Here is a 56967-nt window from a genome sequence, read left to right on the forward strand (position 1 = left end):
TTTCGGGTTTGTCCGAATTCAGGGTCTTGTAAGGGGTTTGCGTGCGGGCGTCTTCCATCGCCGAACCCGCGCAACCGGCCAGCAGGGTTGCCGCCAGCGCTACCATCAGCATTCGCATTGCATTCGCTCATTCGGAAAAAAGCGGACTGTATCACCGCAACGCCAAAAATCGTTCTGCTTTACTGCATTTAGAGCGCGACACATGCCGGCCGCTGCGGCACATTAACGGTCATCAGCCTTACAAGGAAAGCCCATGGCGCCTACTGACCAGCGACACGAACAGGCCCTGAAACTGTTTCTCGATGCGCGCCCGGAACTGCGCGAAGCCCTTGACCACCTCAACCCGCTGCTGGCCCAGGCCAAGGGCGAAACCCAGGCGCAGTACCGCGAAGAACGTCTGCACGAAGCCTTCGAAGCCGAGGCCGAAAGCCAGGGTTTGTTCGCCTGGGAACTGACGCTGCAACTCACCGCCGCGACGCCCGAGGAGTATCAGGCGCAACGCCTGGAAGTGCATCGCGAAGTGGCGGAAATGGCCGGCATGGACTGGCTGGAATATTGCGATCTGTATGGCATAGAACCGTAAACCCCGCTCAAGGACGCTGCCTCGATGCTGCCTTCCACCTCGACCCACCGCGCCAGCCCCGGACATCTTCATATACAGAAATGGCGCGGCCGTGTGGGGCTGGCGCTGGTTGCCAGCCTTTCGGTACTGGCCGGCATGACCGACGCCATAGGTTTCATGGCCAGCGGCGATTTCGTTTCCTTCATGAGCGGCAACACCACGCGGCTGGCGGTGGCGATCAGCGATGGCGACAGCGCACTGACGTTAAGGCTGATCCTGCTGGTCGCGACGTTCATTGTCGGCAATGCCCTCGGAGTCGTGGTCAGCCGGCTGGGTGGTCGGCGGGCGCTGCCGTTGCTGCTATCCATCGCCGCTCTGCTCTGTTTGGCAGCCTGGCCCTTTGACACGCAACTGCCGGCCCTGCTGGCGGCGATCATTGCGATGGGCATGCTCAACGCAGCGGTGGAAGAAGTGAACGGTCTGCCGGTCGGGCTGACGTACGTCACCGGCGCCCTGTCCCGATTCGGTCGAGGATTGGGCCGGTGGGTGCTCGGCGAACGGCGAAGTGGCTGGCGGGTGCAACTGGTGCCGTGGAGCGGGATGCTGGTCGGCGCCATTCTGGGGGCGGTGCTGGAACATCATCTGGGACTCAAGGCGATGTTGGTCAGCGGTCTGTTCGCCGCCGTACTGGGGCTGCTGACCCTGAAGATTCCGCGGCGCTGGCAACTGGGCTACATGCCACGCTGAAGGACACCTGCTCGCATCGAGACGGTCGCGGGAAACATCCACTTCGCCGCCCCGCCGAGAAAGCTTTATCATGGCCGCAGTTTTGCTGATCGAGTCCGTCATGAAGTTCGCCATTGCGCTGTTTTCCGCCGCCCATGCGCCCTCCTCGCGCCGCGCCCTGCTGTTCGCCCAGGCTGCGCTGGCCGGCGGGCATGAAATTGTCCGGCTGTTTTTCTATCAGGACGGGGTCCACAACGCGTCCGACGCCTTGGTCACGCCGCAGGACGAGCTGGACCTGCCCAAGCAGTGGCGAACCTTTATCACCGAACAAAACCTCGACGGCGTGGTGTGCATCGCCGCGGCCCTGCGCCGTGGCGTGTTGAATACGGAGGAAGCCGGGCGTTATCAGCGTGATGCCGTGGCCGTCAGCGCACCGTGGGAATTGTCCGGCCTCGGTCAGTTGCATGACGCGGTGCAGGATGCCGACCGCCTCATCTGTTTCGGAGGCGCATGACATGGCCAAGTCCCTTCTGATTATCAGCCGTCAATCGCCATGGTCCGGCCCCGGCGCCCGCGAAGCGCTGGACATCGTGCTGGCCGGCGGCGTCTTCGATCTGCCGATCGGTCTGCTGTTTCTCGACGACGGCGTGCTGCAACTGGCCGCCGGACAAAATGCCAAAGCCCTGCAACAGAAAGACCTGAGCGCCAACCTGCAAGCGTTGCCGATATTCGGCGTCGAAGAGCTGTTCTACTGCGCCGACAGCGCCAGTGTTCGCGGCCTCGGCGATCGTTCGCTGGACGAGGCGCAGCCCTTGGCCGCTGAGCAAATCACCGCCCTCATTGACCGTTACGACCAGGTGATCACCCTCTGATGTCGACTTTGCATGTGTTGTCCCATTCCCCGTTCGGCGACGAACGCCTGACCAGTTGCCTGCGCCTGCTGGGTGCCAGCGATGCGCTGTTGCTGTCGGGCGATGCCGCTTATGCGTTGCAACCCGGCACTGCGCCGCTCAATGCGCTGGAAACCCGCCGGGTGAAATTGTTCGTGCTGGCCGAAGACGCGCAAGCCCGTGCCGTGCAGGTTCCGGACTGGGCCGAAGCCGTCGATTACGCCGCCTTCGTCGAGTTGTCGATCCACCACGACAAGGTCAACTCCTGGCTATGAATGCGCTGACCGTCGGCACCCGCGCCATTGAACTGGACAAGGACGGCTTTCTGGTCGACCTCAACGACTGGTCGGCCGAAGTCGCCAGCGCCCTCGCTGCTGCCGAAGACATCGAACTGAGCCCGGACCACTGGGAAATCCTCGAACTGCTGCGCAGCTTCTATGCCGAATTCCAGTTGTCCCCGGCCACCCGGCCGCTGATCAAGTACACCGCGCTCAAGCTCGGCGCGGAGAAAGGTAACAGCCTGCACCTGAACCGACTGTTCAAAGGCACCCCTGCCAAACTCGCCGCGAAACTGGCGGGCCTGCCCAAACCGACGAATTGCCTATGACCGACTATCCAGCGCTGACCCTCGAAACGCCCGCCGAGCACCCGTTCGCCCAGTTCGTGCGCATCCTCGGCAAGGGCAAGCGCGGCGCCCGCGACCTGACCCGCGAGGAAGCCCGGCAAGCCATGGGCATGGTGCTCGACGAAGCGGTCGAAGAAACCCAGCTCGGCGCTTTCCTGATGCTGCTGCGGCACAAGGAAGAAAGCGCCGAGGAGATGGCCGGTTTCACCGAAGCCCTGCGCCAACGCTTACAGGCACCGGCACTGAACGTTGATCTGGACTGGCCGACCTATGCCGGCAAGAAGCGTCACCTGCCGTGGTATCTGCTGGCCGCCAAGTGCCTGGCGCAGAACGGCGTGCGTATTTTCATGCACGGCGGCGGCGCGCACACCGCCGGGCGCTTGTACTCCGAACAATTGCTCAATGAGCTGAACATTCCGCTGTGCCGCAACTGGCAACAGGTCGGCGCGGCGCTGGATAACGGTGGCCTGGCGTTCATGCCGCTGGTGGACTGGGCGCCGCAGCTGCAACGGATGATCGATCTGCGCAACACGCTCGGCCTGCGCTCGCCGATCCACTCGCTGGCGCGGATTCTCAATCCATTGGGCGCACGTTGCGGTTTGCAGAGTATTTTCCACCCCGGCTATCAAGCGGTGCACCGCGATGCCAGCGGTCTGCTCGGCGACACGGCGATCGTGATCAAGGGCGACGGCGGCGAAATCGAGATCAACCCGGATGCCGACAGCCATCTGTACGGCACCACTGGCGGCGAGAGCTGGGACGAGGAATGGCCGCAGTTGTCGGCGCAACGTCATGTCAAACCGGGTTCGCTGGATATCGAGCATTTGAAGGCCGTCTGGCGTGGCGATGTGGTCGACAGCTATCCGCAAATGGCGCTGATCTCGACCATGGCGTTGGCGCTGCGCGGCCTCGGCCAGAGCCGTGAACAGGCTTTCGAAACCGCCGAGCAATACTGGGCCGCGCGGGACAAATCGATTTAACCGATCATTAACGCCCGATCTTTGCGCTTTTTGTTCGAACTCATCGGAATAGACTCGGCTCCAACGATTATTGGTTTCTGGAGTCTTGATCATGGGTTTACTCGTCGACGGCCGCTGGCAGGACAAGTGGTACGAAAGCAGCAAGGACGGCGCGTTCCAGCGCGAACAGGCGCAGCGCCGCAACTGGGTCACTCGCAACGGCGAGCCGGGCCCGAGCGGTGAAGGCGGTTTTGCCGCCGAAGCCGGGCGTTACCACCTTTATGTCTCTCTCGCCTGTCCGTGGGCTCATCGCACGCTGATTCTGCGCAAGCTCAAGGGCCTGGAAAGCCTGATCGACGTTTCCGTCGTCAGCTGGCTGATGCTGGAAAACGGCTGGACCTTCGATCAGAACCTCGGTTCGACCGGCGACAAACTCGACCACTTCGACTTCATGCACCAGCGCTACACCGCCGACACCGCCGACTACACCGGCCGCGTCACCGTGCCGGTGCTGTGGGACAAGAAGCTCAAGCGCATCGTCAGCAACGAATCGGCGGAGATCATCCGCATGTTCAACAGTGCGTTCGATGACTTGACCGGCAACGATCTGGACTTCTACCCGGCACCGTTACGCAGCGAAATCGATGCGCTGAACGAGCGGATCTACCCTGCCGTGAACAACGGCGTGTATCGCGCCGGGTTCGCCACCTCGCAAAATGCCTATGAAGAAGCCTTCGATGACGTGTTTACCGAACTGGATCATCTGGAGCAAGTGCTGGACGCCAACCGTTATCTGACGGGCGAATACCTGACCGAGGCGGACGTGCGCTTGTTCACCACGCTGATTCGTTTCGACGCGGTGTATCACGGGCACTTCAAATGCAATCTGCGGCGGATCAGCGATTATCCGAATCTGTCGAACTGGCTGCGTGAGATGTACCAGTGGCCGGGCGTTGCCGAGACCGTGGATTTCCAGCACATCAAGAATCACTACTACGGCAGCCACAAGACCATCAACCCGACCGGGGTTGTACCGAAGGGGCCGGAGCAGGATTTCACTGTTGCCCATGACCGGGACCGGTTGGGCGGGAAAGGGGTTTGGCGCAGAGGTTGAAAGCAGGATCGTTCCCACCGCGTGGGAACGATCCCTTCAGAGTCGTCAGATTTGACCCTGAGCGCCCTCGAACCACGCCAGTTTCTCGCGCAGTTGCACCACTTCGCCGACGATCACCAGCGTCGGCGCATGCACTTCATGCTCCGCCACCAGACGCGGCAGGTCGGCCAGCGTGCCGGTAAAGACCCGCTGATTGACCGTGGTGCCCTGCTGGATCAGCGCGGCCGGCGTTTCAGCTGCGCGACCATGCTTGATCAACTGCTCGCAGATGATCGGCAACCCCACCAGGCCCATGTAGAACACCAGCGTCTGCGCCGGCGCGACAAGGTCGGCCCACGGCAGATCGGTGGAACCGTCCTTCAGGTGACCGGTAACGAAACGCACCGACTGCGCGTAATCGCGATGAGTCAGCGGAATCCCGGCATACGCCGCGCAACCGCTGGCCGCCGTGATGCCCGGCACCACCTGGAACGGGATGCCATGGGCCGCCAGTTCCTCGATCTCTTCGCCGCCACGGCCGAAGATGAACGGATCCCCGCCCTTCAACCGCACCACACGCTTGCCGGCCTTGGCCAGATCCACCAGTTGCTGGTTGATCTGATCCTGCGGCACGGCGTGATCGGCGCGACGTTTGCCGACGTAGACACGCTCGGCATCGCGGCGGCACAGCTCAAGAATCGCCGGAGCCACCAAGCGGTCGTACAGCACCACATCGGCTTGCTGCATCAGGCGCAAGGCGCGGAAGGTCAGCAGATCCGGATCACCCGGCCCTGCGCCCACCAGATACACCTCACCGGTCGTAACCATGGCTTCGCCGTCAATCTTGGCTTGCAGCAAACGTTCGGCTTCGGCGCCCTGTCCTGCCAGTTGCCGATCAGCAATCGGCCCCTGGAACACGTCCTCCCAAAAACCGCGACGTTGCTGCACATCGGGAAACAGGCCTTTGACCTGATCGCGAAACCGCGCGGCCAGACCGGCCAGATGGCCGTAGGTCGAGGGAATCCAGGTTTCGATCTTGGCGCGGATCAGCCGGGCCAGCACCGGCGCATCGCCGCCGCTGGAGACCGCGATGATCAGCGGTGAGCGATCGACGATTGCCGGGAAAATCACGCTGCACAGCGCCGGCGCATCGACCACATTGACCGGCACGCAACGCCGATGGGCATCGGCGGAAACTTGCGCGTTCAACGCTTCGTCGTCGGTGGCGGCAATGATCAGCCCGCAACCGTCCAGATCCGTTTCGGCGTAGCCACGCAGCAGGCATTCGCCACCGCTGGCGGCAACCAGTTCGCGCAGTTGCGCTTCGATTTCAGGTGCGACCACCCGCAGCAGCGCACCGGCATCGGCCAGCAGGCGGGACTTGCGCAAGGCAATCTCCCCCCCACCGACGACCAACACACGACTGCCGCGCAGGTTGTGAAACAGCGGCAGATATTTCATTTAGCCGATGACCTCAAGGCCACCCATGTACGGCTTCAGCACGTCCGGCACACGGATCGAACCGTCGGCCTGCTGGTAGTTTTCCAGCACGGCAACCAGGGTACGTCCGACCGCCAGACCGGAACCGTTCAAGGTGTGCACCAGCTCAGGCTTGCCGGTTTCCGGGTTGCGGAAACGCGCCTGCATGCGGCGGGCCTGGAAGTCGCCGCAGTTGGAGCACGACGAGATTTCACGGTACTTGTCCTGGCTCGGGATCCACACTTCCAGGTCGTACGTCTTGACCGCGCTGAAGCCCATGTCGCCGGTGCACAGCGCCAGGGTGCGGTAAGGCAGCTCCAGCAGTTGCAGAACTTTCTCGGCGTTGGCGGTCAGGCTTTCCAGCGCTTCCATCGACTTCGACGGCTCGACGATCTGGACCATTTCAACTTTGTCGAACTGGTGCTGACGGATCATGCCGCGAGTGTCACGACCCGACGCGCCGGCTTCGCTGCGGAAGCACGGAGTGTGGGCAACGAACTTGATCGGCAGCTGCTTCGAATCGACGATTTCACCGGCCACGATGTTGGTCAGCGACACTTCGGCGGTCGGGATCAGGTACAGATCGGCTTCACCTTCGCGAGCGATCTTGAACAGGTCTTCTTCGAACTTCGGCAGTTGACCGGTGCCTTGCAGCGCCGGGGCCTGAACCAGATAAGGCGTGTAGGCCTCTTCATAGCCGTGCTCGGTGACGTGCAGGTTGATCATGAACTGCGCCAGTGCGCGGTGCAGACGGGCAATCGGGCCACGCAGCAGGGCGAAACGTGCGCCGGACAGCTTGGCGGCAGTTTCGAAATCGAGCCAGCCGAACTTCTCGCCCAGGGCCACGTGGTCCTGAACCGGGAAGTCGAAAGCGGTCGGAGTGCCCCAGCGGCGTACTTCGACGTTGCCGTCTTCGTCTTCGCCGACCGGTACCGATTCGTGCGGCAGGTTCGGAATACCCAGCAGGATCGAATCCAGTTCGGTCTGGATCGCGTCCAGCTCGACTTTACCGGCACTCAGTTCGCCCGCCATGCGCTCGACGTCTGCCATCAGCGGCGCAATGTCTTCGCCGCGCTGCTTGGCCTGACCGATGGATTTGGAACGCGCGTTACGCTCAGCCTGCAGTGCTTCGGTGCGGGTCTGGACGGTCTTGCGCTGTTCTTCCAGCGCTTCGATGCGCGCGACATCCAGGGCAAAGCCACGGGAAGCCAGGCGGTCCGCTACGTCCTGGAGGTTGCTACGTAACAGTTTGGAATCGAGCATGTCGGTTTCTCGTTATCAAAGTTTGGTCAGGGACAGGCCGGCCCAGGTCGCGAGCAGCCCGCCGAATACGCTGATGGCCGCATAGCCCAGGGCCAGCGGCACTTGCCCGCTTTCCAGCAGGCGCACCGTATCCAGTGAAAAGGATGAAAAAGTCGTCAGCCCCCCGAGGAAGCCGACCATCAACCCGGCACGTACCTCGATCGGTACTTCCGGGCGTATCAAAAACAGGCCGTACAGCACGCCAATCAGCAGACAGCCCACGATATTAACGGCCAGCGTCGCGGTATAGAAGTGCCGCGGCCAATTGGCGTTGACCCAATTGCCGGTGGCGAAGCGCAACAAGGTGCCGGCAATCCCGCCAACGGAGACTGCAACGATCAATGGAACCACTATTTTCTCCGCTGCCGGGGGCTTAAACGATCAAGTTGGGCGAGGTGGTTGAGCTTTTCGCCGATCTTCAACTCCAGGCCGCGCGGCACCGGTTGGTAGAAGGGAATCGGGTCGAGTTCTTCCGGGAAATAGTCTTCGCCGGCTGCATAGGCGTCCGGTTCGTCGTGGGCGTAACGGTATTCGTCGCCATAACCCAATTGCTTCATCAATTTGGTCGGCGCATTGCGCAGGTGCAGCGGCACTTCCAGCGAGCCATGTTCGGCGGCGGCGCGCAGCGCGGTCTTGAAGCCCATGTACACCGCGTTGCTTTTCGGCGCGCAAGCCAGATAGGTGATGGCCTGAGCCACTGCCAACTCACCTTCCGGGCTGCCGAGACGTTCCTGCACTTCCCACGCGGCCAGGCACAGGCTCAGGGCTCGAGGATCGGCATTGCCGATGTCTTCGCTGGCCATGCGCACCACGCGCCGGGCCAGGTACAGCGGATCGCAGCCGCCGTCGATCATTCGCGCAAACCAGTACAGCGCGCCGTCCGGATTCGACCCACGAACCGATTTGTGCAACGCAGAAATCTGGTCGTAGAACGCTTCACCGCCCTTGTCGAAACGCCGGCGAGTGTCGCCGAGCAGGCTTTGCAGCAGCTCGGTGCCCATCTCGCTGTTGTCTTCGGCCAGGTCCGAGGCGTTTTCCAGCAGGTTCAGCAGGCGCCGGCCATCACCGTCGGCGGCGGACAGCAGCATCTGGAAGCCTTCATCGCTGAGGGTCAGATGTCGCTTGCCCAGACCACGCTCTTCGGTGAGCGCGCGGTGCACCAGTTTGCGCAACGCCGCTTCGTCGAGGCTCTTGAGTACGTAGACCCGCGCCCGCGACAGCAATGCGTTGTTCAGTTCGAAAGAAGGGTTTTCAGTGGTGGCGCCAATGAAGATCAGCGTGCCGTCCTCAACGTACGGTAGAAACGCATCCTGTTGAGACTTGTTGAAGCGGTGCACTTCATCGACAAACAGGATCGTGCGCTTGCCGTACTGGCCGGCCTGCTGCTTGGCGATTTCCACCGCCTGACGGATCTCCTTGACCCCGGCCAAGACGGCCGAGACCGTTTCGAAGTGCGCATCCGAGACTTCCGCCAGCAACCGCGCCAGGGTGGTTTTGCCCACGCCCGGCGGGCCCCAGAAGATCATCGAGTGCAGGGCACCCTGCTCCAGCGCTTCGCGCAAAGGCTTGCCGCGAGCGAGCACGTGTTCCTGACCGACGTACTCATCCAGATTGGTCGCCCGTAAACGGGCGGCCAGTGGCTGGGCAATCGGTGCACTGCGAAACAGATCCATCACGTACCGTTGAAACCTCTGTGTTTATTCCTGGATCACGTCGGCACCCTTCGGGATGTCGAACTTGAACTTCGATGCCGGGACCGCTTCGTTGGCCTTCACACCGGTAAACAGGATGTTGGTGCGCTGGCCGACGCTGTCGATCAGTTGCATGTCATTGACCAGACCGTTGCGGAACGACAAGCGCAGGCTGTCGAACAGGGTGTCCTTGGTTTTCGGCTTCAGGGTGAAGTCGATCACGCCACCCGCCTCTTTCGCGCTGATGTCGAAGCTCTGGCTGATCTTCGACACGTCGCCGGACAGTAACAGGGCCGGGGTCTGGGTCAGACGCTCATCGAGCTTCTTGATGGTGGCCTGTTCCAGATCCGGATCCCACAGGGTGACCTTCTTGCCGTCGGACACCATGGTCTGCTCGGCGGGCGCATTGGTGTGCCAGTAGAACAGGCCCGGACGCTGCAGGGTCATGTCGCCGGTGGTTTCCTGCAACTGGGTGCCGCTGCCGTCGAGGGTCAGCTGGGAGAAGTTGGCGGTCAGGGTCTTGGATGTTTCGAGCAATTGGGTCAGGCGAGCCACATCCTTGTCATCGGCGTGAGCCGTGAGGGTGGTCAGAGCCAGTACCGGCAGCAACATGCGGATAAGACGCATGGGAGTCCTCTTGAATACTCGTGGGAAAGTGGACGGCGCTTCATGCACCGTCCATTGCATTTGGATCAGGGTATCGAATCAGTCGCGTACCGGACCAGGGGCCAGTACTTCGCGGGAACCGTTGGTGTTCATCGACGTCACGACCCCGGCCATTTCCATGGCTTCGATCATGCGTGCGGCACGGTTGTAGCCGATCTTCAGCTTGCGCTGTACAGCGGAGATGGAGGCGCGACGGCTTTCCAGCACGAACTGCACGGCTTCGTCGTACAGCGCGTCAGCTTCCGGATCGTCGCCGTCACCGCCGCCGCTGCTGCCTTCGAAACCACTGCCCGCCTCTTCGACACCGTTGAGGATGTCGTCGTTGTATTCCGGCGCACCGCGCAGCTTCCAGGCTTCCACCACCCGGTGAACTTCATCGTCGGACACGAAGGCGCCGTGAACCCGGATCGGCAGGCTGGTGCCCGGCGGCATGTAAAGCATGTCACCGTGGCCGAGCAGTTGCTCGGCGCCGCCCTGGTCGATGATGGTCCGGGAGTCGATCTTGCTCGATACCTGGAACGCCATCCGCGTCGGGATGTTGGCCTTGATCAGACCGGTGATCACGTCTACCGATGGCCGCTGGGTCGCGAGGATCAGATGGATACCGGCCGCACGCGCCTTCTGGGCGATACGGGCGATCAGTTCTTCTACCTTCTTGCCGACGATCATCATCATGTCGGCGAATTCGTCCACGACCACGACGATGGTCGGCAGCTTCTGCAGCAGCGGCGCTTCATCGTGGATGCTTTCGCGTTTGTACAGCGGATCGCTCAGGGGCTCGCCGGCGTCCTGGGCTTCCTTGACCTTGGCGTTGAAGCCGGACAGGTTTCGCACGCCCATCTTCGCCATCAGCTTGTAGCGACGCTCCATCTCGGCCACGCTCCAGCGCAGGGCGTTGGCGGCGTCCTTCATGTCGGTCACGACCGGGCACAGCAGGTGCGGAATGCCTTCGTAGATCGACAGCTCGAGCATTTTCGGGTCGATCATGATCAGCTTGGCGTCGTCCGGGCCGGACTTGAACAGGATCGACAGGATCATCGCGTTCACGCCCACCGATTTACCGGAACCGGTGGTACCGGCCACCAGCAGGTGAGGCATCTTCGCCAGGTCAGTGATGACCGGCTTGCCGCCGATATCGTGGCCCAAGGCCAGGGTGACCGGCGATTTGAAGTTGTCGTACTCAGGCGTCGACAGCACTTCGGAGAAGCGCACGATCTGCCGGTCTTCGTTGGGAATCTCGATACCGACCGTAGTCTTGCCCGGAATCACTTCGACCACCCGTACGCTGGTCACGGCCAGCGAACGTGCAAGGTCTTTCGCCAGGTTGGCGATACGGCTGACCTTCACACCCGCAGCAGGCTGGATTTCGTAACGGGTAATGACCGGACCGGGATGGATCGAATCCACGGTGACTTCAACGCCGAATTCCTTGAGTTTGATCTCCAACAAGTGGCCGACCGCCGCCAGGGATTCGGGCGAATAATTGAGTTGTTTCTTTTCAGCCGGGTCGAGAATTGAGATCGGCGGCAAGGTGCCTTCTACGGCGCTGTCGACGAACAACGGCACCTGCTTCTCTTTCTGCACGCGCTTGCTTGGCTCCGGCGCCTTGACCGGAGCCGGGGCGATGACCGGCGGAACGTGTTTCTCGCGCTCGGACATGTGCTTGCTCAGAGCCTGTTCGCGCTCGATCAGACGCTCCTTGACCTTGGCCTGCTCGCGCTTGTCGGTGACTGTCGGTGCAACCACGTCGTGCACGCGATCGTCGACTTCACGCAGTTGCGCGACCAGTTGCTTGCGCTCGGTGCGCGCCGACCACCAGCGGTTGACCGCGCCCTGGAACAGTTCGAACAGGTCGAGGGTGATCTTGCCGGTGATGTCCATCACCTTGAACCACGACAGGTCAGTGAACACCGTCAGGCCGAACAGAAACAGTGCGATGAACAGCAACGTGCTGCCCTGAATGTTCAGGGCATTACGGGCCAGATCACCAAGGCTTTCGCCCAGCGCACCACCGGCACCAGCCGGCAGACCGGTGGCGGCATGGAAATGGATGTGCGCCAGCGCGGCGCCGGACAACACCAGAAACACCAGGCCGATCAGGCGCCAGGAGAACAGCCAGCCGCTCCACTGCCACGGTTCGTGACGCTGACGGAAGATCTGATACGCCTTGATCGCCAGCAGCAACGGGAAGATGTAGGCGAAATAACCCAGCACCATGAACAGGATGTCGGCGCTGTAGGAACCGGCCGGGCCGCCGAAGTTCTGCACGTCGTCGATCTTGCTGTTGTGGCTCCAGCCCGGATCATCCTTGCCGTAGGTCAGCAACGCCATCATCAGGAACAGGCACAAGGCACCGATGGCAATCAATGCACCTTCCTTGAGCCGGTAGTGCAACTGTTGACGCCAGAGCGGAACGACTGTTTTTGGTGCTTCCGTGGATTTCTTCAAAACGCTTCTTTTCCTGCGCCAGAGGCGCGTCCATCTATTGAATGACGATAAAAAACTGCCCAATCCAGGCAGGTAAAAAAATTGACGGGCGCAACGGAGACTACTTTTAACACTGCGCCCCGCCTTTTATAAACACGGCACGCGGCGAATATTCTGTAACAGCCCGGCATTGTACGGGTTTGCGCGTTCGATGCCATGCTTCCAGGCCCCAGGTTCAAGCATAGCCAAACGCACAACACCCGGCGTTCAATTTGAGCATGCATTACCTTTTGTGACAAAGGCTTATGAGGTGTATTTGATGAACGTAGCGAAGCATTCGCGCCTCATCTCCCCTGAGTGCAACACATTGGCATCGGCAACCTTGCCCGCACCGGTGCAACGCCCGATTACGACCGCATTCGGATGCTCAAGTTGCAGAGGTCAAAACACAGCACCTCAGTGGAGGACATTCGCGTCATTTCCCGGCACACTTTACCTCGGGCCCAGCGCCCACCGCCCTCCCCTTCTGCAAGCCTGGACGCCATGCTGACTTGGTTACAACGCAATTCACTGACTTTCCCGCCACTGGAAAAGGCCATGCGCGATCCCAACGGATTGCTGGCGGCCGGTGGCGACCTGTCCGCCGATCGCTTGATCCAGGCTTATCGTCACGGCTGCTTTCCATGGTTTTCCGAAGGTCAGCCGATTCTCTGGTGGTCGCCGGATCCGCGCACCGTGCTTTTTCCCGACGAACTGCACGTCTCGCGCAGCCTCGGCAAATTGATGCGCAAACAGCGTTATCAAGTGACCTTCGATCAGGATTTCGACGCCGTGATCCACGCCTGCGCCGCTCCCAGGGAACACGCCGACGGCACCTGGATCACCGAGGCGATGCAGGACGCCTATATCGAATTGCATCGGCGCGGTTTTGCTCACTCGGTGGAAGTCTGGGATGAGGGCGAACTGGTCGGCGGCCTGTACGGCCTGGCGATGGGGCAGCTGTTCTTCGGTGAGTCGATGTTCAGCCGCGCGGACAACGCGTCCAAGTACGGTTTTGCGACGCTGGTGCAACATCTGAAACAGGCGGGTTTCGTATTGATTGACTGCCAGATGCCTACCGATCATCTGCACAGCCTTGGCGCCCGGGCGATTTCCCGCTCTGCATTCGCTGAATATCTGGCCCGACACCTTGATCAACCCAATCACGCGACCTGGGTTTGCTGAGCGACTTTTGCGCGCGTGGCTTACACTTAATTCACCAGCTTACCCTTGAGGGTTGATCATGACCGAGTTGGCGCGGTTGAAGTTTTATGCCACTCAGCCTCACTCTTGCAGTTATCTGCCCGAGGAACAGGCGACGACCCTGTTTCTCGACCCGAGCCAGCCCATGGATGTGCATGTCTACGCAGACCTGTCAGAAATGGGCTTTCGTCGCAGCGGCGACCATCTGTACCGCCCGCATTGCCAGAACTGCAATGCCTGCGTGCCTGCGCGCATTCCTGTTGCTCAGTTCAACCCCAACCGTCAGCAGAAACGCATCTTCAAGCGCAACATCGATTTGCAGGTGCGCCCGGTCAAGCCGGCGTTCAGCGAAGAGTACTTCGACCTCTATCAGCGCTACATCGAACAGCGCCACGCGGATGGCGACATGTACCCGCCGAGCCGCGATCAATTCTCGACCTTTCTGGTACGCGACCTGCCCTTCTCACGCTTCTACGAGTTCCGACTCGACGGACGGTTGCTGGCAGTTGCCGTGACCGATCTGCTGCCCAACGGCCTGTCGGCGGTCTACACCTTTTACGAGCCGACGGAGGAACGCCGCAGCCTGGGCCGTTACGCAATCCTCTGGCAAATCGCCGAAGCCCAGCGGCTGGGGCTTGAGGCGGTGTACCTGGGTTACTGGATCAAAAACTGCAAAAAGATGAACTACAAGACCCAATATCGGCCTATCGAACTGCTGATCAATCAGCGCTGGGTCGTCCTGAACTAAACGCAAACCCTAAACCCCTTGGCGTAAACCCCATTTTTCGGGCACAATGCACGCCGCTTTTGCCTGGCGCAGTTGCACCGGGCCATTCATTGGATACCGAGGGCTTTACTGCATGTCGAAAGAAGACAGCTTCGAAATGGAAGGCACTGTCGTCGACACCCTGCCCAACACCATGTTTCGTGTGGAGTTGGAAAATGGGCACGTCGTAACCGCGCATATTTCCGGCAAGATGCGCAAGAACTACATTCGTATTCTTACCGGTGACAAAGTGCGCGTCGAGCTGACGCCCTATGACTTGAGCAAAGGGCGTATTACTTACCGCGCTCGCTAATCAAGTCAATACAAGACGCCCGGCTTAATGCCGGGCGTTTTTGTTTGTCTGGGTTTTGGGTTTGTGCTTGAGTTTTGAGTGTATATCCGTTGCTTCGGGAGCTGCCCCTGGCGGTTTCGCTCTTACAGCGAGTCACTTTTGACAAACGCCTCAAAAGTAACCAAAAAGTCTACGCCCCGGCGTACGGCACTTCGCTTAGGCTCAGTGTTCCCTCGCTACGGTGTCCATCAGGGGGCATCGCCTACGGTTTGCTTCGCTGCACCTCCTCTCGATGTATGCGGCTTCGCCGCACGGCGCTGCGCGCCTACCCCCTGATGGACACCTCCGCTCGGCCTGCCGAAGGGGCAAAAAATCAAAAGCCAGAGCCAGAGCGAAAGCCAGATCAAGAGCCCCTCACCCTAGCCCTCTCCCGGAGGGAGAGGGGACTGATCGAGTGATTTGGGAGAGGTTCGCCGACATGCGATACCGCGTTGAACTCAGGCTTTGAAAAGCACAAAAATCGGCTCCCTCTCCTCAGGGAGAGGGCTGGGGTGAGGGGTAAACCCACCACAAAACCAAAGCCAAACACGCCCCGCTCCTCTCCACTCAAAACGATGAGCGTTAGCTCGAGTACCGCTTTTGATCGCAGGGCCCGTCGGCAGGCTGAGTGGAGGGATTGATCCGGGGGTGGGAGCGCAGCGACCGTTTGGCGAAGCCAAACACATCGAGAGGAGGTGCAGCGAAGCAAACCGTAGGCGATGCCCCCGGATCAATACCGGAGCGAAGGAACCCGAGCCACAGCGAGGGCCGTACGTCAGGGTTGAAGCCTTTTGGGTTACCTTTTCGGCGTTTGGAAAAGGTGACTCGCCGTAAGGGCGAAACCGCCAGCGGCAGCTCCCGAAGCAACGGATATGCCCCCAAAATAAAAACCGCAGACAATAAAAAGGCGCCCGAAGGCGCCTTTTCACTTACCAGCCGTCAGGCCATTTCTGCAGTGGTCTCGAAGTCAAACGTCAACTCACCATCCTTGATGTCGATGTGAACCACACCACCATGCTCGGCCAGCTCGCCAAACAGAATCTCCTCCGCCAGCGGACGCTTGATCTTGTCCTGGATCAGACGCGCCATCGGACGAGCGCCCATGGCCGAATCGTAACCACCGGCCGCCAGCCAGCTGCGCGCCGCATCGGTAACTTCCAGAAGCACACGCTTGTCTTCCAGCTGCGCCTGAAGTTCGGTGAGGAACTTGTCCACCACGCTTTTGATGACCTCATGACTGAGGCGACCAAACTGAATGATGGTATCCAGACGGTTGCGGAATTCCGGCGTAAAGCTCTTCTTGATCACTTCCATCGCATCAGACGAGTGGTCCTGATGGGTGAAACCGATCGAAGCACGTGCCGCCGTCTCAGCACCGGCGTTGGTGGTCATGATCACGATCACATTGCGGAAATCCGCCTTGCGCCCGTTGTTGTCGGTCAGCGTACCGTGGTCCATCACCTGCAGCAGCAGGTTGAAGACTTCCGGATGCGCCTTCTCGATTTCATCGAGCAGCAATACGCAATGCGGCTGCTTGGTGATCGCTTCGGTCAACAGACCGCCCTGGTCGAAACCGACATACCCCGGAGGCGCACCGATCAGACGCGATACGGTGTGACGCTCCATGTACTCGGACATGTCGAAGCGCACCAGTTCGATCCCCAACGCCTTGGCCAATTGACGCGCGGCTTCGGTTTTACCAACACCGGTCGGTCCTGCGAACAGGAACGAACCGACAGGCTTGTCAGGCGACTTGAGCCCGGCACGGGACAGCTTGATCGCAGTCGACAGCGAATCGATCGCCGCGTCCTGACCGAACACCGTCAGCTTCAGGTCACGCTCGAGGTTACGCAGCAGTTCCTTGTCGGAGCTGGTGACGTGCTTCGGCGGAATCCGCGCGATTTTCGCAACGATGTCCTCGACCTCAGGCACTTCGATGCGTTTCACACGCTTCTCGACCGGTTGCAGACGCTGATAAGCGCCGGCCTCGTCGATCACATCGATGGCCTTGTCCGGCATGTGCCGGTCATTGATGTAGCGCGAAGCCAATTCCGCAGCGGCGCGCAGCGACTCATCGCTGTATTCGATGTTGTGGTGCTGTTCGAAACGCCCTTTCAGGCCGCGCAGGATACCGATGGTGTCTTCCACCGACGGCTCGACGACATCGACCTTCTGGAAGCGACGCGCCAGGGCACGGTCTTTTTCGAAGATGCCACGGAATTCCTGGAACGTGGTCGAGCCGATGCAGCGAATGTCGCCAGACGACAGCAGCGGTTTGAGCAGGTTCGAGGCATCCATGACGCCACCGGACGCAGCACCCGCACCGATGATGGTGTGGATTTCGTCGATGAACAGGATCGCCTGCGGACGTTTTTTCAGTTCGTTGAGCAGCGCCTTGAAGCGCTTCTCGAAGTCACCGCGATACTTGGTGCCCGCGAGCAGTGCGCCCAGATCGAGGGAATAAACGACGCTGTTGGCCAGCAGGTCCGGCACCTGGTTGTCGACAATACGTTTGGCCAGGCCTTCGGCAATCGCGGTTTTACCCACGCCAGCCTCGCCTACCAGCAGCGGATTGTTCTTGCGACGGCGCGCGAGAATCTGCGCGACACGCTCGACTTCCGTTTCACGCCCGACCAGCGGATCGATCCGGCCCTGGCGTGCGAGTTCGTTGAGGTTGCTGGCGTAAGCGTCCAGCGGATTGCCTGAAGAAGAAGACTCACCGCCCTCGTCGTCCTGCATATCTTGTTCACCTTCAGAGTGATCGCCATGCCCCGGCACTTTGGAAATGCCGTGGGCGATATAGTTGACGACATCAATGCGTGCAACGCTCTGCTGTTTCAGCAGGAACACCGCCTGACTCTCTTGCTCACTGAAGATTGCAACCAGCACGTTGGCGCCGGTCACTTCGCGTTTGCCCGAGCTCTGCACATGAAAGACAGCACGTTGCAGCACACGCTGGAAGCCCAGGGTTGGCTGGGTTTCGCGATCCTCGTCATGGACGGGGATCAGTGGCGTGGTGGAGTCGATGAACTCCTGCAGGTCGTGCTTGAGTTTGTCGAGGTTTGCGCCGCAGGCACGCAATACGGTGGCGGCAGCCTCATTGTCCAATAGGGCCAGCAGCAGGTGTTCGACGGTCATGAATTCATGACGTTTCGAACGTGCCTCCTTGAAGGCAAGATTGAGGGTGACTTCGAGCTCGCGGTTTAACATAGCTTCACCTCATACCCAAGTGGTCGGCGATTAACCGTCCTTCTCGATTTCACAGAGTAGCGGATGCTGGCTTTCCCTGGCGTACTGGTTGACCTGCATGGCCTTTGTCTCGGCGATGTCGCGGGTAAACACTCCACATACTGCCCGCCCTTCTGTGTGGACGGCCAGCATGACCTTGGTCGCCAGCTCGCGATTCAGGTTAAAAAACACCTCGAGCACTTCGACGACGAAATCCATCGGTGTGTAGTCATCATTAAACAAAACCACCTTGTACATCGGCGGCGCCTGTAACGCAGGCTTTGCTTCCTGAACAGCAACGCCTGCCGAATCGTCGTCGTGCTCCTGTGGAAGATCCTTTTGGAGAAGCGGGCGATCCTGATTGAATGTTAGTCGAATCTGGCTGATTGCATGCATGGAAAGAAAGGTTCGTCAGTTGTGCAAATACAGTGGTGGGGGCGGCTTGACACGTTTTCAACTCCGACTGCCCGGTCACCTTGACTATCGGGAAAACGGTGTTACAACCAATAGAACCCACAGTGGGGAAAAAAGATCCGCGGAGTCAATCTTTTTAACGGATTCGACTGCGGATGAATTGGATGATACTCCAGCGATGGAGACTGTTGCAGAGGGATTTGAGCATGGCTGTCGGCAAGGTGAAATGGTTCAACAATGCCAAGGGGTTCGGCTTCATCAATACCGAATCCCGCGAGGGGAAGGACGAGGACGGCAAGGATATCGATTTCTTTGCCCATTTTTCCGCCATCAAGATGGACGGGTACAAAACCCTCAAAGCCGGGCAAATCGTCGAATTCGTGATCGTCCAAGGCCCCAAAGGCCTTCACGCTACAGAAATCAAGAATGTCGAAGCCGCAAAAGATGCCGCCTCGGCAGCCGCTCATCACCAATCAGTGACCAGCTGAAGCAACCCGAACACCTGCCAGAAAACAAACCGCCCGGCTCGATCACTCGAGCCGGGCGGTTTCGTTGCAGCTGCCGTTCTTACATGTGCTTGATCAGCGCTTCACCGAAGCCCGAAGAAGACACCAGCGTGGCGCCTTCCATCAGACGTTCGAAGTCGTAGGTCACGGTCTTGGCCTTGATGGCGCCATTGGTGCCCTTGATGATCAGGTCGGCCGCCTCGGTCCAGCCAAGGTGGCGCAGCATCATCTCCGCCGACAGAATCACCGAACCCGGGTTGACCTGGTCCTTGCCGGCATATTTCGGCGCAGTACCGTGGGTCGCCTCGAACATGGCCACGGTGTCGGACAGGTTGGCGCCCGGCGCGATACCGATACCGCCCACTTCCGCTGCCAGGGCGTCGGACAGGTAGTCACCGTTGAGGTTGAGGGTGGCGATCACATCGTACTCGGCCGGACGCAGCAGGATCTGCTGAAGCATGGCGTCGGCGATGGCGTCCTTGACGACGACTTCACGACCGGTTTTCGGGTTCTTGAATTTCATCCATGGGCCGCCATCGAGCAGCTCGGCGCCGAATTCCTCCTTCGCCACCTCGTAACCCCAGTCCTTGAAGGCACCTTCGGTGAATTTCATGATGTTGCCCTTGTGCACGATGGTCAGCGACTTGCGGTCGTTGTCCACCACGTATTGCAGGGCCTTGCGCACCAGACGCTTGGTGCCTTCTTTGGAAACCGGCTTGATGCCGATGCCGCAATCCTGGTCGAAACGGATCTTGGTGACGCCCATTTCTTCTTTCAGGAATTTGATGACCTTGGTGGCTTCAGGGGAGCCGGCCTTCCATTCGATACCGGCATAAATGTCTTCGGAGTTCTCGCGGAAGATCACCATGTCGACGTCGCCAGGCTTTTTCACCGGGCTCGGCACACCTTCGAACCACACCACAGGGCGCAGGCAGACATAGAGATCAAGCTGTTGGCGCAGGGCGACGTTGAGGGAACGGATGCCGCCACCGACCGGAGTGGTCAGCGGGCCTTTGATGGAGACCACGTAATCCTTGACCGCGTCCAGGGTTTCCTGGGGCAGCCAGGTGTCCTGGTCATAAACCTGAGTTGCTTTTTCGCCAGCATAAACCTCCATCCAGGAAATCTTGCGCTTGCCCCCGTAGGCTTTTTCTACGGCAGCATCAACCACTTTGATCATCACAGGGCTGACGTCGACGCCAATGCCGTCACCTTCGATGAAGGGAATGATCGGGTTATCAGGGACATTGAGAGAATGGTCTGCGTTGACGGTGATTTTGTCGCCGACGGCTGGAACCTGAATCTTCTTGTAACCCATGCTGAACTCCATTGTTTGGATTGAACATCTGGCTTGGTTCGAGCGTAACCCAGTTAAATCAACACGCAAACCCTCTGTTCCGGGCGCGACCACATCTCGGTTCGTACAAGCCTGAAAGCAAAGGGAAAAGCGCCAATCTCAAGCATTCACGGCGACTCTACGCCCCACCCCGGCCTGCGACCTTTAGACCAATGGACGAGAATCGTTGCATATGAACCATCGGCAGATTGCCAGCTACCTATGTATAATGCCGCCCGCTGACCAAAGGGTCACGACGGCTGGCCTCTCTAGCACGAGACTTTCCGCCTGATTGGTCGGGTTGTTACCGCAGTCCGACTGCTTGACGCTCTACTGATGCACCCAACATCACCGCGAAGATTCTCGACATTCGGTTCATGGATGACTTTGAACGAACGCGCTTACCCGGCGCCCCTCGAGTTTCTGCGCACGCTTTAGCAAAGAAGAGAGAGTTAATCCGAATATGCCCACCCGCTCGAAGATCATCTATACCTTCACCGACGAAGCTCCAGCCCTCGCCACCTATTCCCTGCTGCCGATCATCGAGGCTTACACCGCCTCGGCCGATATCGCCGTGGAAACCCGCGATATCTCTCTTGCAGCACGTATTCTGGCCAGCTTCCCCGAGCAACTGGGCGACAAAGCCGTAGCCGACCACCTCGCCGAACTGGGCGACCTGGCCGTTACGCCTGAAGCCAACATCATCAAGCTGCCGAACATCAGCGCCTCGGTTCCGCAACTGCAAGCCGCGATCAAAGAACTGCAGGCCCAGGGCTACAACCTGCCGGACTACCCGGAAACCGTGACCAGCGACGCCGACAAAGACGCCAAGGCGCGCTACGACAAGGTCAAGGGGAGCGCCGTGAACCCGGTTCTGCGTGAAGGCAACTCCGACCGTCGCGCGCCGCTGTCGGTCAAGAACTACGCTCGCAAGCACCCGCACAAAATGGGCGCCTGGGCCAAGGACTCCAAGTCCCACGTCGCTCACATGAGCACCGGCGATTTCTACGGCAGCGAAAAAGCGGCCCTGATCGACGCCGCTGACACCGTGAAAATCGAGCTGGTCGCCCAAGACGGCACCACCACCGTCCTGAAAGAAAAAACCACCGTTCAGGCGGGCGAGATCCTCGACTGCTCCGTGATGAGCAAAAAGGCTCTGCGCGCGTTCATCGCCGCTGAAATCGACAGCGCCAAGCAACAAGGCGTGCTGCTGTCGGTTCACCTGAAAGCCACCATGATGAAGGTCTCCGACCCGATCATGTTCGGCCAGATCGTTGCCGAGTTCTACAAAGACGCCCTGACCAAGCACGCCGACGTGCTGGCCGAGATCGGCTTCAACCTGAACAACGGCATCGGCGACCTGTACGCCCGCATCAAATCCCTGCCGGCCGAACAACAAGCCCAGATCGAAGCCGACGTGCAGGCGGTCTACGCCGTTCGTCCTTCGCTGGCGATGGTCAACTCCGACAAAGGCATCACCAACCTGCACGTGCCGAGCGACGTTATCGTCGACGCCTCGATGCCGGCCATGATCCGTGACTCCGGCAAGATGTGGGGCACCGACGGCCAGCTGCACGACACCAAGGCTGTGATCCCGGATCGCTGCTACGCCACCATCTACCAGGCCGTGATCGAAGATTGCAAAGCCAATGGCGCTTTCGATCCGACCACCATGGGCAGCGTGCCAAACGTTGGCCTGATGGCTAAAAAGGCTGAAGAGTACGGTTCCCACGACAAGACCTTCCAGATCAAGGCCGACGGCGTGGTTCGCGTAACCGACAGCAAAGGCACCCTGCTGATGGAACAGGCTGTTGAAGCCGGCGACATCTTCCGCATGTGCCAGACCAAAGACGCGCCGATCCAGGACTGGGTCAAACTGGCCGTCAACCGTGCTCGTGCAAGCGCAACGCCAGCCATTTTCTGGCTGGACCCGATGCGCGCCCACGACGGCGTGGTGATCGAGAAGGTTCAGGCTTACCTGAAGGATCACGACACCGCCGGTCTGGACATCCAGATCATGGCGCCGGTCGATGCCATGAAATACACCCTGCAGCGCACCCGCGAAGGCAAGGACACCATTTCGGTGACCGGCAACGTACTGCGTGACTACCTGACCGACCTGTTCCCGATCATGGAACTGGGCACCAGCGCCAAGATGCTGTCGATCGTGCCGCTGATGAACGGCGGTGGCCTGTTCGAAACCGGCGCCGGCGGTTCGGCTCCGAAGCACGTGCAGCAACTGGTCGAAGAGAACTTCCTGCGCTGGGATTCGCTGGGTGAATTCCTGGCCCTGGCCGCGTCTCTCGAGCACCTGGGTGTGAACTACAACAACCCGAAAGCGCTGGTTCTGTCCAAGACCCTGGACCAGGCCACTGGCCAGTTCCTCGACAACAACAAGTCGCCATCGCGCAAAGTCGGCAACATCGACAACCGCGGCAGCCACTTCTACCTGGCAATGTACTGGGCACAAGCCCTGGCTGCCCAGACCGAAGACGCTGCACTGCAAGCGCAGTTCGCGACTCTGGCCAAGACCCTGACCGAGAACGAAGCGACCATCGTTGCCGAGCTCAATGCCGTTCAAGGCAAGCCAGTGGACATCGGCGGTTACTACCACGCCAATGCCGAGCTGATCAGCAAGGCCATGCGCCCAAGCGCAACCCTCAACGCGGCCATCGCTGCGCTGATATAAGGTTGTAAAGGGAACATCACAAACCCCGGCCTTGCGCCGGGGTTTGTGTTTCTGCCTATCGCTCAGGAGATTCAATCAATGCAATGGCAACCCCACATCACCGTCGCCACCATCGTCGAGGACAACGGTCGTTTTTTGATGGTCGAGGAACACAAGGCCGGGCGTAATGTGCTCAATCAGCCCGCTGGCCATCTGGATCCGGACGAAACCCTGATCGAAGCTGCCGTGCGCGAAACCCTCGAAGAAACCGGCTGGGACGTCGAACCCACCGCCGTGGTCGGCATTTATCTGTACACCGCCCCGAGCAACGGCGTGACTTACCAGCGCGTGTGCTTCAGCGCCAACGCCGTGAAACACCACCCAGATTATCAGCTGGACGACGGCATCGTCGGCGCCAAGTGGCTGACCCGCGACGAATTATTGGCCCAGCGAGACAACTGGCGCAGCGAGCTGATCATCCGTTGCATCGATGATTATCTGGCGGGCAATCGCTTCGGCCTCGAACTGATCCGCCCTTCCCTTTAGCCTTGAGGCCGTGAGCCTGATAGAATCGCGTCCTTTTTCAAGACACTCATTGAATCCCTATGCGTGATCCAGCCCCTTCTGACACATCCAAGAAGCGCGTCATTGTCGGCATGTCCGGCGGCGTGGACTCTTCCGTTTCCGCTCTCCTGCTGATCGAGCAGGGCTATGAAGTGGAAGGCCTGTTCATGAAGAACTGGGAAGAAGACGACGGAACGGAATACTGCACCGCCATGGACGACCTGGCGGATGCCCAGGCCGTGTGCGACAAGATCGGTATCAAGCTGCACACCGCCAACTTCGCCGCCGAGTACTGGGACAACGTGTTCGAGCACTTCCTGGCCGAATACAAGGCCGGCCGCACGCCGAACCCGGATATCCTGTGCAACCGCGAGATCAAGTTCAAGGCGTTCCTCGACTACGCCATGATGCTCGGCGCCGACCTGATTGCCACCGGTCACTACGTGCGCCGCCGCGACATCTATGGCCGCACCGAGCTGCTCAAAGGCCTGGATCCGAACAAGGATCAGAGCTACTTCCTGCACGCCGTCGGCGGCGAACAGATCGCCAAGACCCTGTTCCCGGTCGGCGAGCTGGAAAAACCGGAAGTCCGCGCGATTGCCGAGAAATACGAGCTGGCGACCGCCAAGAAGAAGGATTCCACCGGGATCTGCTTCATCGGCGAGCGTCGCTTCAGCGATTTCCTCAAGCAATACCTGCCGGCACAACCGGGCGAGATCAAGACCACCGAAGGCGAAGTCATCGGCCGTCACCACGGCTTGATGTACCACACCATCGGCCAGCGTCAGGGCCTGGGCATCGGCGGCCTGAAAGACGCCGGCGACGAGCCGTGGTACGTGCTGCGCAAGGATCTGGACACCAACGAGCTGATCGTCGGTCAGGGCAACAACCATCCGTGGCTGTTCTCCAGCGCCCTGCTCGCTTCGGAAATCTATTGGGTCAACCCGATCGATCTAAGCCAGCCGCTGCGCCTGACTGCCAAGGTTCGTTATCGCCAGAGCGATCAGGCCTGCACCCTTGAGAAAACCGAAACCGGCTATCGCGCCGTGTTCGACGAGCCGCAGCGCGCGGTCACGCCGGGCCAGTCGGTGGTGTTCTATGACGGTGAAGTCTGCCTCGGTGGCGGCGTGATCGAAGTCGCCGAGCCGTGGAGCGGCCAGGCATGAGCCCGACTCAGGAGCAATTGACCGCTCTGGGCGGCGTGTTTCTCGCCGCCGTGCTGGTCGACCGGATCGCCAAGACCGGCCAGACCAACGAGGCCGGCCTGAGCTGCATGCTCGGCAGCCTGCTGGTTCGCGACCCGAAAGATACCCTGGATGTTTACGGCGGCGACGATATCAACCTGCGCGAGGGTTACCGCGCGCTGATCGGCGCCCTCGAGCGCGACCCGAGCACCTTGCAGCGCGAGCCGCTGCGCTACGCCCTGTCGATGCTTGGCCTTGAGCGACAACTGGCCAAGCGCAACGACATGCTCGACGTGATCGGCAAGCGCTTGCCGCAGATCCAGTCGCAGGTCGAGCACTTCGGCCCGGCCCACGAAAACGTGATCGCAGCCTGCGGTGCGCTGTATCAGGACACCCTGAGCACGCTGCGCCAGCGCATTCAGGTGCATGGCGACATGCGCAATCTGCAGCAGCCGAGCAACGCCTCGAAGATTCGCGCTCTGCTGCTCGCCGGCATTCGTTCGGCACGCCTGTGGCGTCAGCTCGGCGGTCATCGCTGGCAGCTTGTCGTCAGCCGACGCAAATTGCTCAAAGAGCTGTATCCGTTGATGCGCAGCGAGTAAATCGCCGCGCAATAAAAGCTTTGTAGTCTGTAACGCGTAATACGCCGGTCAGTTGGCGACGGACCGGCGGATTTTTTCATGTATGATACGCGCCCCATTTCGTTGCCCGACTGTCCGAGAACACCCCATGCAGCTCTCTTCGCTCACTGCGGTTTCCCCTGTTGACGGCCGCTACGCCGGCAAAACCCAGGCCCTGCGCCCAATTTTCAGCGAGTACGGTCTGATCCGTGCCCGCGTTCTGGTTGAAGTGCGCTGGCTCCAGCGCCTGGCGGCTCACGCCGGCATCCCGGAAGTGCCAGCCTTCTCCGCCGAAGCCAACGCCGTTCTGAATGAACTGGCCGAAAACTTCTCGCTGGAGCACGCCGAGCGCGTGAAAGAGATCGAGCGCACCACCAACCACGACGTAAAAGCGATCGAATACCTGCTCAAAGAGCAAGCGGCCAAGCTGCCTGAGCTGGCCAAGGTCAGCGAATTCATCCACTTCGCCTGCACCAGCGAGGACATCAACAACCTGTCCCACGCCCTGATGCTGCGCGAAGGCCGTGACGACGTGATGCTGCCGCTGATGCGCCAGACTGCCAATGCCATCCGCGAACTGGCCATCCGCTTCGCCGACGTGCCGATGCTGTCGCGCACCCACGGCCAACCGGCTTCGCCGACCACTCTGGGTAAAGAGCTGGCGAACGTGGTTTACCGTTTGGAGCGCCAGATCGCTCAGGTCGCTGCCGTTCCGCTGCTGGGCAAGATCAACGGCGCTGTCGGCAACTACAACGCTCACCTGTCGGCCTACCCGCAGATCGACTGGGAAGCCAACGCCCGCGCCTTCATCGAAGACGAGCTGGGTCTGGGCTTCAACCCGTACACCACGCAGATCGAGCCGCACGACTACATCGCCGAGCTGTTCGACGCCATTGCGCGCTTCAACACCATCCTGATCGACTTCGACCGTGACATCTGGGGCTACATCTCCCTGGGCTACTTCAAGCAGCGCACCATCGCCGGCGAAATCGGTTCGTCGACCATGCCGCACAAGGTCAACCCGATCGACTTCGAAAACTCCGAAGGCAACCTGGGCATCGCCAACGCGCTGTTCCAGCACCTGGCGAGCAAACTGCCAATCTCCCGCTGGCAGCGCGACCTGACCGACTCCACCGTGCTGCGTAACCTCGGTGTCGGCTTCGCCCACAGCGTGATCGCGTACGAAGCGAGCCTCAAAGGCATCAGCAAGCTCGAGCTGAACGCTGACAAGATCGCTGCCGATCTGGACGCTTGCTGGGAAGTCCTGGCCGAGCCGATCCAGACCGTGATGCGCCGCTACAACATCGAAAATCCGTACGAGAAGCTGAAAGAACTGACGCGCGGCAAGGGCATCAGCCCTGAAGCGCTGCAGACTTTCATCGATGGCCTGGACATGCCGGCCGCTGCGAAAGCCGAGCTCAAGCAACTGACGCCGGCCAACTACATCGGAAACGCTGTAGCGCAAGCCAAACGCATCTGATCGACTGTTTGACCCGTTTGAGACGCCCGGCCGCGCCGGGCGTTTTTATTCCCGTCTGAAAAATGCTTTTTTTCAATAGGTTACATATGAATCCCGATATTCCTCTTCAACTTCTGGGTGGTCTTACGGCGCGCGAATTCATGCGCGACTACTGGCAGAAAAAACCACTGCTGATCCGTCAGGCGATTCCTGATTTCGAAAGCCCGATCGACGCCGACGAACTCGCCGGCCTGGCCCTGGAAGAAGAAGTCGAATCGCGCCTGGTGATCGAGCACGGCGAGCGCCCTTGGGAACTGCGTCGCGGCCCGTTCGCCGAAGACGAATTCAGCAAACTGCCGGAGCGCGAGTGGACCCTGCTGGTGCAGGCGGTCGATCAGTTCGTGCCGGAAGTCAGCGAGCTGCTGGAAAACTTCCGCTTCCTGCCGAGCTGGCGCGTCGACGACGTGATGATCAGCTTCGCCGCTCCGGGTGGCAGCGTCGGTCCGCACTTCGACAACTACGACGTGTTCCTGCTGCAAGGCCACGGCAAGCGCAACTGGAAAATCGGCCAGATGTGCGACTCCGAAAGCCCGCTGCTGCAACACGCGGATCTGCGCATCCTCGCCGAATTCCACGAGACCGAAGAGTGGGTCCTGGAGCCGGGCGACATGCTCTACCTGCCGCCGCGCCTGGCTCACTGCGGCGTTGCCGTCGATGACTGCATGACCTACTCGGTCGGCTTTCGCGCACCGAGCGCCGCTGAAGTGCTGACCCACTTCACCGACTTCCTCAGCCAGTTCCTGACTGACGAAGAGCGCTACACCGACGCCGACGCCAAGCCGGTCAGCGATGATCCACATCAGATCCAGCACGATGCACTCGGCCGCCTGAAAGCGCTGCTCGCCGAACACATGAGCGACGAACGCCTGCTGCTGACCTGGTTCGGCCAGTACATGACCGAGCCGCGTTATCCAGAGCTGGTGGTCGGCCCGGAAGAAGTCGAGGAAGAAGACCTCCTCGGCGCGCTCGAAGACGGTGCCATCCTGATCCGCAACCCGAGCGCGCGTCTGGCGTGGTCGGACGTCGATGACGATCTGCTGCTGTTCGCCAGCGGTCAGAGCCGTTACCTGCCGGGCAAGCTGCGCGAACTGCTGAAGCTGATCTGCTCCGCCGACGCCCTGCACACAGACAACCTCGGTGACTGGCTGAGCGACGAAGACGGTCGCGGCCTGCTGTGCGAACTGGTCAAACAGGGAAGCCTGGGGTTCGCCGACGATGAATAAGATTCGCGTACGTGTTGCAGACTGGCAAAAGGACAACGCCGAGATCCGCCGCATTCGCGAAACGGTGTTCATTGCCGAACAATCGGTTCCACCCGAGCTTGAGTGGGACGCTGATGACGCCACGGCGGTGCATTTCCTGGCTTTCGAAGGCGACTTTCCGATCGGCACCGCCCGCCTCTTGCCCGACGGGCATGTCGGCCGGGTTTCGGTGCTGAAAGACTGGCGCGGCCTGAAGGTCGGCGATGCGCTGATGCAAGCGGTGATTGCCGAAGCGGAAGCACGCGGCCTGAAGCAGCAGATGCTCAGCGCCCAGGTACAGGCCACGGCGTTCTATGAGCGCCTCGGTTTCAACCTGGTCAGCGAGGAATTCCTCGAAGCCGGGATTCCGCATGTCGATATGGTTCGTCACTCAGCTTAAGACCGAGGCGCCGATCGTTCCCACGCTCTGCGTGGGAATGCCTCTCGGGACGCTCCGCGTCCCTTGCGGCATGTGACGCAGAGCGTCACTGGCTGCATTCCCACGCGGAGCGTGGGAACGATCACGTAAAACGCCCCGCCATCCGACGATGCCGGGGCGTTTTGCTGTCTAGGATTCAACTTGCCCCACCCCGGGCCGACAAACTGGCAATATCAAGCCTTTCGAAAGCGGAGATAACGGACATGTCCCTACGCACCCTGCTCACCACCCTGCTGCTCGGCTGCAGTTTTTCGGTGATGGCAGCCACAGAAATCGTGCCCCTCAAATACCACACCAGCGCCGACATGCTGCCGGTGGCTCAAGACTTCATCGGCAAGGACGGCCAGGTCAGCGCCTATGGCAACCAACTGATCGTCAAGGCTGAACCCGGCAAGATCGAAGAACTCAAGGACCTGCTCTCGCAACTCGACACCGCGCCCAAGCGCCTGCTGATCACGGTCGACACCAACGAAAACAACGGTCGTGGCGATGAAGGCTATTCGGTCAATGGCGCGCAAACCCGCATCATCAGTCGCAGCACTGCCAGCCGTGACGGCGGCATTCAGCAGATCCAGGCCAGCGAAGGCGCACCGGCGCTGATCCAGGTTGGCCAAAGCGTGCCGATCACCAGCAGCCAGACCAACTCCTACGGCGATTACAGCAGCCAGACTCAATATCGCAACGTCACCCAGGGGTTTTATGTCACCGCAAGCGTCACCGGCGAAACCGTTCACCTGGCCATCAGTACCAACCGTGACCGCATGAGCCAGGAACGTCCCGATGTAGTGAACGTGCAAAGCACCGACACAACTGTCACCGGACGCCTGGGCGAGTGGATCACCCTCGCTGGCGTAAATCGCCAGACTCAGGCCGACAAACAGGGCCTGGCCCGCAGCTACTCGACTCAAGGCCGGGATGACATGACGTTGCGGGTGAAAGTCGACACGTTGGACTAAAGCACCGAAAACTGACTGATTAGTCGTATTAGACGAAAGATGTAGTGCTTGAAAAAAAGCACTACAAAACGTTTGACGAGCCAAAAAAGCGAAGGCATGATGGCCTCGCTCCCGCTAATCAGAGGCCCTGGCAAGGGCCTTCGAAGCGATGCTCGCAACCATCCCCGCGAGCCGTTTCGTGTCTGTACCGCCCACAAGGTGTGTTTGACGAGGTTGCCGACTGGAACGAAGTTGTCCCGAGGGACGGAAGCGTAATTAGGTAACCCGGCTTTACACTGTAGTTCGTATAAAGGCCCACGACGCCCGAATGCGCCCGCCAGTTCGCCTTTACCTGCTCACTTCCCCTCGAGCCCATCGTTCATCCCGTCGCCTGCCCCGCCGAACCCGACCTGACCACCTAAGCTTCTGGTCAGCGAGCGCAAGGAATTTTCCACCGCAGAACAACTTTTCATAAAGACGCGACGAGGTTTATCTCCATGGCACTGACACGCGAACAGCAAATTGCAGCCCTTGAAAAAGACTGGGCTGAAAACCCGCGCTGGAAAGGCGTGACTCGCAATTACTCCGCTGCTGACGTCGTCCGTCTGCGTGGCTCGGTTCAACCAGAGCACACCTTTGCAAAAATGGGCGCCGAAAAACTGTGGAACCTGGTCACCCAGGGTGCCAAGCCGTCCTTCCGCCCAGAGAAAGATTTCGTCAACTGCATGGGCGCCCTGACCGGCGGCCAGGCTGTGCAACAGGTCAAAGCCGGTATCCAGGCGATCTACCTGTCGGGCTGGCAAGTCGCTGCGGATAACAACTCCGCCGAATCGATGTACCCGGACCAGTCGCTGTACCCGGTGGACTCGGTGCCAACCGTGGTCAAGCGCATCAACAACTCGTTCCGTCGTGCCGACCAGATCCAGTGGAAAGCCGGCAAGAACCCGGGCGACGAAGGCTACATCGACTACTTCGCGCCAATCGTGGCTGACGCCGAAGCCGGCTTCGGCGGCGTACTGAACGCCTACGAGCTGATGAAGAGCATGATCGAAGCAGGCGCCGCCGGCGTTCACTTCGAAGACCAGCTGGCCTCCGTGAAGAAATGCGGCCACATGGGCGGCAAGGTTCTGGTTCCAACCCAGGAAGCCGTACAGAAGCTGACCGCTGCTCGTCTGGCTGCCGACGTTGCCGGTGTACCGACCATCATCCTGGCCCGTACCGACGCCAACGCTGCCGACCTGCTGACTTCCGACTGCGACCCGTACGACCAGCCGTTCGTGACTGGCACCCGTACTCAGGAAGGTTTCTACAAGGTTCGTGCAGGCCTGGACCAGGCAATCGCCCGCGGCCTGGCCTACGCGCCGTACGCCGACCTGATCTGGTGCGAAACCGCCAAGCCGGACCTGGACGAAGCCCGTCGTTTCGCTGAAGCGATCAAAAAGGAATATCCGGACCAGATCCTGTCGTACAACTGCTCGCCTTCCTTCAACTGGAAGAAAAACCTGGACGACGCGACCATCGCCAAGTTCCAGCGCGAACTGTCCGCCATGGGTTACAAGCACCAGTTCATCACCCTGGCCGGCATTCACAACATGTGGCACAGCATGTTCAACCTGGCGCACGACTACGCCCGCAACGACATGACTGCCTACGTGAAGCTGCAAGAGCAGGAATTCGCTGACGCCGCCAAGGGTTATACCTTCGTGGCTCACCAGCAGGAAGTGGGCACTGGCTACTTCGACGACATGACCACCGTGATCCAGGGCGGCACGTCCTCGGTGACCGCGCTGACCGGTTCGACCGAAGAAGAACAGTTCCACTGATCGACTTCGCCTGAGCGAACGGCCTTTGCGGACCGTATAGAAAGCTAACCGCATTGCCGAAAAACTGACGCCCCGACTGGTTCGGGGCGTTTTTTTTGCCTGCGGTTTTCCGAGCGCCTCAGGAATTGGCACAACCTGTCAGGCAAAACATTGATCCAGAGCGGTATCCGCATCGCAAAAATCGGCTAAAACGGGCGCCGCCGCTACTTGCAGTAACGCGCATATAAGACAACTTCCCAACTACTGACCCGTTAAACAGTTACCAAACCACTCCAAACGATATCAATTATCATTTAGCGACAACTATGTTCGTTACATTTCCTACAAAACATAATTCGTGAAATCCCGGCTAATGCCCGCAACGCATGGGCTGCGGGCCCTTCGAGGTGCGCTATGTCCTTATTCCAATAAATAATTTCGCTATAGGAATTTTACTTGCAGGGTGTTTAGCCATAAAATCAGCGCGATTGATTGCTGCGACATATCGTCACTGCCTTATTTCTTTATCAAGCTCAGAGACCTTTGCTCTCTGTTAAGGATTTCCAGCATGCCCGAAGCGACAGGACTCATGGCCCACAACTGGGGCTTTGCCATTTTCCTTCTGGGTGTAGTCGGCCTGTGTGCCTTCATGCTCGGCGTCTCCAGCCTCCTCGGGTCAAAAGCCTGGGGCCGCAGCAAAAACGAACCGTTCGAGTCCGGCATGCTACCTACCGGTGGCGCCCGCTTGCGGCTCTCAGCCAAATTCTATCTGGTCGCGATGCTGTTCGTGATCTTCGATATCGAAGCCCTCTTTCTCTTTGCATGGTCTGTGTCCGTCCGCGAAAGCGGCTGGACCGGATTCGTCGAAGCTCTCGTTTTCATAGCAATTCTGTTGGCAGGTCTTGTCTACCTGTTCCGAGTGGGCGCCCTTGACTGGGCTCCGGAAGCTCGTCGCAAGCGGCAGGCGAAGCTGAAACAATGAGGCTTTGGCAATGCAATACAATCTCACCAGAATCGACCCCGATGCTCCTAACGAGCAGTATCCGATCGGCCAGCGGGAAACCGTTTCCGATCCGTTAGAGGATCAAGTCCACAAAAACATTTTCATGGGCAAGCTGGAAGACGTGCTGAGTGGCGCGGTCAACTGGGGACGTAAGAACTCCCTGTGGCCGTACAACTTCGGTCTGTCGTGCTGCTACGTGGAAATGACCACCGCCTTCACGGCGCCCCACGACATCGCGCGCTTCGGCGCCGAAGTTATCCGGGCATCACCGCGTCAGGCCGACTTCATGGTTATCGCCGGGACCTGCTTCATCAAGATGGCGCCGATCATTCAGCGCCTGTACGAGCAGATGCTCGAGCCCAAGTGGGTGATCTCGATGGGTTCGTGCGCCAACTCCGGCGGCATGTACGACATCTACTCCGTGGTTCAGGGGGTGGACAAGTTCCTGCCCGTTGACGTCTACGTACCTGGCTGCCCGCCCCGTCCAGAAGCATTTCTGCAAGGCTTGATGCTGTTGCAGGAATCCATTGGCCAGGAGCGTCGCCCACTTTCCTGGGTCGTTGGCGATCAAGGCGTTTATCGCGCCGACATGCCTTCGCAGAAGGAACAGCGCCGCGAACAGCGAATCGCAGTCACCAACCTGCGCAGCCCTGACGAAGTCTGATCCAGTCTGTTTCAAAGAAACGAGAAGCTGGCTTCATTCTTTACGTTGACCGAAAGCGAAAAAATAACCATGACTACAGGCAGTGCTCTGTACATCCCGCCTTATAAGGCAGACGACCAGGATGTGGTCGTCGAACTGAACAACCGTTTTGGCGCCGAAGCGTTCACCGCTCAGCCGACCCGCACCGGCATGCCGGTGCTGTGGGTGGCTCGCGCCAGACTCGTCGAAGTCCTGACCTTCCTGCGCAACCTGCCCAAGCCGTACGTCATGCTCTATGACCTGCACGGCGTGGACGAGCGTCTGCGCACCAAGCGTCAAGGGCTGCCGAGCGGTGCCGATTTCACCGTGTTCTATCACCTCATGTCGCTGGAACGTAATAGTGACGTGATGATCAAGGTCGCCTTGTCCGAGAGCGACCTCAGCTTGCCGACCGTCACCAGCATCTGGCCGAACGCCAACTGGTACGAGCGTGAAGTCTGGGACATGTACGGCATCGACTTCAAAGGTCACCCGCACCTGTCGCGCATCATGATGCCGCCGACCTGGGAAGGTCACCCGCTGCGCAAGGACTTCCCGGCGCGCGCCACCGAATTCGATCCGTTCAGCCTGAACCTGGCCAAGCAACAGCTTGAGGAAGAAGCCGCGCGTTTCCGTCCTGAAGACTGGGGCATGAAGCGTTCCGGGGCGAACGAGGACTACATGTTCCTCAACCTGGGCCCGAACCATCCTTCGGCTCACGGTGCGTTCCGCATCATCCTGCAACTGGACGGTGAAGAGATCGTCGACTGCGTTCCGGACATCGGTTACCACCACCGTGGTGCCGAGAAGATGGCCGAGCGTCAGTCCTGGCACAGCTTCATTCCTTACACCGACCGTATCGACTACCTCGGCGGCGTGATGAACAACCTGCCGTACGTGCTCTCGGTCGAGAAGCTGGCCGGCATCAAGGTGCCAGAGAAGGTCGACGTCATCCGCATCATGATGGCCGAGTTCTTCCGGATCACCAGCCACCTGCTGTTCCTGGGTACCTACATCCAGGACGTCGGCGCCATGACTCCGGTGTTCTTCACCTTCACCGACCGCCAGAAGGCGTACACGGTGATCGAAGCCATCACCGGTTTCCGTCTGCACCCGGCCTGGTACCGCATCGGTGGCGTCGCCCACGACCTGCCGCGCGGCTGGGAAAAACTGGTGAAAGACTTCGTTGAATGGCTGCCAAAGCGCCTCGACGAATACACCAAGGCCGCCCTGCAGAACAGCATCCTCAAGGGTCGTACCATCGGCGTTGCCCAGTACAACACCAAAGAGGCCCTGGAATGGGGCGTCACCGGTGCCGGCCTGCGTTCCACGGGTTGCGATTTCGACCTGCGTAAAGCGCGTCCGTACTCCGGCTACGAGAACTTCGAGTTCGAAGTACCGCTGGCTGCCAACGGCGATGCCTACGACCGCTGCATGGTTCGCGTCGAAGAGATGCGCCAGAGCGTCAAGATCATCGACCAGTGCCTGCGCAACATGCCGGAAGGCCCGTACAAGGCGGATCACCCGCTGACCACGCCGCCGCCGAAAGAGCGCACGCTGCAGCACATCGAAACCCTGATCACGCACTTCCTGCAGGTTTCGTGGGGCCCGGTCATGCCGGCCAACGAATCCTTCCAGATGATCGAAGCGACCAAGGGCATCAACAGTTATTACCTGACGAGCGACGGCGGCACCATGAGCTACCGTACCCGGATCCGTACTCCGAGCTTCCCGCATCTGCAACAGATCCCTTCGGTGATCAAAGGCAGCATGGTCGCGGACCTGATTGCGTACCTGGGTAGTATCGATTTCGTTATGGCCGACGTGGACCGCTAAGCATGAACAGCACGCTTATCCAGACAGACCGTTTCACCTTGAGTGAAACCGAGCGCTCGGCCATCGAGCACGAGCTGCATCACTACGAAGATCCGCGCGCGGCGTCGATCGAAGCCCTGAAGATCGTTCAGAAGGAACGCGGCTGGGTGCCGGACGGCGCTCTGTACGCCATCGGCGAGATCCTCGGCATTCCGGCCAGCGACGTTGAAGGCGTGGCCACGTTCTACAGCCAGATCTTCCGTCAGCCGGTCGGCCGTCACATCATTCGCGTCTGCGACAGCATGGTCTGCTACATCGGCGGCCACGAGTCGGTGGTCAGCGAAATCCAGAACAACCTGGGTATCGGCCTGGGTCAGACCACCGCCGACGGTCGTTTCACCCTGCTGCCGGTCTGCTGCCTCGGCAACTGCGACAAGGCACCGGCGCTGATGATCGATGACGACACCTTTGGCGATGTCCAGCCTGCCGGCGTCGCCAAACTGCTCGAGGGCTACGTATGACCCTGACTTCTTTCGGCCCGGCCAACCGCATCCAGCGTTCGGCCGAGACTCACCCGCTGACCTGGCGCCTGCGTGACGACGGCGAAGCCGTGTGGCTCGACGAGTACCAGGCCAAGAACGGTTACGCCGCTGCGCGCAAGGCCTTCGCCGACATGGATCAGGACGCCATCGTCCAGACCGTGAAAGACGCCGGCCTCAAAGGTCGCGGCGGTGCAGGCTTCCCCACTGGCGTGAAGTGGGGCCTGATGCCAAAGGACGAATCCATCAACATCCGCTACCTGCTGTGCAACGCGGATGAAATGGAGCCGAACACCTGGAAAGACCGCATGCTGATGGAGCAACTGCCCCATCTGCTGATCGAAGGCATGCTGATCAGCGCCCGCGCGCTGAAAACCTACCGTGGCTACATCTTCCTGCGTGGCGAGTACACCACCGCTGCCAAGCACCTGAACCGTGCCGTGGAAGAAGCCAAGGCTGCCGGCCTGCTGGGCAAGAACATCCTGGGCAGCGGCTTCGATTTCGAGCTGTTCGTCCACACCGGCGCCGGGCGTTACATCTGTGGTGAAGAAACCGCACTGATCAACTCCCTCGAAGGTCGCCGCGCCAACCCGCGCTCCAAACCGCCCTTCCCTGCCGCCGTTGGCGTGTGGGGCAAGCCGACCTGCGTGAACAACGTTGAAACCCTGTGCAACGTGCCGGCGATCATCGCCGACGGCGTGGACTGGTACAAATCGTTGGCCCGCGACGGCAGCGAAGACATGGGCACCAAGCTCATGGGCTTCTCCGGCAAGGTCAAGAACCCTGGTCTGTGGGAACTGCCATTCGGCGTGACCGGTCGCGAGCTGTTCGAAGACTACGCCGGCGGCATGCGCGACGGCTTCAAGCTGAAAGCCTGGCAGCCAGGCGGCGCCGGTACCGGTTTCCTGTTGCCGGAACACCTCGACGCACAAATGTACGCCGGCGGCATCGCCAAAGTGGGCACCCGTATGGGTACCGGCCTGGCCATGGCGGTGGACGACAGCGTCAACATGGTGTCCCTGCTGCGCAACATGGAGCAGTTCTTCGCTCGCGAATCCTGCGGCTTCTGCACCCCGTGCCGTGATGGTTTGCCATGGAGCGTCAAGCTCTTGATGGCGATCGAACAAGGTCGCGGCCAGCCAGGCGACATCGAGACCCTGCTGGGTCTGGTCAACTTCCTCGGCCCGGGCAAGACCTTCTGTGCTCACGCACCGGGTGCCGTGGAGCCGTTGGGCAGTGCCATCAAATACTTCCGTCCAGAGTTCGAAGCCGGTATCGCGCCTGCAAGCGCCACCGTCCCGCCTCTGGCGAAGCCGATCGTAGTCGGCGCGTAAACGCTTAGAAAAGGCGAAGGGTCCGTGCCCTTCGCCTTTCGTCCGATGACGCCTTTCGGGGCTGACTGGATTCGGACGGATAACAAGATTCCATTAGCCACGCCCGCTGACACCGGGCCAACGAAGACCTTTGAACCATGGCCACTATCCACGTAGACGGCAAAGCGCTCGAAGTCGACGGGGCAGACAACCTGTTACAGGCATGTCTGTCGCTGGGCCTCGACATCCCTTATTTCTGCTGGCACCCCGCGCTTGGTAGCGTCGGGGCCTGCCGCCAGTGCGCGGTCAAGCAGTACACCGACGAGAACGACACCCGTGGTCGCATCGTCATGTCCTGCATGACCCCTGCCACCGACAACACTTGGATCTCCATCGACGATGAAGAATCCAAGGCGTTTCGCGCCAGTGTTGTTGAATGGCTGATGACCAACCACCCGCACGACTGCCCTGTGTGCGAGGAAGGCGGTCACTGCCACCTGCAAGACATGACCGTGATGACCGGCCACAACGAGCGCCGTTATCGCTTCACCAAACGTACCCACCAGAACCAGCAACTGGGCCCGTTCATTTCCCACGAAATGAACCGCTGCATCGCCTGCTACCGCTGCGTGCGTTTCTATAAGGATTACGCCGGCGGCACCGACCTCGGTGTATTTGGCGCCCACGACAACGTGTACTTCGGTCGCGTTGAAGACGGCACCCTCGAAAGCGAGTTCTCCGGCAACCTCACCGAGGTCTGCCCGACCGGTGTGTTCACCGACAAGACTCACTCCGAGCGCTACAACCGCAAGTGGGACATGCAGTTCTCGCCGAGCATCTGCCATGGCTGCTCGAGCGGTTGCAACATCTCCCCGGGCGAGCGTTACGGCGAACTGCGTCGCATCGAAAACCGTTACAACGGTTCGGTGAACCAGTACTTCCTGTGCGACCGTGGCCGTTTCGGTTATGGCTACGTCAACCGCACCGACCGTCCACGTCAGCCGCTGCTGGCCGACGGCACCAAGCTTGGCCTGGATGCTGCGCTGGACAAAGCCGCCGACCTGCTGCGCGGTCGCAACATCGTCGGTATCGGTTCGCCGCGTGCCAGCCTGGAAAGCAACTACGCGTTGCGTGAACTGGTAGGCGCCGAGCACTTCTACTCCGGTATCGAAGCCTCCGAGCTGGAACGCATCCGTCTGGTCCTGCAAGTGCTGAAAGACAGCCCGCTGCCAGTGCCGAACATGCGCGACATCGAAGACCACGACGCCGTGTTCGTCCTCGGTGAAGACCTGACCCAGACCGCTGCCCGCATGGCCCTGGCCCTGCGTCAGTCGGTAAAAGGCAAGGCCGAAGACATGGCCGAAGCCATGCGCGTCCAGCCTTGGCTCGACGCCGCCGTGAAGAACATCGGCCAGCACGAGCTGAACCCGCTGTTCATCGCCAGCCTGGCTGAAACCAAGCTCGACGATATCGCCGAAGAGTGTGTACACGCCGCTCCGGACGATCTGGCCCGCATCGGTTTCGCCGTGGCTCACGCCCTGGACGCCAGCGCCCCTGCCGTTGAAGGTCTGGATGCCGAAGCCCTGGAACTGGCCAAGCGCATCGCCGACGCACTGCTCGCGGCCAAGCGTCCACTGATCATCGCCGGTACTTCGCTGGGCTCCAAAGCCTTGATCGAAGCCGCTGCGAACATCGCCAAGGCCCTGAAGCTGCGCGAGAAGAACGGTTCGATCAGCCTGATCGTGCCGGAAGCCAACAGCCTCGGCCTGGCCATGCTCGGTGGCGAATCGGTTGATGCCGCCCTGCAAGCGGTCATCGACGGCAAGGCCGACGCCATCGTCGTGCTGGAAAACGATCTGTACACCCGTACCGCCAAGGCCAAGGTCGATACGGCACTGAACGCTGCGAAAGTGGTGATCGTTGCCGACCATCAGAAAACCGCCACCAGCGACCGTGCGCATCTGGTTCTGCCAGCCGCCAGCTTCGCTGAAGGCGACGGTACGCTGGTCAGCCAGGAAGGTCGCGCCCAGCGCTTCTTCCAGGTTTTCGACCCGCAATACATGGACGCGAGCATTCTGGTCCACGAAGGCTGGCGCTGGCTGCACGCCCTGCGCGCCACCCTGCTGAACCAGCCGATCGACTGGACGCAACTCGACCACGTGACCGCTGCCGTTGCTTCGAGCACCACGCAACTGGCCCGCATCGTCGACGCCGCGCCGTCCGCCTCGTTCCGCATCAAGGGTCTGAAACTGGCGCGTGAGCCGCTGCGTTACTCCGGTCGCACCGCGATGCGCGCCGACATCAGCGTTCACGAACCACGCACCCCGCAAGACAAGGACACCGCGTTCGCCTTCTCGATGGAAGGTTACTCGGGCTCCGCCGAACCGCGTCAGCAAGTGCCGTTCGCCTGGTCGCCGGGCTGGAACTCGCCGCAAGCCTGGAACAAGTTCCAGGACGAAGTCGGTGGTCACCTGCGCGCTGGCGATCCGGGCACCCGCCTGATCGAAAGCACTGGTGATTCGCTGAACTGGTTCGCCAGTGTTCCGCGCGCGTTCAACCCGGCCCAGGGCACCTGGCAAGCCGTGCCGTTCTACCACCTGTTCGGCAGCGACGAGAACTCGTCGAAAGCCGCTCCGGTCCAGGAACGCATCCCGGCCGCCTACGTTGCACTGGCCAAGTCCGAAGCGGACCGTCTGGGCGTCAACGACGGCGCATTGCTGAGCCTCAATGTTGCCGGCCAGACCCTGCGTCTGCCGCTGCGCATCAATGAAGAGCTGGGCGCTGGCCTGGTTGCACTGCCGGCCGGTCTGGCAGGCATTCCGCCGGCGATTTTCGGCCAAACCGTTGATGGTCTGCAGGAGGCAGCGCAATGACCTGGTTCACCCCTGAAGTGATCGATGTGATCCTGACGGTCATCAAGGCCATCGTGATCCTGCTGGCCGTGGTGGTCGCAGGCGCGTTGCTCAGCTTTGTCGAGCGTCGCCTGCTGGGCTGGTGGCAGGACCGTTACGGTCCGAACCGCGTGGGTCCGTTCGGCATGTTCCAGATCGCGGCCGACATGCTGAAGATGTTCTTCAAGGAAGACTGGACCCCGCCGTTTGCCGACAAGGTGATTTTCACCCTGGCACCGGTCGTGGCCATGTCCGCCCTGCTGATCGCTTTCGCGATCATCCCGATCACCCCGACCTGGGGCGTGGCGGATCTGAACATCGGCCTGCTGTTCTTCTTCGCCATGGCCGGTCTGTCGGTCTACGCGGTGCTGTTCGCCGGCTGGTCGAGTAACAACAAGTTCGCCCTTCTCGGCAGCTTGCGTGCCTCGGCGCAGACCGTGTCCTACGAAGTGTTCATGGGCCTGGCTCTGATGGGCATCGTGGTGCAGGTCGGCTCGTTCAACATGCGCGACATCGTCGAGTACCAGGCGCAGAACCTGTGGTTCATCATTCCGCAGTTCTTCGGCTTCTGTACCTTCTTCATCGCTGGCGTGGCCGTGACTCACCGTCACCCGTTCGACCAGCCGGAAGCGGAACAGGAACTGGCCGACGGTTACCACATTGAATACGCCGGTATGAAATGGGGCATGTTCTTCGTCGGTGAATACATCGGCATCATCCTGATCTCGGCGCTGCTGGTCACCCTGTTCTTCGGTGGCTGGCACGGTCCGTTCGGCATCCTGCCGCAACTGTCCTTCGTCTGGTTCGCACTGAAGACCGCGTTCTTCATCATGCTGTTCATCCTGCTGCGCGCTTCCATCCCGCGTCCGCGTTATGACCAGGTGATGGATTTCAGCTGGAAATTCTGCCTGCCACTGACCCTGATCAATTTGCTGGTGACCGCTGCAATCGTGTTGTGGAACACGCCTGCGGTTGCGGTTCAGTGAGGATTTGACCCATGTTCAAATATATTGGCGACATCGTTAAGGGTACCGGTACCCAGTTGCGCAGCCTGGTCATGGTCTTCGGCCATGGCTTTCGCAAGCGCGACACCCTGCAATACCCGGAAGAGCCGGTCTACCTGCCACCACGCTACCGTGGTCGCATCGTCCTGACCCGTGACCCCGATGGCGAAGAACGCTGCGTAGCCTGCAACCTGTGCGCCGTGGCTTGCCCGGTGGGTTGCATCTCGCTGCAGAAAGCTGAAACCGAAGACGGTCGCTGGTACCCGGACTTCTTCCGTATCAACTTCTCGCGCTGCATTTTCTGCGGTCTCTGCGAGGAAGCCTGCCCGACCACCGCGATCCAGCTGACCCCGGATTTCGAGATGGCCGAGTTCAAACGTCAGGACCTGGTGTACGAGAAAGAAGATCTGCTGATCTCCGGCCCCGGCAAAAACCCTGATTACAACTTCTATCGTGTTGCAGGTATGGCCGTTGCGGGCAAGCCGAAAGGCGCCGCACAAAACGAAGCCGAGCCGATCAACGTGAAGAGCTTGCTGCCTTAAGGAAGAACGATGGAATTCGCTTTCTATTTCGCATCGGGTATCGCTGTTGTGTCCACATTGCGTGTGGTCACCAACACCAATCCTGTGCACGCCCTGCTCTACCTGATCATTTCGTTGATCGCCGTGGCCATGACCTTCTTCGCACTCGGCGCTCCGTTCGCCGGCGTGCTGGAAGTGATCGCCTACGCTGGCGCCATCATGGTGCTGTTCGTGTTCGTGGTGATGATGCTGAACCTGGGCCCGGCCTCGGTTCAGCAGGAACGCACCTGGCTCAAGCCCGGGATCTGGGCGGGGCCGGTGATTCTCGCCGCCCTGCTGCTGGCCGAACTGCTGTATGTGCTGTTCGCTCACCAGAGCGGTCAGGCCATCGGCCACACCACCGTCGATGCAAAAGCCGTGGGCATCAGCCTGTTCGGTCCGTATCTGCTGGTGGTCGAACTCGCCTCGATGCTGCTGCTCGCTGCAGCCGTCACGGCGTTCCATTTGGGCCGTAACGAGGCGAAGGAGTAAGACATGCCTGCTATCCCTCTCGAACATGGATTGGCCGTCGCCGGCATCCTGTTCTGCCTTGGTCTGGTCGGCCTGATGGTCCGCCGCAACATTTTGTTCGTGTTGATGAGTCTGGAAGTGATGATGAACGCCTCTGCACTGGCCTTCATCGTTGCGGGCGCCCGCTGGGCGCAACCGGATGGACAGATCATGTTCATCCTGGTGATCAGCCTTGCAGCCGCCGAAGCCAGTATTGGCCTGGCGATCCTGCTGCAACTGTATCGCCGCTTCCACACGCTCGATATCGACGCTGCCAGTGAGATGCGCGGATGAACCTACTCTTTCTGACTTTCGTATTCCCTCTGATCGGGTTCCTGTTGCTGTCGTTCTCGCGCGGCCGCTTCTCGGAAAACCTGTCGGCGCTGATCGGTGTCGGCTCCATCGGCCTGTCTGCCATCGTCGCGGCCTACGTGATCTGGCAATTCAACGTCGCGCCACCGGAAGGTGGCGTCTACACCCAGGTGCTGTGGCGCTGGATGTCGGTGGAAGGTTTCCAGCCTGACTTCGCGCTGTACCTGGATGGTCTGTCCGTGACCATGCTCGGTGTGGTCGTTGGTGTCGGCTTCCTGATCCACCTGTTTGCATCGTGGTACATGCGTGGCGAAGACGGTTACTCGCGCTTCTTCTCGTACACCAACCTGTTTATCGCCAGCATGCTGTTCCTGATCCTGGGCGATAACCTGCTGTTCATCTACTTCGGTTGGGAAGGCGTGGGCCTGTGCTCGTACCTGTTGATCGGCTTCTACTACAGCAACCGCAACAACGGTAACGCCGCACTCAAAGCCTTCATCGTCACCCGTATCGGCGACGTGTTCATGGCGATCGGCCTGTTCATCCTGTTCCAGCAACTGGGCACGCTGAACGTCCAGGAACTGCTGGTGAAGGCGCCTGAGCACTTCAAGGTCGGCGATTTCTGGATCGTGCTGGCGACCCTGATGCTCCTGGGCGGTGCGGTCGGTAAATCGGCTCAACTGCCGCTGCAGACCTGGCTTGCGGACGCGATGGCCGGCCCTACCCCGGTTTCGGCACTGATCCACGCCGCAACCATGGTGACTGCCGGTGTCTACCTGATCGCCCGTACCCACGGTCTGTTCGCCTTGGCGCCGGACATCCTGCATCTCGTGGGAATCGTCGGTGGTGTGACCCTGGTTCTGGCCGGTTTTGCAGCACTGGTGCAAACCGACATCAAACGTATCCTCGCCTACTCGACCATGAGCCAGATCGGCTACATGTTCCTGGCGCTGGGCGTTGGCGCCTGGGAAGGCGCGATCTTCCACCTGATGACCCACGCCTTCTTCAAGGCTCTGCTGTTCCTTGCTTCCGGTGCGGTGATCGTTGCCTGCCACCACGAGCAGAACATCTTCAAGATGGGCGGCCTGTGGAAGAAACTGCCGCTGGCCTACGCCAGCTTCATCGTCGGTGGTGCCGCTCTGGCCGCCCTGCCACTGGTGACTGCAGGTTTCTACTCCAAGGACGAAATCCTCTGGGAAGCGTTCGCCAGCGGCAACCACGGTCTGCTTTACGCAGGTCTGGTCGGCGCATTCATGACGTCGCTGTACACCTTCCGCCTGATCTTCATCGCGTTCCATGGTGAAGCCAAGACCGAAGCCCACGCCGGTCACGGCATCGCTCACTGGCTGCCGCTGTCGGTGCTGATCGTGCTGTCGACCTTCGTCGGCGCCATGATCGTTCCACCGCTGCACGGCGTACTGCCCGAGAGCGTTGGCCATGCCGGTGGCGAAGCCAAGCACAGTCTGGAAATCGCTTCGGGCGCCATCGCCCTGGCCGGTATCCTGCTGGCGGCCCTGCTGTTCCTCGGCAAGCGTCGCTTCGTGACCGCGATTGCCAACAGCGGCATCGGCCGTCTCCTTTCGGCCTGGTGGTTCGCTGCCTGGGGCTTCGACTGGATCTACGACAAACTGTTCGTGAAGCCGTACCTTGCGATCAGCCACATGCTGCGCAAAGACCCGCTCGACCAGACCATCGGTCTGATCCCGCGCATGGCCAAGGGTGGTCACACCGCCCTGAGCCGTACCGAAACCGGTCAACTGCGTTGGTACGCTGCTTCGATGGCTGCTGGTGCCGTGTTGGTCATCGGCGCTGTCGTGCTGGTAGCGGTCTGATATGAACCTTGCGAATTTGCGAAAGGAAACGAGCCCGTCATGATTCTGCCTTGGCTAATCCTGATCCCCTTCATCGGCGGCCTGCTGTGCTGGCTGGGTGAGCGCTTCGGCGCCACCCTCCCCCGCTGGATTGCGCTGTTGACCATGACCCTGGAACTCGCCCTCGGCCTCTGGCTGTGGGCCCACGGTGACTATTCATTTGCTCCGGCGCCTGGCGCCGATCCGACCTGGGCGCTTGAGTTCAAGCACGTCTGGATCCAGCGCTTCGGCATCAACGTGCACCTGGCCCTCGACGGCCTGTCGCTGCTGATGATCCTGCTGACCGGTCTGCTGGGTATCCTGTCGGTACTCTGCTCGTGGAAAGAGATTCAACGTCACGTTGGCTTCTTCCACCTGAACCTGATGTGGATCCTGGGCGGCGTTGTCGGCGTGTTCCTGGCCCTCGACCTGTTCATGTTCTTCTTCTTCTGGGAAATGATGCTGGTGCCGATGTACTTCCTCATCGCGCTCTGGGGTCACAGTTCTTCGGACGGCAAGAAAACCCGTATCTACGCCGCGACCAAGTTCTTCATCTTCACTCAGGCTTCCGGCCTGATCATGCTGGTGGCGATCCTCGGTCTGGTCCTGGTCAACTACAACAGCACCGGCGTGATCACCTTCAACTACGCCGATCTGTTGAAGACCAAGATGTCGATGACCACCGAGTACATTCTGATGCTCGGCTTCTTCATCGCCTTCGCGGTCAAGCTGCCAGTGGTTCCGTTTCACTCCTGGCTGCCTGACGCTCACGCCCAGGCGCCGACTGCAGGTTCCGTCGACCTCGCCGGTATCTTGCTGAAAACCGCGGCCTACGGTCTGCTGCGTTTCGCCCTGCCGCTGTTCCCGAACGCCTCGGCCGAATTCGCGCCGATCGCCATGACCCTCGGTCTGATCGGGATCTTCTACGGTGCGTTCCTCGCTTTCGCGCAAACCGACATCAAGCGTCTGATCGCCTTCTCGTCCGTTTCCCACATGGGCTTCGTACTGATCGGCATCTACTCCGGCAGCCAACTGGCGCTGCAAGGTGCCGTGATCCAGATGCTGGCGCACGGTCTGTCGGCGGCGGCACTGTTTATCCTCAGCGGTCAGCTGTACGAGCGTCTGCATACTCGTGACATGCGTGAGATGGGCGGTCTGTGGTCGCGTATCGCTTACCTGCCGGCGATCAGCCTGTTCTTCGCAGCCGCCTCTCTGGGTCTGCCGGGTACCGGTAACTTCGTCGGCGAGTTCCTGATCCTGATCGGTACGTTCGCCAGTGCTCCATGGATCACCGCGATTGCCACCTCCGGTCTGGTGTTCGGTTCGGTCTACTCGCTGATCATGATCCACCGCGCTTACTTCGGTCCGTCCAAATCGGATTCGATCCTGCACGGCATGGACGGTCGCGAACTGATCATGGTGCTGGGCCTTGCGGTACTGCTGATTTACCTCGGCGTCTACCCGCAACCGTTCCTCGACACTTCTGCCGCCACGATGCATGGCGTGCAGCAGTGGCTCGGCACCGCCTTCACTCAACTCGCTTCGGCCCGGTAAGAGCGCTATGGAATTCACGATTCAACACTTTATTGCGCTTGCGCCACTGTTGATCACCAGCCTCACCATTATCGTGGTGATGCTGGCAATCGCCTGGCGCCGCAACCACTCGCAGACCTTCCTGATTTCGGTGGCAGGTCTGAACCTGGCCTTGCTGTCGATCCTGCCGGCCCTGAAAGTCGCGCCTCTGGCCGTGACCCCATTGCTGCAGATCGACACCTTTGCCTGCCTGTACATGGCGCTGATCCTGGTCGCCACCCTCGCTTGCGTCACCCTCGCCCACGCCTACCTCGGCGATGGCGGTTCGGGTTACCCGGGCAACCGTGAAGAACTGTACCTGCTGATCCTGATGGCCGCCGCCGGTGGCTTGGTTCTGGTCAGCGCGCAGCACCTGGCCGGCTTGTTCATCGGTCTGGAACTGCTGTCGGTGCCGGTCTACGGTCTGGTGGCCTACGCCTTCTTCAACAAGCGTTCGCTGGAAGCCGGCATCAAGTACATGGTGCTGTCGGCCGCCGGTTCCGCGTTCCTGCTGTTCGGTATGGCGCTGCTGTACGCAGACTCGGGTTCGCTGAGCTTCGTCGGTATCGGTCAGGCCCTGGCCGCGACCGGCTTGCCAAGCTCGCTGGCACAACTGGGCCTGGGCATGATGCTGATCGGTCTGGCGTTCAAGCTGTCGCTGGTACCGTTCCACTTGTGGACGCCGGACGTGTACGAAGGTGCTCCGGCACCGGTGGCCGCGTTCCTCGCCACCGCGTCGAAAGTGGCTGTGTTCGCGGTCATGGTTCGTCTGTTCCAAATCTCCCCTGCCGCAAGCAGTGGCGTACTGAGCAACGTGCTGACCATCATCGCCATCGCTTCGATCCTGTTCGGTAACCTGCTGGCCCTGACCCAGAGCAACCTCAAGCGTCTGCTCGGTTACTCCTCCATCGCGCACTTCGGCTACCTGCTGATCGCACTGGTGGCGAGCAAGGGTCTGGCGGTGGAAGCCATCGGCGTGTACCTGGTCACCTACGTGATCACCAGCCTCGGCGCCTTCGGCGTGATCACCCTGATGTCCTCGCCGTACAACGGCCGTGACGCAGACGCGCTGTACGAATACCGCGGCCTGTTCTGGCGCCGTCCGTACCTGACCGCCGTACTGACCGTGATGATGCTGTCCCTGGCCGGTATCCCGCTGACCGCTGGCTTCATCGGCAAGTTCTACATCATCGCTACCGGTGTCGAGTCGCACCAATGGTGGCTGGTAGGTTCCTTGGTACTGGGCAGCGCCATCGGCGTGTTCTACTACCTGCGCGTGATGGTCACCCTGTACCTGATCGAACCGAACCTGCGCCGCCACGACGCCCAACTGCACTGGGAACAGAAAGCAGGCGGCGTGATGCTGCTGGCGATCGCTGTGGTTGCGTTCTTCCTCGGCGTCTACCCACAACCGCTGCTGACCCTGGTTCAGCAATCGGGCCTGGCGGGCTGATCGCTCAGCGATAGTTGGCTAGAAACAGAAACGGCACCTTCGGGTGCCGTTTTTGTTTTTGTGGGATTTTGATTTTCAACGCCCTCCCCTTTTTAGGAATTTGCCTTCAAAACGATGAGCAACGGCTGACATCACGCAGTTGGCCTATGCCGTTAAATTCGAAAGTCACCCATCAAGTGGAGATCCAGAAACCATGAAGCGAGATATTTTTTCAGAGTTGATGGACGGCCTAAAGGCGTTAGCCGAAGAACGCAAAGACAAAGTCACCTTGAAAAAAACGCGCGCCCAACGGATCGGAACCATGAAGGGCCAACTCACACTTCCCAATGACATCGATACCTCTCTGCCAGAAGACGTGCTGGATAGCTTCGAACGGTAGAAACGAACATTTGCATACATGGAACGATCAGACCCACCCTGTGTGTGAGTTTCGCCCGCCTCACCTGACAAAATTGTAATTCCCCAATCACCTCCCCGTTATCTGCAGCCTGCAACGATGTCACCCGGCGACCATGCCGGCGGGCCCCTTGTCCGTCGAACAATAAAACCCACGCCGAAGCTCGTTCCCGTTCTGCCGAACCCAAGGAGTGATTGATGGTTAACAACACAAAAATATCGATGGCCGCTCTGGCAGTGGTCGTCGGCGCCGGGCCGTCCACGGTGTTTGCAGAAGAAAAACCCGAAGGGTTTATCGAAGGCAGCAGCCTGACGGTGCTCAACCGTAACCTTTACTTCAACCGTGATCACCGCAACGGTCAGTCCAGCCCTACCGGCAATGGATACTCCGAAGCCTGGGCCCACGGCATCATCGGCAAGTTCGAATCCGGTTTCACCCAGGGCACCGTCGGGGTCGGGGTGGATGCATTTGCGATGATCGGCCTGAAGCTCGACACCGGCGACGGCCGCAACGGTGGCCGCAGTTCGTTCGATGTGTTGCCGGTCAACAGCGACGGTGAAGCACGGGACGAATACACCAAGGTCGGCGGCGCCGCCAAAGTGCGGGCCTTCGATACGGTGGTGAAAGTCGGTGATGTGTTCCCGGCCAACCCGGTGGTCGCGGCAGGCGATTCACGATTGCTGCCGGAAAGCTTTCGCGGTGTGACGGCGACCAACACCAGCATCGAAGGTCTGTCGATCCAGGGCGGCTGGCTGCATGCGATGAGCCAACCGGTGTCCAGCGACCTGCGCGAAAACTTCGCGACCTTCTATGCCGGCCCGGTCAATTCGCCGTGGATCGCTTACGGCGGCGGCGATTATGCGCTGAACAAAAACCTGAGTTTCAGCCTTTACTCCAGCCGCCTCAAAGATGCCTGGAACCAGTACTACGCCGGCACCGCCTGGACATATCCGCTGTCGGATGACCTGTCGCTGTTCGGCGGCCTGAATTACTACAAGGCGGTCGACGAGGGCAAACAATTGCTCGGCGAGTTCGACAACAACATCTGGAGCGGCCGCGTCGGCGTGAAACTCGGCGCGCATTCCGTCGCCCTTTCCCACCAGCGCAACAACGGCAACGACGACTTCGACTACCTGCGCCAGTCCGACTCGATCTTCCTCGACAACTCGATCCAGTACAGCGACTTCAACTCGCCGAAAGAGCGTTCGTGGATGGTGCGCTACGACCTCGACATGACCCCCTACGGCGTGCCCGGCCTGTCGTTCATGACCCGTTATGCACGCGGCACCGACGCCGATTACTCCAACGCCAACGCCGTGTACATGCGCCGCGATGCCGACGGCAATCCACTGACCGACCAGAAGCGCTGGGAACGTGACATCGAAGTCAAATACGTGGTGCAGAGCGGTTCGATGAAAGACCTGTCGCTGCGCCTGCGCCAGGCCACGACCAGAGCCACGGCATTTGAGTCGGACCTGGATGAGGTACGGGTGATCGTCGAATACCCGCTGGCGATTCTCTGAGTTTCACGAGCAATGCCCATTCACCTTTAGAAGCTCCTTGCTCCTTTGGTAAGAGGTGAATCCTTTGGCGTCCTTCGGGGCGCTTTTTTTTGTTCCGCAAATAACAGATCGATTTCTTGACCGGACAAGCGGTCACCTGCCATCTTCGCCAGCGCTGAAAAACAAGAACAACGAGGGATCGATGAGCGCGCGTAAAAACCTGGAAATCGAATACTTGAGAGGCGCGGCCGTCGCCATGACCCTCTTGAGCCACGTCAACATGATGCTGCCGTTTCACGCCGATACGCTGCTGAGGATCTTTTCTGTCTTCATGCCCTGGACCGGGGTCGATCTGTTCTTCTGCATTTCCGGTTTCGTGGTGAGCAAGGCCTATCTGGACTATTTCGACAAACACCGCGCGCAAGGCCAGCCGGGGCTGGCCGCCGCTTGTTTCTGGCTACGGCGCGCCTACCGGCTGTTGCCCACTGCGTGGCTCTGGATTCTCCTCCCGCTGTTGTTTTCCATTGTGTTCAACCAGTCGAACGCCTTCGGCTCGTGGTACGACAATCTGCGCAGTTTCACTGCCGTAGCAACATTCACTGGCAACATCGCTCATTACCAATCACTGCTGGGTTCCAGCCCCCAATACTGGAGCCTGGCGCTGGAGGAGCAGTTCTACTTCGTCTTTCCGTTTTTTCTGCTGTTCATAACGTCGCCACGCTGGCGCGTCATCGTCCTGTTCGCGCTCATTGCCTTGCAGTTTGGTGTGGATCGAAATCCTTTCGGCCACCCCATGAGCATCCTCACGTACTTCCGCCTGGACGCAATGCTCTGGGGAATTCTCCTGTGCCTGTTTACCCGAACCCGCCTCTATCGGCAGATCGAACCGCGTGAGCTGGGGCAGAGTTCGACCAGATCCATGGTCTGCACGCTGTTTCTGCTCTACATGTTGGGTGCTGTCGCCATACAACTGATAGCCATGCCGATTGCCGTCGGCATGGTCGCGCTCGTCGCGGTGCTGATTGTCTGGCTGGCGAGTTACGAGAAGGGTTACATCTACTGCCCGGTCTTCATGCGCGGTTTCATGCAGTGGGCCGGCTCGCGATCCTATGGACTCTACGTGATTCACGTCTTCACCAATCACCTGAGTACAGAGATCTGGACCCGTGTGGCCGCCAGTCAGGGCGTGCCCCTGGACGGGCGCTTTACCCTTGAGCTGTTAGCGACGTCTCTGGTTCTGCTGGTAGTGCTGAGCGAGCTCAATTACCGCTTTATCGAAACGCCCCTGCGCCAGCGTGGAGCAGAGATTGCCCGCCGCAAACTGAGCCATGAAGCGCCTGCGGTAACTGCCGGCGCGACTGCTGAGCCATTGCCAGTCAAATAGCCCGCAAACGCAGAAGCGCGGCAGACGCCAGGGTCTTCCGCGCGTGACCACAATGGCCGGGTGCACACCGTGAAAGTGCGCAGCATCAACTGCCGCTGTTCCGGCAAGCACCCGCCACGCGGTACTTGAGCGTATTGAGCTGCCCGTTCGAATCCTCATAGGTCATCGCAGTGGGGACGACGGCGCAAGCGGGCTGGGGCTTCACAACGCTGACGATTTTCACCACATCAAGCTTCATTCCGTATTCGTAATCCTTCACCACGGGCGCCGCCTTGCCCCGTTCGGCCGCGTATTGCTCCATGGCCTTGGCGTTGGCGCTGAACGCTCGCTCGAAGGTTCGATCACCACCGCCTTCGGCCAGCACATTCACAGACATCGCCATGGCGCCGGCGAAGGTCATCCACTTGATCCACTTCATGTTCAATTCCTCCAAAAAAGCCCGGCATCGGAATTCGGACGACAGGCTTGTTCCAGCGCGGCGTTTTTAAAGGTCCTTGGTGGTGTCGTGTTTCTTCTCATTGACGACAACCGGGTCGCGGGCCTTTTCCCTGGCGACATACAACTCCATGGAGCGCTCGTTGGCGGTCATCATTCGGTCGAAGGTGCGATCCCCGCCACCTTCGGCCAACACCAGCGAAGACATCATCAGAGCCACGGCAAACGCGCCAATCTGTGCAAGTTTCATCATTGATTCCTCATTCAAGTCACTGACGGGATCAAGGTAACAATCCGAACCTTTCGTGACGGTGGCGCCGAAATTACATATCCGTCATGTAGAAAGGCCCGCAATGGCGGGCCTGTTGTTGAGGTAAAAAGTGACTAGGCAGCCGTAAGCGCTTCCTCGTCCCGACGATGCGCCAGCTGATACAGCGCTGGCAGGATCAGCAGCGTGAGAATGGTCGAGGACAGAATTCCGCCAATCACCACCGTCGCCAGCGGTCGCTGCACCTCGGCCCCGGTGCCGGTCGCAAGAGCCATCGGAATGAAGCCTAAAGACGCCACCAGCGCCGTCATCAACACCGGGCGCAATCGCGTCAGCGCGCCTTCATGGATCGCTTCGGACAACGACCGGCCTTCCTCCCGCAAGTTGCGAATGAACGCGATCATCACCAGCCCGTTGAGCACCGCCACACCGGACAGCGCGATAAACCCGACGCCCGCCGAGATCGACAGCGGAATGTCCCGAAGCCACAACGCCATGACCCCGCCGGTCAGCGCAAACGGAATCCCGGTGAACACCAGCAAGCCGTCCTTGAGGTTGTTGAACATCATGAACAGCAACCCGAACACCAGCAGCAACGCCACCGGCACCACGATCTGCAAGCGCTTGGCCGCCGATTGCAGTTGCTCGAACTGACCGCCCCAGGTGGTCCAGTAACCCGCCGGCACCTGCACGTCGCGCTCGATCACTTCGCCCGCCTCGGCGACGAAAGAACCGATGTCACGCCCACGCACGTTGGCGCTGACGATCACCAGGCGTTTGCCGTTCTCGCGGCTGACCTGATTCGGCCCCAGCACCAGATCGAGGCTGGCAACGTCCTTCAGCGCAATGAAACCGATCTGACTGGCCGCCTCACCGCCAGCCGCCGGCACCGGAATCAGCAGCGCCGACAACCCGTCGACGTCCTTGCGCATGGCGTCGGACAAGCGCACCACCATGTCGAACCGACGATCACCTTCATACATTGTCCCGGCCTTCTGCCCGCCGACGGCCACCGCAATGGTGTCCTGCACATCGCCGACGTTGAGCCCGTAACGCGCAGCCTTGTCGCGGTCGATGTTGATGGTCAGCACCGGCAGACCGGTGGTTTGCTCGACCTTGACCTCGGACGCACCGTCGACCTTCTGCATCGCGGCGGCAATCTTCGCCGCCGTGGCGTTGAGCACGTCCATGTCATCGCCGAACACCTTGACCGCCACGTCGCTGCGCACGCCGGAGATCAGTTCGTTAAAGCGCAACTGGATCGGCTGCGACAGTTCATAGTTGCTGCCCGGCAGCGTCGCCGCGGCCTGTTGCAGTTCGGCCATCAGGGTTTCGCGGGACTTGCCCGGGTCAGGCCATTGCTCTTTGGGCTTGAGCATCACGTAGCTGTCGGAGATGTTCGGCGGCATCGGGTCAGAGGCGATTTCCGCAGTACCGGTGCGGGCGAACACGCGCTCGACTTCCGGCACTTTATTGAGGATCAACGTTTCCAGCCGCTGCTGCATATCCACCGATTGCGTCAGGCTGGTGCCCGGCACGCGCAACGCCTGCAAGGCAAAATCGCCTTCGCTGAGACTCGGCACAAACTCGCTGCCCATGCGGCTGGTGACCACGCCACTGAGGACGATCACGCCCAGCGCCGCACCCACGGCAACAGCACGATGCGACATCACCCAGGCCAGCGCCGGTGCATACACGCGACGTGCACCACGCATCACCACGCCCTCTTCTTCCTTGACCTTGCCGGTCACGAACAACGCAATCGCCGCCGGCACAAAGGTCACGGACAAGAGCATGGCGCCGAGCAACGCGATGACCACGGTGAACGCCATCGGGTGGAACATTTTTCCCTCGACGCCGCTCAGAGCGAAGATCGGCAGATACACGACCATAATGATCAACTGGCCGAAAATCAGCGGTCGCCGCGCCTCTTTCGCTGCCGCAAACACTTCATGGAAACGCTCGGATCGCGTCAGCAGACGCCCGTGACGCTGCTGCGCATGGGCCAGTCGGCGCAGGGTGTTTTCAACGATTACCACCGCGCCGTCGACAATGATCCCGAAGTCCAGCGCGCCGAGGCTCATCAGGTTGGCGCTGACCTTGTTGCTGAACATGCCGGTGAAGGTGAACAGCATCGACAGCGGAATAACCATCGCCGTGATCAGCGCAGCGCGGATGTTGCCGAGAAACAGAAACAAAATCGCGATCACCAGAATCGCGCCTTCGACGAGGTTCTTCTTCACCGTGGCGATGGCCTTGTCGACCAGATGCGTGCGGTCGTACACCGGCACCGCGATCACGCCGGTGGGCAACGACTTGTTGATCTGTTCGAGCTTGGCGGCGACGGCCTGGGAGACGGTGCGACTGTTTTCACCGATCAACATGAACACCGTGCCGAGCACCACTTCACGGCCATTTTCCGTGGCGGCGCCGCTGCGCAGTTCGCGACCGATGTCCACGGTGGCGACGTTCTTGATCCGGATCGGCGTGCCGTCGACATTGGCCATGACGATGTTGGCGATGTCATCGGTGCTCGCCACCTGGCCCGGTGCGCGAATCAGCAATTGCTCGCCACTGCGCTCGATGTACCCGGCGCCGACGTTGGCGTTGTTGCGCTCCAGGGCCGTCACCAGATCGGTGAGGGTCAGTTTGTAGGCCGCGAGTTTTTTCGGATCGGGAGCAATCTGGTACTCCTTGGCAAAACCGCCGATGGTGTTGATCTCGGCCACACCGGGGACGTTGCGCAGTTGCGGCTTGATGATCCAGTCCTGAATCACCCGCAAGTCGGTCGGCGTGTAGGGCGTACCGTCGTCCTTCAGCGCGCCCTCCTTGGTCTCGACCGTCCATAAAAAGATCTCGCCGAGACCGGTGGAAATCGGCCCCATCACCGCTTCCACGCCTTCGGGCAACTGCTCCTTGGCCGACTGTAATCGTTCGTTGACCAATTGCCGGGCAAAGAACAGATCGGTGCCGTCCTTGAAGATCACCGTGACCTGGGACAACCCCGAACGCGACAGCGAGCGCGTCTGCTCCAGCGTCGGCAGGCCGGCCATCGCGGTTTCAATCGGAAAGGTGATGCGCTGCTCGGTTTCCAGCGGCGAGAACCCGGCCGCGCCGGTGTTGATCTGTACCTGGACGTTGGTGATGTCGGGCACGGCGTCGATCGGCAGTTTCTGATAACTGGCGATACCGAGGCCGGCCATGAGCAGAACGGCGAGCAACACGATGATGCGCTGCTCGATGGCAAACTGGATCAGGCGTTCGAACATGGGAGTCTTCCGCGATTAATGACTGTGCTCGGCCGAGGCTTTGCCCAGCTCCGATTTGAGGACGAAGCTGCCGGCGCTCGCGACTTGAACGCCCGGCTCCAGCCCGGCGGTGACTTCCACCTGACCCGCCGCGCGACTGCCCAGCTCCACCGCTTGGGCCTTGAAGCCGTCTTCTGTGCGCACGAAGACCGTGGGTTTGTCCTCGACGGTCTGGATTGCGGTTTCCGGTACGGCGACTTTGGCCTGGCGGCTGTCGGTGGCGACCAGCGCCGTGACAAACAGGCCCGGGCGCCATGAGCCTTGCGGGTTTTCCAAAGTGACGCGCACGGTCGCGGTACGGGTCTGTTCGCCGAGCAGGCTGCCGACGTAAGCCACGGTGCCGCTGACTTCGGCGTTCAACTCCGCCGCGCTGACGGTGACGGGTTTGCCCACTTGCACCTTGTTCAAATCCTTCGGTGACACGCCGAAGGTGACCCACACCCGCGACAAATCCGAGAGCGTGAACGCCGCCGTGGTTTCATCGACCACCTCGCCCGGCGTCAGGTGCTTTTCCACTACCACACCGTCGAACGGCGCCCGCAGTTCATAGCGATTGCCACCGGTGGCGACCACACTGCCACTGAGCACGCTGATCTTTTGCCGGGCATTGCTCACGGCAATTTCGGCTTCCTCCAGGGCCTGACGTGCCTGGAGGAAATCCTGTTCGGCGGAGATCTTGTCCTGCCACAGTTTCTTCTCGCGCTCGAACGTCGTGCGGGCCAGGGCCAAGCGGCGTTGCGCGGCTGCCTGCTCGCTGCGCTGATCGGAAATCTGCTGACTGGCGATCACCGCCAGCAACTGGCCCTTTTTCACCGACTGCCCGAGATTGACCGACACCGACTCGACCACGCCCGGCACGCGCGGCACCACATGCGCGGTGCGGTCTTCGTCAAAACGCACTTCACCGGGGAACGACAGGCCGAGGCTGAAGCTATGCGTCTGGGCGGCGGCCAGTTGAATCCCCGCCGCCGCGATCTGCTCGGCCGTCAATTCTATGTGCCCTTCTTCGGCATGCTCGCCGTCAGCAGCGGCGCCTTCTTCGGCGTGATCGGCGTGTTCCGCCGCTTCGTCGGCATGCGCATCGATGGACGCATTGCCGCTCCACATCGAGCCGATGCCAATGCCCAGCGCCAACGTCGCCGCAGCGACCACAATCAGTTTTTTATCCATGGAAACTCCTCTGCGCCAAACCATCGCGCAGTGATCAGAAAGTTGAAATTCAAGGGTTGGCGCTGAGGTCGCCGAAGATGCGTTCGATGCGGACCCGGGCGTCGGTCGCCTCGCTCACCGCCTGGATGTATTGGCTGCGAGCGGCGATCAATGTGCGCTGGGCGTCGAGCACGTCGAGGAAGCCGAACTTGCCCATTTCGAAACCGCGAGTGGCGCTGTCCACCGCACTTTGCGCGGCGGGCAGAATGGTCCGGTCGAATGCCTGGATTTCGCCGTTGGCGGTCTGCCATTGCGCCAGCGTGGTCTGGATTTCCGTGCGCAAACGCAGCTCGGTGGCGTTGCGCAGGTCCCGCGCCTGATCGGTACGCCGCGCCGCCGCCAGCACGTTGCCCTGATTGCGGTTGAACAGCGGAATCGGCATCGACAGCCCCACCACGTTGACCCGCTCGCGCTCGGCTTCGCTGTATTGGCTGCCGACGCTGACGGTGAGATCGGGAATCCGCTGGGACTTTTCCAGCCCCAGCGACGCCTCGCGCTGGTCGATCTGCAACCTGGCCAGGCGCAGCTCCGCCGTCTCATTCAAGCGTTCAAGCAAACGGGTGGGCAGCGGTGCGCTGGGCAGGCTTTGAGTCGCGGTCTGCACCGTAGTCGACGTCGGCAACGGTGCGCCCATGACCTGTGCCAACTGCTGGTACGCATTGGCCTGATCGCGCTCGGCGCGGCTCAATTCCAGGCGCACTTCCGAAAGCTGCACTTGCGCCCGCGTGCCTTCCACCGGCGACGACTTGCCCGCCTCGATCCGCCCCTGCGCCACACGCACACCGTGCTCGGCGAGCTGCAGCGACTGCCGGGCCAGTTGCAAACGTTGCTGCGCGGTTTGCGCACCGTTGAACGCTTGAAGCACGTCGGCGCGCAGTGCGTTGCGCTTGCGCTCCAGTTCAATGCCGGCGGCATCCTGCGCACGACTCGCCACATCAATCCGCGCGCCACGCTTGCCGCCCAGCTCGATCGGCTGGCTGAGCATCACCGTGGTGGTGCGCGATTCACGTCGGGTGTCTTCGGCCTCCCACGACACCTCGGGGTTGGGGATCAGCCCGGCCTGCTTGCGGTCGCCTTCGGCAATGCCGATTTCCCACTGCGCGGCGGCGAGATCCGGGTTGCCGGCGAAGGCGGTTTGCAGCGCCTGATCCAGCGTCAGGGTCGACGCGCTAGCAAGGCTGGTACAAGCCAGCAACAAGAGGCCGCTGGCGGTTTTTTTCAGGCGTGATCGCGCCGTCAGTTCAATTAAACCGGGCAATGGAAGGCTTCCTTCAATCAAGAATCATTGATGGCGCCACGGTAGGGTTTTGAACTTATCGACAAGGTGACGTGAACATTACAAATCCGTTATCCACGGTTTATCGAAGTTGTTTTGCTCTAGGATTCGAAGTTCGAATGGCTTTATTGCAATAGATAGAAACAAATGCACGTTAGTTATCTGCCGGACAGCACTTGCCGAAATGAAAGTCGTGAAAAATGCGCCATTCCACTGCGACAGGCTGTCGCGGACGGCCGATTTAAAGCGCTCAGGCGTTGACTCTGTAGCCACTACAGCCTTTACCGTGCCCGCCACTCAGTTTCAAAGTCCGTCAGGAAGCCCCTGCAAAAACTGCAACTTCCAGACTCACTTACTTAAATACCCATTCATTAAAAGTGGTGAAACATCATGCGAATCCTTGTCGTCGAGGACGAGCTTAAAGCTGCCGAATACTTGCATCAGGGCCTGACCGAAAGTGGTTATATCG

Annotated in this window: 53 protein-coding genes (2 of these 53 running past the window's edge); 38 read left to right on the forward strand and 15 right to left on the reverse strand. The window is 60.3% G+C overall.

Going from position 1 to position 56967, the window contains the following annotated elements; genetic code table 11:
- A protein-coding gene (locus L6D82_RS10935; protein WP_236189012.1) for a hypothetical protein crosses the window boundary here: on the reverse strand, positions 1-118 show its start. The gene continues 233 nt to the left of window position 1, outside the view; only the first 118 of its 351 coding nucleotides appear in the window; the start codon lies at positions 116-118; its stop codon lies beyond the left edge, outside the window.
- A 135-nt stretch (positions 119-253) separates the two neighbouring features.
- Between L6D82_RS10935 and L6D82_RS10940 the strand changes: the two genes are divergently transcribed.
- The 8 genes from L6D82_RS10940 (at position 254) to L6D82_RS10975 (ending at position 4876) form a co-directional block, all read left to right on the forward strand.
- Positions 254-583, forward strand: a complete 330-nt coding sequence (locus L6D82_RS10940; protein ID WP_007958215.1) for a DUF6388 family protein — start codon at positions 254-256, stop codon at positions 581-583.
- Positions 584-607: 24 nt separating this feature from the next.
- Entirely contained in the window at positions 608-1309 is a 702-nt protein-coding gene (locus L6D82_RS10945; RefSeq protein ID WP_007958213.1) for a YoaK family protein, read from the forward strand.
- 100 nt (positions 1310-1409) lie between these two features.
- Positions 1410-1802, forward strand: coding sequence for a sulfurtransferase complex subunit TusD (gene tusD / locus L6D82_RS10950; RefSeq protein ID WP_236189118.1), 393 nt, complete (start codon positions 1410-1412; stop codon positions 1800-1802).
- A gap of 1 nt (position 1803) precedes the next feature.
- The gene (gene tusC / locus L6D82_RS10955; protein ID WP_236189013.1) at positions 1804-2160 is read left to right on the forward strand and encodes a sulfurtransferase complex subunit TusC; all 357 of its coding nucleotides are present in this window, start codon (positions 1804-1806) and stop codon (positions 2158-2160) included.
- Complete coding sequence (tusB, locus tag L6D82_RS10960; protein ID WP_236189016.1) at positions 2160-2453, forward strand: sulfurtransferase complex subunit TusB; 294 nt, start codon at positions 2160-2162, stop codon at positions 2451-2453. The genes tusC and tusB overlap by 1 nt, the downstream gene beginning before the upstream one ends.
- The gene (locus L6D82_RS10965) at positions 2450-2785 is read left to right on the forward strand and encodes a TusE/DsrC/DsvC family sulfur relay protein (protein ID WP_236189017.1); all 336 of its coding nucleotides are present in this window, start codon (positions 2450-2452) and stop codon (positions 2783-2785) included. The genes tusB and L6D82_RS10965 overlap by 4 nt, the downstream gene beginning before the upstream one ends.
- Complete coding sequence (locus tag L6D82_RS10970) at positions 2782-3783, forward strand: glycosyl transferase family protein (RefSeq protein WP_236189020.1); 1002 nt, start codon at positions 2782-2784, stop codon at positions 3781-3783. The genes L6D82_RS10965 and L6D82_RS10970 overlap by 4 nt, the downstream gene beginning before the upstream one ends.
- Before the next feature lie 91 nt (positions 3784-3874).
- Positions 3875-4876, forward strand: coding sequence for a glutathione S-transferase family protein (locus L6D82_RS10975; RefSeq protein ID WP_236189022.1), 1002 nt, complete (start codon positions 3875-3877; stop codon positions 4874-4876).
- A 45-nt stretch (positions 4877-4921) separates the two neighbouring features.
- Here L6D82_RS10975 and cysG read toward each other — a convergent pair whose 3' ends face one another.
- The 6 genes from cysG to L6D82_RS11005 all read right to left on the reverse strand — a co-directional run bounded on the left by cysG (position 4922) and on the right by L6D82_RS11005 (position 12441).
- Positions 4922-6316, reverse strand: coding sequence for a siroheme synthase CysG (cysG, locus tag L6D82_RS10980; protein WP_236189024.1), 1395 nt, complete (start codon positions 6314-6316; stop codon positions 4922-4924).
- On the reverse strand, positions 6317-7597 hold the full coding sequence (gene serS / locus L6D82_RS10985) for a serine--tRNA ligase (RefSeq protein ID WP_074688938.1): 1281 nt from the start codon (positions 7595-7597) through the stop codon (positions 6317-6319).
- A gap of 15 nt (positions 7598-7612) precedes the next feature.
- Positions 7613-7987 carry a fluoride efflux transporter CrcB gene (gene crcB / locus L6D82_RS10990; protein ID WP_007958188.1) on the reverse strand — a complete coding sequence of 125 codons (375 nt, stop codon included), beginning with the start codon at positions 7985-7987 and terminating at the stop codon, positions 7613-7615.
- Entirely contained in the window at positions 7987-9309 is a 1323-nt protein-coding gene (locus tag L6D82_RS10995) for a replication-associated recombination protein A (protein ID WP_007958186.1), read from the reverse strand. Before L6D82_RS10995 ends, crcB begins: the two co-directional genes overlap by 1 nt.
- A gap of 24 nt (positions 9310-9333) precedes the next feature.
- Entirely contained in the window at positions 9334-9954 is a 621-nt protein-coding gene (lolA, locus tag L6D82_RS11000; protein ID WP_007958184.1) for an outer membrane lipoprotein periplasmic chaperone LolA, read from the reverse strand.
- Positions 9955-10032: 78 nt separating this feature from the next.
- Complete coding sequence (locus L6D82_RS11005; RefSeq protein ID WP_236189027.1) at positions 10033-12441, reverse strand: DNA translocase FtsK; 2409 nt, start codon at positions 12439-12441, stop codon at positions 10033-10035.
- 522 nt (positions 12442-12963) lie between these two features.
- Here L6D82_RS11005 and aat point away from each other — a divergent pair.
- From aat to infA, 3 genes are all read left to right on the forward strand, one after another.
- On the forward strand, positions 12964-13644 hold the full coding sequence (gene aat / locus L6D82_RS11010; protein ID WP_236189029.1) for a leucyl/phenylalanyl-tRNA--protein transferase: 681 nt from the start codon (positions 12964-12966) through the stop codon (positions 13642-13644).
- 58 nt (positions 13645-13702) lie between these two features.
- Positions 13703-14410 carry an arginyltransferase gene (locus tag L6D82_RS11015; protein WP_102718731.1) on the forward strand — a complete coding sequence of 236 codons (708 nt, stop codon included), beginning with the start codon at positions 13703-13705 and terminating at the stop codon, positions 14408-14410.
- Between the two features lie 112 nt (positions 14411-14522).
- Positions 14523-14741: a translation initiation factor IF-1 gene (gene infA / locus L6D82_RS11020; protein ID WP_002553999.1), complete on the forward strand. Its 219-nt coding sequence runs from the start codon at positions 14523-14525 to the stop codon at positions 14739-14741.
- 957 nt (positions 14742-15698) lie between these two features.
- Here infA and clpA read toward each other — a convergent pair.
- A complete protein-coding gene (gene clpA, locus L6D82_RS11025) occupies positions 15699-17969 on the reverse strand; it encodes an ATP-dependent Clp protease ATP-binding subunit ClpA (protein WP_007951436.1) in 2271 nt (756 codons plus the stop codon).
- A gap of 30 nt (positions 17970-17999) precedes the next feature.
- Positions 18000-18383, reverse strand: a complete 384-nt coding sequence (clpS, locus tag L6D82_RS11030) for an ATP-dependent Clp protease adapter ClpS (RefSeq protein WP_011334948.1) — start codon at positions 18381-18383, stop codon at positions 18000-18002.
- 224 nt (positions 18384-18607) lie between these two features.
- On the opposite strand from clpS, the gene L6D82_RS11035 reads away from it, so the two are divergent.
- On the forward strand, positions 18608-18889 hold the full coding sequence (locus L6D82_RS11035; protein WP_085745987.1) for a cold shock domain-containing protein: 282 nt from the start codon (positions 18608-18610) through the stop codon (positions 18887-18889).
- Positions 18890-18968: 79 nt separating this feature from the next.
- Here the strand turns inward: L6D82_RS11035 and icd are convergent, their stop codons facing one another.
- A complete protein-coding gene (gene icd / locus L6D82_RS11040; RefSeq protein WP_007951441.1) occupies positions 18969-20225 on the reverse strand; it encodes an NADP-dependent isocitrate dehydrogenase in 1257 nt (418 codons plus the stop codon).
- A gap of 481 nt (positions 20226-20706) precedes the next feature.
- Here icd and L6D82_RS11045 point away from each other — a divergent pair, with 481 nt between their 5' ends.
- The 25 genes from L6D82_RS11045 to L6D82_RS11165 all read left to right on the forward strand — a co-directional run bounded on the left by L6D82_RS11045 (position 20707) and on the right by L6D82_RS11165 (position 50002).
- Positions 20707-22932 carry an NADP-dependent isocitrate dehydrogenase gene (locus L6D82_RS11045; protein ID WP_236189031.1) on the forward strand — a complete coding sequence of 742 codons (2226 nt, stop codon included), beginning with the start codon at positions 20707-20709 and terminating at the stop codon, positions 22930-22932.
- Positions 22933-23010: 78 nt separating this feature from the next.
- A complete protein-coding gene (locus tag L6D82_RS11050; protein ID WP_102716998.1) occupies positions 23011-23457 on the forward strand; it encodes an NUDIX hydrolase in 447 nt (148 codons plus the stop codon).
- Between the two features lie 59 nt (positions 23458-23516).
- The gene (gene mnmA / locus L6D82_RS11055; RefSeq protein ID WP_102716999.1) at positions 23517-24641 is read left to right on the forward strand and encodes a tRNA 2-thiouridine(34) synthase MnmA; all 1125 of its coding nucleotides are present in this window, start codon (positions 23517-23519) and stop codon (positions 24639-24641) included.
- On the forward strand, positions 24638-25261 hold the full coding sequence (gene hflD / locus L6D82_RS11060) for a high frequency lysogenization protein HflD (RefSeq protein ID WP_039767411.1): 624 nt from the start codon (positions 24638-24640) through the stop codon (positions 25259-25261). Before mnmA ends, hflD begins: the two co-directional genes overlap by 4 nt.
- A gap of 127 nt (positions 25262-25388) precedes the next feature.
- Complete coding sequence (gene purB / locus L6D82_RS11065; protein ID WP_039767413.1) at positions 25389-26759, forward strand: adenylosuccinate lyase; 1371 nt, start codon at positions 25389-25391, stop codon at positions 26757-26759.
- Positions 26760-26845: 86 nt separating this feature from the next.
- Positions 26846-28021: a ribosomal protein uL16 3-hydroxylase gene (locus L6D82_RS11070; protein ID WP_007951451.1), complete on the forward strand. Its 1176-nt coding sequence runs from the start codon at positions 26846-26848 to the stop codon at positions 28019-28021.
- Entirely contained in the window at positions 28014-28439 is a 426-nt protein-coding gene (locus tag L6D82_RS11075) for a GNAT family N-acetyltransferase (RefSeq protein WP_007951452.1), read from the forward strand. Before L6D82_RS11070 ends, L6D82_RS11075 begins: the two co-directional genes overlap by 8 nt.
- 242 nt (positions 28440-28681) lie before the next feature.
- Positions 28682-29434, forward strand: a complete 753-nt coding sequence (locus L6D82_RS11080; protein ID WP_007951453.1) for a secretin N-terminal domain-containing protein — start codon at positions 28682-28684, stop codon at positions 29432-29434.
- A 476-nt stretch (positions 29435-29910) separates the two neighbouring features.
- On the forward strand, positions 29911-31236 hold the full coding sequence (gene aceA, locus L6D82_RS11085; RefSeq protein ID WP_011334956.1) for an isocitrate lyase: 1326 nt from the start codon (positions 29911-29913) through the stop codon (positions 31234-31236).
- Between the two features lie 547 nt (positions 31237-31783).
- Entirely contained in the window at positions 31784-32197 is a 414-nt protein-coding gene (locus L6D82_RS11090) for an NADH-quinone oxidoreductase subunit A (protein WP_003223812.1), read from the forward strand.
- 10 nt (positions 32198-32207) lie between these two features.
- Positions 32208-32882, forward strand: coding sequence for a NuoB/complex I 20 kDa subunit family protein (locus L6D82_RS11095; RefSeq protein ID WP_007951456.1), 675 nt, complete (start codon positions 32208-32210; stop codon positions 32880-32882).
- Positions 32883-32951: 69 nt separating this feature from the next.
- Positions 32952-34736, forward strand: a complete 1785-nt coding sequence (nuoC, locus tag L6D82_RS11100; protein ID WP_179694430.1) for an NADH-quinone oxidoreductase subunit C/D — start codon at positions 32952-32954, stop codon at positions 34734-34736.
- Between the two features lie 2 nt (positions 34737-34738).
- Positions 34739-35236, forward strand: a complete 498-nt coding sequence (nuoE, locus tag L6D82_RS11105; RefSeq protein WP_003223804.1) for an NADH-quinone oxidoreductase subunit NuoE — start codon at positions 34739-34741, stop codon at positions 35234-35236.
- The gene (nuoF, locus tag L6D82_RS11110) at positions 35233-36588 is read left to right on the forward strand and encodes an NADH-quinone oxidoreductase subunit NuoF (RefSeq protein WP_085745980.1); all 1356 of its coding nucleotides are present in this window, start codon (positions 35233-35235) and stop codon (positions 36586-36588) included. The genes nuoE and nuoF overlap by 4 nt, the downstream gene beginning before the upstream one ends.
- Positions 36589-36725: 137 nt before the next feature.
- The gene (gene nuoG, locus L6D82_RS11115; protein WP_102687966.1) at positions 36726-39440 is read left to right on the forward strand and encodes an NADH-quinone oxidoreductase subunit NuoG; all 2715 of its coding nucleotides are present in this window, start codon (positions 36726-36728) and stop codon (positions 39438-39440) included.
- Positions 39437-40444: an NADH-quinone oxidoreductase subunit NuoH gene (gene nuoH / locus L6D82_RS11120; protein ID WP_007951460.1), complete on the forward strand. Its 1008-nt coding sequence runs from the start codon at positions 39437-39439 to the stop codon at positions 40442-40444. The genes nuoG and nuoH overlap by 4 nt, the downstream gene beginning before the upstream one ends.
- A gap of 11 nt (positions 40445-40455) precedes the next feature.
- The gene (gene nuoI / locus L6D82_RS11125; protein ID WP_007951461.1) at positions 40456-41004 is read left to right on the forward strand and encodes an NADH-quinone oxidoreductase subunit NuoI; all 549 of its coding nucleotides are present in this window, start codon (positions 40456-40458) and stop codon (positions 41002-41004) included.
- A gap of 9 nt (positions 41005-41013) precedes the next feature.
- Positions 41014-41514 (forward strand): NADH-quinone oxidoreductase subunit J, encoded by a 501-nt coding sequence (gene nuoJ / locus L6D82_RS11130; RefSeq protein ID WP_007951462.1) that lies wholly within the window; start codon positions 41014-41016, stop codon positions 41512-41514.
- Positions 41515-41517: 3 nt separating this feature from the next.
- On the forward strand, positions 41518-41826 hold the full coding sequence (nuoK, locus tag L6D82_RS11135; RefSeq protein WP_003180046.1) for an NADH-quinone oxidoreductase subunit NuoK: 309 nt from the start codon (positions 41518-41520) through the stop codon (positions 41824-41826).
- Positions 41823-43676, forward strand: a complete 1854-nt coding sequence (gene nuoL, locus L6D82_RS11140; protein ID WP_085612666.1) for an NADH-quinone oxidoreductase subunit L — start codon at positions 41823-41825, stop codon at positions 43674-43676. Before nuoK ends, nuoL begins: the two co-directional genes overlap by 4 nt.
- A gap of 39 nt (positions 43677-43715) precedes the next feature.
- The gene (gene nuoM / locus L6D82_RS11145; protein WP_011334963.1) at positions 43716-45248 is read left to right on the forward strand and encodes an NADH-quinone oxidoreductase subunit M; all 1533 of its coding nucleotides are present in this window, start codon (positions 43716-43718) and stop codon (positions 45246-45248) included.
- 7 nt (positions 45249-45255) lie between these two features.
- Positions 45256-46719, forward strand: a complete 1464-nt coding sequence (gene nuoN, locus L6D82_RS11150) for an NADH-quinone oxidoreductase subunit NuoN (protein ID WP_011334964.1) — start codon at positions 45256-45258, stop codon at positions 46717-46719.
- A gap of 193 nt (positions 46720-46912) precedes the next feature.
- Positions 46913-47098, forward strand: a complete 186-nt coding sequence (locus L6D82_RS11155; RefSeq protein ID WP_102687963.1) for a hypothetical protein — start codon at positions 46913-46915, stop codon at positions 47096-47098.
- Between the two features lie 215 nt (positions 47099-47313).
- Entirely contained in the window at positions 47314-48639 is a 1326-nt protein-coding gene (locus L6D82_RS11160; RefSeq protein ID WP_236189032.1) for an OprD family porin, read from the forward strand.
- Positions 48640-48820: 181 nt separating this feature from the next.
- A complete protein-coding gene (locus tag L6D82_RS11165; RefSeq protein WP_236189038.1) occupies positions 48821-50002 on the forward strand; it encodes an acyltransferase family protein in 1182 nt (393 codons plus the stop codon).
- Between the two features lie 85 nt (positions 50003-50087).
- Here the strand turns inward: L6D82_RS11165 and L6D82_RS11170 are convergent, their stop codons facing one another.
- The 5 genes from L6D82_RS11170 to L6D82_RS11190 all read right to left on the reverse strand — a co-directional run bounded on the left by L6D82_RS11170 (position 50088) and on the right by L6D82_RS11190 (position 56480).
- The gene (locus L6D82_RS11170; protein ID WP_085745975.1) at positions 50088-50420 is read right to left on the reverse strand and encodes a DUF2790 domain-containing protein; all 333 of its coding nucleotides are present in this window, start codon (positions 50418-50420) and stop codon (positions 50088-50090) included.
- A gap of 66 nt (positions 50421-50486) precedes the next feature.
- Entirely contained in the window at positions 50487-50687 is a 201-nt protein-coding gene (locus L6D82_RS11175; RefSeq protein ID WP_236189039.1) for a co-regulatory protein PtrA N-terminal domain-containing protein, read from the reverse strand.
- Positions 50688-50821: 134 nt separating this feature from the next.
- The gene (locus L6D82_RS11180) at positions 50822-53974 is read right to left on the reverse strand and encodes a CusA/CzcA family heavy metal efflux RND transporter (protein WP_236189043.1); all 3153 of its coding nucleotides are present in this window, start codon (positions 53972-53974) and stop codon (positions 50822-50824) included.
- Between the two features lie 15 nt (positions 53975-53989).
- Complete coding sequence (locus L6D82_RS11185; RefSeq protein ID WP_236189044.1) at positions 53990-55183, reverse strand: efflux RND transporter periplasmic adaptor subunit; 1194 nt, start codon at positions 55181-55183, stop codon at positions 53990-53992.
- Between the two features lie 49 nt (positions 55184-55232).
- Positions 55233-56480 (reverse strand): TolC family protein, encoded by a 1248-nt coding sequence (locus L6D82_RS11190; protein WP_236189045.1) that lies wholly within the window; start codon positions 56478-56480, stop codon positions 55233-55235.
- Between the two features lie 408 nt (positions 56481-56888).
- Here L6D82_RS11190 and L6D82_RS11195 point away from each other — a divergent pair, with 408 nt between their 5' ends.
- Positions 56889-56967: the beginning of a heavy metal response regulator transcription factor gene (locus tag L6D82_RS11195; protein WP_007951475.1), read on the forward strand. The gene runs 596 nt beyond the window's last position; only the first 79 of its 675 coding nucleotides appear in the window; its start codon is at positions 56889-56891; its stop codon lies off the right edge, out of view.

The sequence above is a fragment of the Pseudomonas paraglycinae genome, assembly GCF_021601625.1.
Classification (GTDB): domain Bacteria; phylum Pseudomonadota; class Gammaproteobacteria; order Pseudomonadales; family Pseudomonadaceae; genus Aquipseudomonas; species Aquipseudomonas paraglycinae.

What these genes read in the sequence shown, in the direction of transcription:
- L6D82_RS10940 (WP_007958215.1), top strand. Translation starts at nt 254, where the DNA reads ATGGCGCCTACTGACCAGCGACACGAACAGGCCCTGAAACTGTTTCTC.
- L6D82_RS10945 (WP_007958213.1), top strand. Translation starts at nt 608, where the DNA reads ATGCTGCCTTCCACCTCGACCCACCGCGCCAGCCCCGGACATCTTCAT.
- tusD (WP_236189118.1), top strand. Translation starts at nt 1,410, where the DNA reads ATGAAGTTCGCCATTGCGCTGTTTTCCGCCGCCCATGCGCCCTCCTCG.
- tusC (WP_236189013.1), top strand. Translation starts at nt 1,804, where the DNA reads ATGGCCAAGTCCCTTCTGATTATCAGCCGTCAATCGCCATGGTCCGGC.
- tusB (WP_236189016.1), top strand. Translation starts at nt 2,160, where the DNA reads ATGTCGACTTTGCATGTGTTGTCCCATTCCCCGTTCGGCGACGAACGC.
- L6D82_RS10965 (WP_236189017.1), top strand. Translation starts at nt 2,450, where the DNA reads ATGAATGCGCTGACCGTCGGCACCCGCGCCATTGAACTGGACAAGGAC.
- L6D82_RS10970 (WP_236189020.1), top strand. Translation starts at nt 2,782, where the DNA reads ATGACCGACTATCCAGCGCTGACCCTCGAAACGCCCGCCGAGCACCCG.
- L6D82_RS10975 (WP_236189022.1), top strand. Translation starts at nt 3,875, where the DNA reads ATGGGTTTACTCGTCGACGGCCGCTGGCAGGACAAGTGGTACGAAAGC.
- cysG (WP_236189024.1), bottom strand. Translation starts at nt 6,316, where the DNA reads ATGAAATATCTGCCGCTGTTTCACAACCTGCGCGGCAGTCGTGTGTTG.
- serS (WP_074688938.1), bottom strand. Translation starts at nt 7,597, where the DNA reads ATGCTCGATTCCAAACTGTTACGTAGCAACCTCCAGGACGTAGCGGAC.
- L6D82_RS10995 (WP_007958186.1), bottom strand. Translation starts at nt 9,309, where the DNA reads ATGGATCTGTTTCGCAGTGCACCGATTGCCCAGCCACTGGCCGCCCGT.
- lolA (WP_007958184.1), bottom strand. Translation starts at nt 9,954, where the DNA reads ATGCGTCTTATCCGCATGTTGCTGCCGGTACTGGCTCTGACCACCCTC.
- aat (WP_236189029.1), top strand. Translation starts at nt 12,964, where the DNA reads ATGCTGACTTGGTTACAACGCAATTCACTGACTTTCCCGCCACTGGAA.
- L6D82_RS11015 (WP_102718731.1), top strand. Translation starts at nt 13,703, where the DNA reads ATGACCGAGTTGGCGCGGTTGAAGTTTTATGCCACTCAGCCTCACTCT.
- infA (WP_002553999.1), top strand. Translation starts at nt 14,523, where the DNA reads ATGTCGAAAGAAGACAGCTTCGAAATGGAAGGCACTGTCGTCGACACC.
- clpA (WP_007951436.1), bottom strand. Translation starts at nt 17,969, where the DNA reads ATGTTAAACCGCGAGCTCGAAGTCACCCTCAATCTTGCCTTCAAGGAG.
- clpS (WP_011334948.1), bottom strand. Translation starts at nt 18,383, where the DNA reads ATGCATGCAATCAGCCAGATTCGACTAACATTCAATCAGGATCGCCCG.
- L6D82_RS11035 (WP_085745987.1), top strand. Translation starts at nt 18,608, where the DNA reads ATGGCTGTCGGCAAGGTGAAATGGTTCAACAATGCCAAGGGGTTCGGC.
- icd (WP_007951441.1), bottom strand. Translation starts at nt 20,225, where the DNA reads ATGGGTTACAAGAAGATTCAGGTTCCAGCCGTCGGCGACAAAATCACC.
- L6D82_RS11045 (WP_236189031.1), top strand. Translation starts at nt 20,707, where the DNA reads ATGCCCACCCGCTCGAAGATCATCTATACCTTCACCGACGAAGCTCCA.
- L6D82_RS11050 (WP_102716998.1), top strand. Translation starts at nt 23,011, where the DNA reads ATGCAATGGCAACCCCACATCACCGTCGCCACCATCGTCGAGGACAAC.
- mnmA (WP_102716999.1), top strand. Translation starts at nt 23,517, where the DNA reads ATGCGTGATCCAGCCCCTTCTGACACATCCAAGAAGCGCGTCATTGTC.
- hflD (WP_039767411.1), top strand. Translation starts at nt 24,638, where the DNA reads ATGAGCCCGACTCAGGAGCAATTGACCGCTCTGGGCGGCGTGTTTCTC.
- purB (WP_039767413.1), top strand. Translation starts at nt 25,389, where the DNA reads ATGCAGCTCTCTTCGCTCACTGCGGTTTCCCCTGTTGACGGCCGCTAC.
- L6D82_RS11070 (WP_007951451.1), top strand. Translation starts at nt 26,846, where the DNA reads ATGAATCCCGATATTCCTCTTCAACTTCTGGGTGGTCTTACGGCGCGC.
- L6D82_RS11075 (WP_007951452.1), top strand. Translation starts at nt 28,014, where the DNA reads ATGAATAAGATTCGCGTACGTGTTGCAGACTGGCAAAAGGACAACGCC.
- L6D82_RS11080 (WP_007951453.1), top strand. Translation starts at nt 28,682, where the DNA reads ATGTCCCTACGCACCCTGCTCACCACCCTGCTGCTCGGCTGCAGTTTT.
- aceA (WP_011334956.1), top strand. Translation starts at nt 29,911, where the DNA reads ATGGCACTGACACGCGAACAGCAAATTGCAGCCCTTGAAAAAGACTGG.
- L6D82_RS11090 (WP_003223812.1), top strand. Translation starts at nt 31,784, where the DNA reads ATGCCCGAAGCGACAGGACTCATGGCCCACAACTGGGGCTTTGCCATT.
- L6D82_RS11095 (WP_007951456.1), top strand. Translation starts at nt 32,208, where the DNA reads ATGCAATACAATCTCACCAGAATCGACCCCGATGCTCCTAACGAGCAG.
- nuoC (WP_179694430.1), top strand. Translation starts at nt 32,952, where the DNA reads ATGACTACAGGCAGTGCTCTGTACATCCCGCCTTATAAGGCAGACGAC.
- nuoE (WP_003223804.1), top strand. Translation starts at nt 34,739, where the DNA reads ATGAACAGCACGCTTATCCAGACAGACCGTTTCACCTTGAGTGAAACC.
- nuoF (WP_085745980.1), top strand. Translation starts at nt 35,233, where the DNA reads ATGACCCTGACTTCTTTCGGCCCGGCCAACCGCATCCAGCGTTCGGCC.
- nuoG (WP_102687966.1), top strand. Translation starts at nt 36,726, where the DNA reads ATGGCCACTATCCACGTAGACGGCAAAGCGCTCGAAGTCGACGGGGCA.
- nuoH (WP_007951460.1), top strand. Translation starts at nt 39,437, where the DNA reads ATGACCTGGTTCACCCCTGAAGTGATCGATGTGATCCTGACGGTCATC.
- nuoI (WP_007951461.1), top strand. Translation starts at nt 40,456, where the DNA reads ATGTTCAAATATATTGGCGACATCGTTAAGGGTACCGGTACCCAGTTG.
- nuoJ (WP_007951462.1), top strand. Translation starts at nt 41,014, where the DNA reads ATGGAATTCGCTTTCTATTTCGCATCGGGTATCGCTGTTGTGTCCACA.
- nuoK (WP_003180046.1), top strand. Translation starts at nt 41,518, where the DNA reads ATGCCTGCTATCCCTCTCGAACATGGATTGGCCGTCGCCGGCATCCTG.
- nuoL (WP_085612666.1), top strand. Translation starts at nt 41,823, where the DNA reads ATGAACCTACTCTTTCTGACTTTCGTATTCCCTCTGATCGGGTTCCTG.
- nuoM (WP_011334963.1), top strand. Translation starts at nt 43,716, where the DNA reads ATGATTCTGCCTTGGCTAATCCTGATCCCCTTCATCGGCGGCCTGCTG.
- nuoN (WP_011334964.1), top strand. Translation starts at nt 45,256, where the DNA reads ATGGAATTCACGATTCAACACTTTATTGCGCTTGCGCCACTGTTGATC.
- L6D82_RS11155 (WP_102687963.1), top strand. Translation starts at nt 46,913, where the DNA reads ATGAAGCGAGATATTTTTTCAGAGTTGATGGACGGCCTAAAGGCGTTA.
- L6D82_RS11160 (WP_236189032.1), top strand. Translation starts at nt 47,314, where the DNA reads ATGGTTAACAACACAAAAATATCGATGGCCGCTCTGGCAGTGGTCGTC.
- L6D82_RS11165 (WP_236189038.1), top strand. Translation starts at nt 48,821, where the DNA reads ATGAGCGCGCGTAAAAACCTGGAAATCGAATACTTGAGAGGCGCGGCC.
- L6D82_RS11170 (WP_085745975.1), bottom strand. Translation starts at nt 50,420, where the DNA reads ATGAAGTGGATCAAGTGGATGACCTTCGCCGGCGCCATGGCGATGTCT.
- L6D82_RS11175 (WP_236189039.1), bottom strand. Translation starts at nt 50,687, where the DNA reads ATGAAACTTGCACAGATTGGCGCGTTTGCCGTGGCTCTGATGATGTCT.
- L6D82_RS11180 (WP_236189043.1), bottom strand. Translation starts at nt 53,974, where the DNA reads ATGTTCGAACGCCTGATCCAGTTTGCCATCGAGCAGCGCATCATCGTG.
- L6D82_RS11185 (WP_236189044.1), bottom strand. Translation starts at nt 55,183, where the DNA reads ATGGATAAAAAACTGATTGTGGTCGCTGCGGCGACGTTGGCGCTGGGC.